Here is a 56972-nt window from a genome sequence, read left to right as displayed (position 1 = left end):
CTTAATCCATCCCCCATAATCGAGTCGTAGCCATTCTCCTTCCTGCCCCGTCACAGTTGCACGAGTTCCTTTTGGGAGAGGGGTTAAGCGAGAATAATCGGTGCTGGCTCCTGTTCGAGCAACGCCTTGATCTGCCCTCACTTCAGCAACTTCTAGCTGGGCAGGAGCCAGAATATAGACCTTTCCAGGAGCCGCTTGAGCGAGGCTGGCTCCATTCACATTAAGGAGATATTGAGGCTGACCTAGCTCTCCAGTCGCGTCAGCCTTGACGCATCCCGCATACTGTCCTGATCCATTGGCGCTGCTGGGTTGAGTCAATCCTGTTAAAACACCAGAATTTTCGGGCAAAGTGACGATCGCGGTTTGACGCTGTAGCGGAATAATCTGATCCGCAAGTTTGACCGAAACCATTGCATTTATAGGCGCTATGGCCCCAAAGCAAACTAACTCTCCTGGCAATCGGGCGATATCTGCGATCGGCGTTAATGAATCTTGACCAAACGCTAATCCTTCTGGTGCAGCAGGTTCTGTCGATTTGCGCGTCACCTTAATGTTGAGTTCTTGCGTTTGGTAGCGCAGTAAAAACAAATTTTCTCCCATCTGCAATGGAAAACTAGGGGCAAAATGTCCGGCCGGGCTGCGATCGATCGTTTGACCATTTACCGAGACAGAACCTGCGATCGGAGCGGTGCCAATCAAAAAAATTTGCGCGGCTGTCGTTTGATGATCAGCAGGCGGATAAGCCACTGCCAACGGCTGACTTGCCCAAGTCGGCAGCGCCACCAACAGCACCATCAAAAATGCCAGCCCTAGAAATCGTTGCATAGAGGAGTTAAGAGGAGCGTGAGAAGTGACTATCTTAAAGCAAAGACACCGCGTTAATAGAATTGTTGCTGATCAATGACCAATCACCCATCCGCACACTAGATCCCTGTGTCAAAATGAACGGGTTATCTGCGTTTCTGCCCTTCAGGTTTTATGACTAAATTTGTGTTTGTGACAGGTGGCGTTGTCTCTAGTATTGGCAAGGGCATCGTAGCAGCCAGTTTAGGTCGATTGCTCAAATCGCGCGACTATTCCGTTTCGATTCTCAAACTCGACCCCTACATCAACGTCGATCCCGGAACGATGAGTCCCTTCCAGCATGGGGAGGTGTTTGTGACCGAAGACGGGGCTGAAACCGACCTCGATTTGGGACACTATGAGCGATTTACAGACACACCGATGTCTCGTCTCAACAGCGTCACCACTGGCTCAATTTATCAGTCAGTCATTTATAAAGAGCGGCGCGGCGAATATAACGGGGGCACCGTGCAGGTGATTCCTCATATCACTAACGAGATCAAAGAACGAATTTTGCGCGTTGCTAACAACACCAATCCTGATGTAGTGCTGGTCGAGATTGGGGGCACCGTCGGCGATATTGAGTCGCTGCCCTTTTTGGAAGCAATTCGTCAATTTCGTAAAGAGGTTGGACGGCGAAATGTGATCTACATGCATGTGACGCTAGTGCCCTGGATTCCGTCGGCGGGAGAGATGAAAACCAAACCCACCCAACACTCGGTTAAGGAATTGCGATCGATTGGCATTCAGCCCGATATTTTGGTGTGTCGCTGCGATCGTCCGCTTCCGACTGGCATTAAAGAAAAAATGTCTGAGTTTTGCGACGTGCCAGTCGAATGTGTGATCACTTGCCAAGATGCCGCCAGCATTTATGAAGTGCCGCTGATCATGGAGAAAGAAGGACTCGCTACGCAAGCGATCGACCTGCTGCAATTAGAGCAACGTGCCCCCAATTTAACGAAGTGGCACACGCTGGTCGAGCGGCTTTACCGTCCGACTCAAAAAGTCGAGATTGCGATCGTAGGCAAATATGTCCGCTTGAGTGACGCTTATCTATCAGTCGTGGAAGCATTGAAACATGGCGCGATCGCCAACGGCAGCGAGTTGCAACTGCGATGGGTTAGCTCTGAAGACATTGAAGAACACGGCGCAGAAGCCTATCTGCAAGGCATTGATGGACTTGTCGTGCCCGGCGGGTTTGGCATTCGGGGAGTCGATGGCAAGATTGAGGCAATCACCTATGCCCGAACCCAGAAAATTCCCTTTTTAGGCTTGTGTCTGGGGATGCAGTGCTCGGTAATTGAGTGGGCAAGAAACACGGCTGGTTTAGAAGAGGCTCACAGCGCTGAGTTTGTCCCGGATGCCAAAAACCCAGTAATCAACCTGTTGCCCGAACAGCAAGACGTTGTAGATTTGGGCGGCACCATGCGCCTCGGACTCTATCCCTGTCGCTTGACCCCCGACACGGTGGCTTTCAATCTCTATCAAGAAGAAGTTGTTTATGAGCGGCATCGTCACCGCTATGAGTTTAACAATCAATATCGCAGCCTGTTTTTAGAGACCGGATATGTGATTAGCGGCACGTCTCTGGATGGGCGACTCGTCGAGATCATTGAGCTTCCTGAACATCCTTTCTTTGTGGCGACCCAGTTTCACCCAGAATTTCAATCGCGACCCAGCAAGCCTCATCCGTTGTTTAAAGGGTTCATTCAAGCGGCTGTCGCTGAAAAGTCGCTTGTAAGGTCAGATCTAGAGGCTCATCTAGAAACTCCGGCGATCGCGTTCACAGAAGTCTGAGGGTGAAAATCACAGGGTTTGAGACAGGGTGAATTTACGATTTCTGGGGAAATCTATCATGAGGATAAGTGGGCTGCTAGAAGGCTAATCTGACGTGAATTGTATAGAAGTGATTCACTCCGATGATGAATTCGGGAGAGCTACCTAAATCCCCCAAAATTGGGGGACTTTGAACCGGAATTTTGGCTTGAAGGCCCCCAAATTGGGGGATTTAGGGGGCAGAAGCCGCTGACAACGAAGTGAAAAAACTCGTCGAACTCACGTTAATCTGTAGCCCGATCGTGCCCAAACTGGCTGACAGTCCACTGATAAAACAATAGACTTATAGAACACATGTCCTATAAAAACGATTGAGTCAAGCCATCAATCGCTCAACCCCTCAGAAAGAATCAATCATGCAAACCATCTCTGAAACCGCCCAACTACTAGCCGCACTCGCCCAGCAAAACGCGCTGTTAAGTCAGATTCTCGACCAACTCAAACAGCCCAAACTCGGACTTGTCGAAACTCCTAGCACTTTGTGGATTTATGCCAACCGCTCTAATAACTGCCCCTGGTATACCATCCGTGATGGAGAAGTTTCCCCCGTTCAGCAGTCTGCACTGACAGGTTATCTCGAAGAACTCAAATTTGAGAAAGTCGAGCGCAGAGGCAAAGAAGTGATTAAACTTCAGGCATTTATCAAGGGCGATCGTCCCTATTGCGTCGAGTCTGGCTATGATTCTCACTTCTCAAAAGGGTTGCTGTCATCCGTTGCTCTTTTGACTCCCCAGCAACTGCGGATGCCGATTACGATCGCGCCTCAACCAGGCAGTGACGAAAGTGTGCTGTTTTGTCGGATGTTTGTCGGGTCTGAGTTAGTGAGAAGCAGCTACGACGAGCAAAGTGACTGGAGAGCCATCAGTCAGTCTGCCTTGAGCAACGTCAAAGCAGCCAAAGGCCAATAAGCACCTCTCATAGATATAAGTATTCAGAGCCAGAAATTGTCTAGCCTGGTATTATGCCTGTGCGGAGAATGGAGTTTCGAGAATGACTGATTTTTCTCAGGTTATTCAAAGCCTTCGGGGGCTAGTGGTTTCGTGTCAGGCTCCGGTAGACTCACCTCTGCATGAGCCAGCCGTAATTGCTGCAATGGCGCAAGTTGCCGTTAATCAAGGGGCAGCCGGGGTGAGAATCGACACGCCAACGCATGTAGCGGCAGTCCGATCGCGCCTCGATCAACCAATTATTGGCTTATGGAAGCAGAAGATCCCAGGATTCGACGTTTACATTACGCCTCAGTTTCATCATGCTGCAAAGATAGCTGAAGCGGGCGCAGATGTGATTGCGATCGATGCCACACTCCGCGATCGACCCAATGGCGCAACGGTTGCCGAGTTAATTGCTCAGATTCACACAGATTTAAACAAACCTGTGATGGCGGATGTCGATTCGTTAGAGGCGGCGATCGCAGCAGTTGAGGCAGGAGCCGATTGTGTCGGAACCACTCTCTATGGCTACACGGCTGAGACTCAACACCTCTCGCCACCAGGATTCGACCTGCTGACTCAAATGGTGAAAACTCTAAAAATTCCGGTGATTTGTGAAGGGGGAATTGCGTCTCCAGAAATGGCGAGACACGCGATCGAGCTAGGTGCAACTACTGTAGTGGTAGGTACGGCAATTACAGGCATTGATTTGCAGGTGAAAGCTTATCGCTCAGTGTTGGCTGATTAAACCGTTTCCGGTGCGTCTGCCTTGCGCTGCAAAATTACCATTGTTGAGCCAACCACCGGACTGCGCGCCAATAGTGTCCCTTGAGCATCTGTGATCTCTAACTTGCTGAAATCGAGTTCTTGAGAGCGTTTCAACAGTTCGTCACCGAGTTTGTCTTGCTGCGATCGACTCAACCCATACCAATCATCGCCGACTGAAACGCTCAAACGACTCCTGTTGAAGTTGGGCTTAATCGTTTCAATTAACCCACTGGAATAGGGATCAGCAACAGTGACGACTTGATCTTGAATCGAAGCGATCAATTTCTGCTCTGGGGTGAGTTCTATAACAGGCGGTGCAGGCTTCTCTGGCTCAGGGGCGGGTTCTTCAATCGGAGGCGCAGGTTCGACAACGGGAGGAGATGGGGCAATGGGTTCAGCAACGGGAGATGCGATCGTGGGGGCAGGTTTCTCCGGTTCGGGGGCAGTCAACTCGGTCGGAATCGGTTGTGGAGCGGGGCTACCAAAATCTGGCTGAATGGGTTTAGAAGCGGGTTCGGAAACAGGGATCGTTTTTTGAGCAGGTTGGGGCGCGATCGCAACTTTGGTCGGCGGTTTAGACGCAAACAGGTTAGAAGTCGTCCACAGCACAACGATCAGAAGACTCGCAACGACGCTAGAGAGGGCACGATCGTTGAGTTTCTGACTCAGATTTTCGGGGAGTCGAGTTCTAATTTGGGTCAAAAGCTTTTCCCAAACGGGCACAAACCATTGCCAAAACTTTTTGAGCAGCGACCCTATGCGTTCCCACAGCGATCGCATCTGAGTTTGAAGCTTGGGCGAGATGGGCAACGTTGCCCCGGTCGAAGTATCGGCTTCTAGCTTGGCGATCGTGCCTTCGAGTCCCTGAACGGTGGTTCGCAATAATCGGATGCTCACCGATCGCAGCCAAGGAAGAATTTGGATGCCCGTTTGCTCAGAAGTGGGGGACTGTGCCACACTGGGCTGAGGCAATTCTGTCTCGTCTGACTGATTGGGTTCGTCTTGCGGCATACAAATCTCCTTTGAGGCGGCACAAACAATGGGCACAGTCACTTGCAACGGGTGCCACCTTACGAGCATCAATTTACCATTTTGCGCTAATCTTTGTTCTCTCACATAATTTAGACTTATGAGCTTAAAACGCCGCAAATTTCTGATCGTGGGTGGGTTGAGTGGTCTAGGTTTGACTGCGATCGGAAAAACCCTAATCGGGCAATCATCTCAATCGGCAAACTACCCACTCAATGCTGGGGCAAAGACTGCGATCGTGCCCTCTACTCAAAAAAATCTAGTGCTGCGATTTGTGGCGGTTGCCGATGTAGGAGCGGGCGATCGCAATCAGAACGCTGTCTCGGAGGCGATGACTCGTTACTATCAGCAAAATCCCTATTCGCTGGCGGTGTTGGCGGGTGACAATATCTACACCAATGGCGAAATGGAGAAAATTGGGGCGGTGTTTGAGCAGCCTTATGCAGCGTTGCTGAAGCAGGGAGTCAAGTTTCACGCCTGTCTGGGAAATCATGATATTCGGAGTCAAAACGGCGAGTTGCAACTGCGCTATGCCGGATACAACATGGATGGGCGGCGCTATACCTATCGTGAAAAGTCGGCGCAGTTTTTTGTTTTAGATACCAACACCAACGCCGATTGGAAGGGGCAACTTGCCTGGTTAAATCAAGAGTTGAGCGGCAGCACCGCACCTTGGAAAATTGTCTATGGACATCATCCGATCTATTCTTCAGGACAATATGGCACTAACCAAGAAATGGTTTCTCTGCTAACGCCGATCTTCAAAAAACATGGCGTTCAGCTTTATATCAACGGTCACGAGCATAACTATGAGCGAACTCGTTCCATTGATGGCACAACTTATCTGATTACGGGCATTGGCGGCGCTCACTTGCGCCCGGTAGGTCGATCGCAGTGGACAGAATACGCCGTATCGCGATTTGGCTTTTCTGGAGTCGAGGTATATAACGATCGTCTAGAAATTCAAGGCATCGGAACAGATTATCAGGTGTTCGATCGGGGTATTGTTCCGATTAAGTCTGCTTAATCTTTCTAGTTGAAATTTATGACTCAGCCTAATTTTGAGGCAATGACTCGAAAAGAGTTGAAGGCTTATATGCTTGCTCATCGCAGTAATGATGCAGCATTCTACGCTTACATGGATAAAGTGAATGCTGAACCTCCTACAGAAATCTTCCCTGCGCCGAAATCGCTAGATGATTTTCAAAACTTTCCACCTATTATTAGAAAGATTCCGTCAAGATCCAGCTAGAAAGTTTCAAACTGAGGAGTGAAATCAGAACTCTGTGGAACCGATTAGAAATCGAACAAAGCAACTTGCTAAGGAATTTATCGAGAAAGGTGATCCCTTGGGCTGGTTTGAGCGGCTATATGAGACTGCCGCCGGAGACGAAAAAGCGGTGCCTTGGGCAGACATGACGGTGAATCCTAACCTGGCAGAATGGCTAGAACGAGAGCAGATCACGGGCACAGGTAAACGAGCGATCGTCATCGGCTGTGGTTTAGGAGACGACGCTGAAGCCCTGTCACAGTTGGGATTTGAGGTAACTGCATTTGATATTTCTCCGACCGCGATCGCCTGGTGTCAAAAGCGCTTTCCTGACTCAGCCGTGACTTATCAAGTCGCTGATTTGTTCAACGTTCCGGCTACTTGGCAAGGTGGATTTGATTTTGTGCTGGAGTCTTACACCCTGCAAGCGATGCCGAAAGAGGTGCGCGATCGGGCGATTCCCCACGTCGCGGCATTGGTCAAACGTGCTGGATCACTGCTGATTATTTGTCGTGGACGCAATGCTGATCAACCTGCTGAAACTGTTCCGTTTCCCTTGACTCGCGAGGAGCTAGGCGCGTTTCAAAATCAGGGTTTGCACGAGGTGACGTTTGAAGATTATTACGAGAAAGATACATCTGCACGACGGTTTCGAGTGCATCATCGTCGAGCAGAATTTTAGTAAGAAGTCACTAACACTTCCGTAATCTTTCCTCGTTTTTCAGTGTTGCAGTTAATGTTGCGATTCGCGTTAATGGTATGAATATTAAACCCGTTAAAAAGCTCTCGAATAAAGGGACAATCAGAGTTAGAAAGCATGACCTTTACGCCCCGATCGCTCAGTTCAACAAACACCTCTTTAAGGCGAATTTGATCGGCTTCGCTAAATGAGTAGCGGCTATAGTTCGTAAACTTGCTCGTCGAACTGATCGGATAGTAAGGCGGATCGAAATAAACAAAATCTTCAGAACCTTTGGCATGGTCTAAAACCGCGTCAAAAGAACTCCGTTCGATTTGAGCAGATTGCAGCGCCGAAGACGCAACTCGAAGTAAATCTGAATCGCAAATTGTTGGCTTTTGATAGCTGCCGATCGGCACGTTAAACTGTCCTTTAGAATTCTCTCGATAAAGACCGTTAAAGCAGGTTTTGTTGAGATAAATTAGCCGCGCGGCTCGTTCTAAATTATTGCCTTCGAGGAACCAGTCATCAGAGGTTGTGGGCTGCGATCGTACTGCATAAAAATGTTCTTGCCCGTGCAGCGCTTGATGGTTTTCTAGCAGCGTGATTAATTCTTCGACCTGTTCTCTGACACATCGGTAGACATTGACCAACTCAATGTTGATGTCAGCGAGAAAAGATTGCTGAGGCTGTAAGCGGAAAAAAATCGCCCCTCCCCCTACAAACGGCTCGTAATAGCGACGATAACTCTCTGGAAAATGAGGGAGATATTGTTGAATCAGTTGATTTTTTCCACCCACCCATTTAAGAAACGGGCGAGGAGATGTGGCACGAATTTGTGTGATCATTCAATTATCATAAAAGGGAATTCGCAAATTGAAGCTATGCAAGACCTTTGGAGTACTGTTTCTAAATATCCCCGTTTTTTGATCGGCGTAATTTTGGGCGTGATTTTGAATGTGTTTTCGCCGATCGTCCCGTTGTTTAAAAAACCTGTGACGGCGATCGCGATCGTGGGTTTCTTCGTCGCTGCCTTTGCCTGTCTCAGCTTTACGCTAAAGGCGATGTTGGGATTTAGCTAAACAAAAGGTGGATGAGCATTGTTCATCCACCTTTGGCTTGATGCCTCGTGAAGACACGGTGCTAGTATGAGAGTCTGGATCGCACAGAAAGGACAAGAGATAATGGCTACAGATCGGCGCATGGCTCGTGTTGCAGAGCAAATTAAACGCGAAGTTAGCCAGATGCTAGTCAATGGCATCAAAGACGATCGCATCGGCACTGGCATGGTGAGTGTGACGGATGTAGATGTTTCTGGCGACTTGCAACACGCCAAGATTTTTGTGAGCATTTATGGATCAGCCGAAGCCAAAACTGAAACGATGGCGGGGCTAAAGTCGGCAACTAGCTTTGTGCGCGGCGAGTTGGGTCGTCGAGTTCGGTTGCGCCGCACCCCTGAAATCATTTTTGTCGAAGACCAGGGTCTAGAACGAGGTGACAACGTTCTCAATCTGATTAGTCGGCTGAGTCGAGAACGCAAGCCTGACGATCTGGCTGGCGATTCGGTTTCGGCTGAAGAATAGTTTGTTGAACCAGATCGGGTTGTCACAACCGCTAAGGATCGTGAATTAATAGCCTGCAAAAGTTTTCCGATTTGTTCTCGCCGAAACTTTTGCCCCCTAAATCCCCCACGAGTGAGGGACTTTGAAGCTGGAGTTTTGGCTCAAAGTCCCCCAGAATGGGGGATTTAGGGGGCTGAAGCCGACTGAATCGCAGCGACAAAGACTTGTGTGCACCGTAACTTTTTAGGGACAGGGCGAGGGCGAGAAATTACACCTTAATAAATCCACGTTCCCAAGAAGACAGACGATAATGAATGACGATCGTCAATCCGTCTATCTATGCTGTCTTCTTTGCCCAATCTTGACTCACTGACCTTAATTGAGCAGGTCGCTCAAATGGTCGTCGTGCGAACGTCTGGCTATTTGTTTGACCATCAAATTCAATATCCGCTCTGGGAAGCAAATTCAACAACGCTACGTCATCTTCTCGAAGATTTAGGAGTCGGGGGCGTAATTTTGTTGGGTGGCAGTGCGGGAGAAATTACACTGCGGACTCAGCAACTTCAAGCCTGGGCAAAGATTCCGCTGCTGATTTCTGCCGATATTGAAGAAGGAGTCGGGCAACGATTTTCAGGGGCAACCTGGTTTCCGCCGCCGATGGCACTGAATGCGATCGCTCAATTCAATTTACCGCTTGCCTGTGATTACGCCGAGCAAATGGGAGCCGTGACTGCCCAAGAAGCGGTGGCGATCGGGCTAAATTGGGTGCTGGCTCCGATCGTGGATGTCAACAACAACCCAGCCAATCCGGTGATTAATGTCCGGGCGTTTGGGGAAACCACAGAAATTGTTAGCGAATTGGCAACTGCGTTTATTCGAGGCGCACAGTCTCACAAAGTTTTAACCACCGCGAAACATTTTCCGGGTCATGGCGATACGGCGGTAGATTCTCATTTGGAATTGCCCGTTTTGCAGCACGATCGCGCCCGACTCGAACAAGTCGAACTTCCCCCATTCCAGGCAGCGATTCAAGCGGGCGTTGATGCGGTGATGAGCGCTCATCTTCAGATTCCGGCATTAGACGATCGCTATCCGGCAACTCTTTCGCCCCAAGTTCTCACCGCAGAACTTCGGCAACGATTGGGATTTGAAGGCTTGATTGTCACGGATGCGCTAATTATGGGCGCGATCGCTAACCGCTATGGCAACGACGAGTCAGCAGTTTTGGCAGTCGAAGCGGGAGCCGACATTTTGTTAATGCCTCTTCACCCAGAGCGCGCAATTCATGCAGTTTGTGCAGCAGTCAAAGCAGGACGGATTTCCCCCGATCGCATTCGCGCATCAGTTGAGCGCATTTGGGATGCCAAACTCAAAGTCTTGCCTTCAGAAACACAATCTTTGTCGCTTCTTGCACAGCCCGAAGCGATCGCGACCAACACCAAAATCTTGCAAGACTCGATGCGGGTTTATCATCCAACTCTGTCACGACTAGATCATTTACCTGAGAAAAATGGACGAAATTTAATTTTGATTGATGATGGCATCGACTGTGACTTTTTAGGACGAACTGCACCTGCGATCGCAGTTCCCCGTCAGTTTGGGTTTACTCAAGTTCAAGTGATTGATCGATACACGCCGACAATTTTGCTTGACTCAAATTCGACCCATTTGTGTCCAACGCTGCTGCAATTGTTTATTCGAGGAAACCCGTTTAGAGGCAGCGCTGGGTTGACAGAAACTGCTCAAAACTGGTTTGATCATTTGCTTAAATCTCAGCAATTACAAGCCTTAATTATCTATGGCAGTCCCTATGTGTTAGAGCAATTTTTGCCATTTTTGCCGTCAACGGTGCCCTATGTTTTTAGCTATGGGCAAATGCAACTCGCCCAAGCGATCTCGCTAACTGCGTTGTTTTCTCAAGATAAATAGGGACACGAGTGATCGGGTTCTTACAACATTAGGCACTTCAATCAGTCACAACTTGAGCGCTTAATACTCCAAAAACAGCGTCTTAAAAGCTGCCGTAATGCTCGAAAAATCTTGATTTTCTGCAAAAAGTTGATTCTAAGCTAATTACTAATGTTAGATTAGTACAAAAGTTCTTATTTGAAATCGTTACCTCATCAAAAAATCAGCCATTGGAGTACTTTCACTATTACTAAACTGCTATGCCATCTCCAATTCCATTAGACACTCTGCTGCACAATCGCTATCGAATCATTGAGGCGCTTAGACAAGGAGACTATGGATGGGCTTATGTTGCAGAAGACTTAAAACGATCGCACGAACGCTGTGTTCTAGAAGAATTTATTCCCCTTAAAACCGATGATCTAGACGCATTAAGAGAACGCTTTCAGCAAGAAGTCAGCCTGCTGGCAGAATTACACCATCCTCAAATTCCGCGATTTCGGGTGATGATTGTCCACCCTGCTTTTGCGGACGAACCCGATCGCCGCTTATTTGGGGTTAGAGACTATGTGGATGGCTACACTTATCGAGCGTTACTCAATCAACGGTTGGCGCAAGGTTATGTGTTCTCAGAGACAGAAGTGCTGAATCTGCTGTTGAAGGTGTTGCCTGTATTGAGCGACCTTCACGCTCATGAGATCATTCATCAAAACCTTAATCTCGATAGCATCGTGCTGCGATCGTCTGATCAGTTACCTGTCTTGATTCAGTTTGGGCTAGTGCGAGACGTGGCGCTAACGTTGCAGTTGACTTCTCACAGCAAAGTGGGTAACTGGGGCTATGCGCCTTTAGAGCAGCGATTGAGCGATCGGGTAGCACGAGATAGTGACTTTTATGCCCTGGCAGCGATCGCGGTGGTGTTGCTCACAGGGCGAGAGCCGGAAGAACTTTATGACGACAAAACTCAGCGCTGGTCTTGGCAAGAATGGGCGATCGTTAGTCCGCAATTTGCTCAAGTTTTAGAGCGGATGTTGTCACCAAATCCTGCTAGGCGATATTCAACCCCAGGAAAAGTTGCTCAGGCATTGAGAAGACTTGCGGTCAAAGATCAAGAGAAGCATTCAAATTCTAAAATTCAAACCTCAAAATCCAAAAAATCAAAAGTCACTCAAACCTCTGCTTCGGAACTTCCTGAACCTCGGATTTTGCAAGATCTATCGTTTTTGATTTTGGTGTCTGTGTTCTTTGGGTTAACCGGAATCGCAAGTTGGAGGATTCTATCTTTATTGAAACCTGAACCATCAGGAACCACTGCTGCACAGAATTTCTCACCTTCTGAAAATAACGAAGATGAGCAGAAAACTCAGGAATCCTTGCGCGACGATCGCAAAAGATTAGGCATCTCGTTTAACGTGTTCACTGATTTAGTGGATGAGTTGTTTTACGCCCAGCACCCTCAGTTGCAAAACCGCAGCTTAGACACAGACCCTAAAGCTAATCAGTTTCGGGCGGAATGGAACGCCTTAGCTAAGACAGTCTTAAAAAAGCTGGAAACCCTGAGTCAAGAAGCTCGAAGCAACCTGGGTCGCTACAATCGCGCCAGTTATAACGGCTGGTTAACCGAAGTCAACCAATTAAAAGTGAGTGGTCGATCGCTCTCAACCCTAACCGATGCCCGATTTAGCTACTTATTCCCACAGCAGCGTCAGCCGCTAAACCCGCGCAAGTTTGGACAGGTTTGGTATGCGATCGCTCATGATCAAGTGAGTGCCTTTCGCGACAAATCTGCCTTGAAGCGAATCAGCACCCAACCCTTTAACGACCAAGACACCTTAAAGCCGGGACAGGGAAAGGTTTACGTCGTGCGGGTCAATCAGGGTCAGACTCTGCAAGTTGCGCTCAAAGCGCCCGATCGTGCGACTCAATTATCCATATTCCCGTTTCCAGAGGCACCGCCGTTACTGCAAAATTCTTCTGGTCAGTCGTGGTCAACGAAAATTAACAAAACGGGCAGCTACGAACTGGTAATCGCTTCTCAAGCGACTGAATCTATCGGCTACCAAATTTATGTCAAGTTAGGGAGTTGATTTGTTTGCACTTTTGATAGAGATTGTCACTATATAAAGGGGTGAGTTTTAAGAGGAGGCGACAATGAATTTTGATCAAAACAAGCGGCTGGGCATGGTGGGCGCGATCGCCATCAGCACGTTGACGGCTTTATATGCAAACCAAAGTCCCGTGTCGTTTGCTTTTCAGCCAGAAATCACCCAGCAAGTCTCGACCCCAAAGAATCTCAAAGAAAAAAGCGAACCGTTAAAAGTAGGTTCGCTTAAAGAGTTGAAGGAAGACCGAACTTGTCGTGGTACTGGGGGCATTATGACCTACGCCGAAACCAAAAGTTTTTTGGTTTACATTTGTTCAGACCCAAATCATCACACTCAGCCCCGTTATTATCGAAGTCGCGATCGTCACCATCACAACCGCGTTCTAAACCTGGAAGCCACGAATTATAACCCTCGTCAAATGCGCTATTTTGAGTTCAAAAATAAGGGCTATACCTACGTGCTGCAAATGCCCATGTCTCAGATTCCTAACCCAGTGCTAGGAATTGAGTTCCCTAACGGCAAGCGCGTCGAGGAGCGCGTCTTACGCTATTTGGCAAAGAGTTAGAAAGACGTGAATTCGATGAAGCTTTTCGCTACGGTTGCCGATCCGGGGTGCCCCCTAAATCCCCCAAAATTGGGGGACTTTGAACCTCAATTCTGGGCTTGAAGTCCCCCAGAATGGGGATTTAGGGGGCTGAAGCGCTGAAGAACGAAGCGAACTGACGTTAAAAAGCGTTATAAATCGATCTCATCGGTTGCATTCAGAGACCCTCCTGGGCAAATTGACGAACTAGTTCAAGCTCAAGGCAAGCTGCAATTCGGGGGAGGCACCTAGAGACGCGGGTAGGGGCGTTGGCTCAGGGGTGACAGCCGGGCAATATCGAGCATAGGCGCAGCGATCGCACTGTTTGCCGGGGGTTGGCTCCCAGGTGTGATCTTCGCGTAGACGCACTGCTAACTCGGAAATCACCTTCTGCACCTGCTTTTTGTGCTTGCGGGTGGCGCGGAAGCGAACCATTTCTCCCGTTCGCAAAAACAGCAGACTCAGGTACTTCAGGCTTTTTTGATAGGTCTGCTCTAGCGCTAGGTAATATAGCCCGATTTGCAGATCCATTTCATGGGGTTCGGGCACTTTAAACTCTCGGCTCGACTTATAGTCAATTAGCTCTAAGCCGTCACTTAAGTAGTCGATTCTGTCATAGCGTCCCGTGATGCAAAATTCTAGATTTTCGACTTGCAAATAAGCGTGAATCTTTCCTTCGACTGCCAACGGTTGCCGTAGCGACGATTCTCCGGCGACAAACTTTTGATAATAGCCCTCTAGAATGTCTTTGCCTTCTAGAATCTGATTGGTGGTTAACCCAGCGGAGTTATCATCCCAGCATCGATAGACCCAGCGCAGGTCTGGAATCGGGTCGTTGTAGTGCCAATCTCGATGAAATTTTGCAAGAGCTTGATGCAGTGCAGACCCTAGCGCCGCAGAGCCAAAAAATTCGTTAGAACTTAGCCGTCTCTCATAGCGCAAATAATAAGCATAAGGGCATCGATTATAAGCCTGGAGTTTGGTTGCAGAAATTTGGTAGGTCATAGCCCAGCGATCGCAGTGACAGGGTGGTAGGGATTCGGTCGGAAACTAAACTGGCTCGACGGTGCGCTTAAAAAGAGAGTCAAGATAGATGCGGGCAGTTTGACGATCGTTAGTCGTCCGGTTTTGCAGCAAAAACAACGAGAGCGCTGCCGAAAACACACGGTCTTGATCCCAATCGGGTCGCGCCTCAATGAATGTCATAAACGATTGGTGTAGAGATTCAGGAATTTCGACCAAAATGCTGATGTTGCTATCCATGACAAACCTCTTTGTGAATGAGTGACGGGAATGAATGGGAAAACCTGCTCTTCAAGAACAAATCTGCGTAGCAGAAACTTGCGCCTCTCAAGCCTCTCTCCTACCGTTCTATCTTTTGTAGGGGGTGAGTTTGATGAAGGTCTGAGTGCTTCAGGTCAGTCGCTATATCTTGCGCGATCGTCCTCAAAATTACAACGTTAAGGAAGTTAAAGAACCAGTTAAGAGTAAAAAACTATCAACGATGGAATCAGGCTTTCAGGCTCTTTTTTGTTACATAGCTTCATAAATAACTCGATTTTTCGCAGAAGTTGACAGGAGCGATCGAGTTATCCACAGGTGAACCGATCAAGCCGATCAGAAGCCGATCTCCTGTGGATAACTTTTACAAGGGTGTGGAAAAGCTGGGGAAAAGGCTTTAAACATCTGTGGAATGAATGTGGAATAGCTGGGGAAAAGAGTGAATATTGTAAAGTTTTGTAACATTTTTAGGTTTTCTGTAGAGCAACCTAAGTTTCTTAAAATTGTTAGGGAATCCTGATAGGCTTTACTCTCTAACGGGTCTTTTGCGTAATTTTGTTCTTACTCAACAGCGTGAGAAAAGTCTATGAAACTTCTCCTGATCTAAAGCCTGTGATTCATAGTACAAGCGATCGGGCTAGTGGGGTATCGACTAAATTTAGACATCAAAACGCCCAGACATTTTTGTCTGGGCGATCGGTTAAAAAGTGTCAGGCTAGTTATTAGATTAACAAATGCGCTTTTCTAAATATTGACCAATCATCTGCTGTTCACCTGCACGAGAAATAATAGTTTGACGAGTGCGATATTTGGTGCCAACCAGCTTTAACTCTTCTTCAAACACCGAGTCTCTATATTCCGTTTTGAGACACAGCGTTTCAGGGTTGGTGAAATAAAACTCAGCCGTCACGGGTTTTGGGGTGGCAAACCCGCGATCGCGATATAAAGTCGTTCCTAACACGCCAAACAGCGTCGAGCCTTTTGACTCTTTCTTACCCGAAACCGAGTTTTCACTATCCCAAGTTACAGCGGCTCCGCAGGTCAGGACGGCTTCGTCAGATAACTTGTGAAGTCGAGCAAGCTCTCGAAGTTCCAGACATCCCGGCTCTAAAAAGCGAATCTTGACCAGGCTAACCATCTCTTTGGGTTCGCCGTCGGGCAAGGTGTAATAGCGCCGTTCAGAACGCCATTCACCCGCTGACTGTCGAAAGAACGCGGCAATTAAAGATTCGCTCGTCGTAGATTGAAGTTGCAAAGATGTTTTCACGAGAGTGCTCCTCAAGAGAGTGGATGTCGATTAGCAATCAGCCATCCGTTAAATTTAAGCAGTGCTTTGATCAGCACTTTTGTGGACTACTACACCTGTCCTGTTACAATTTTTAATATACTACACAAACTCAAGTGAGTGTTTCCCCTTAGATGGTGATTTTGTCTCTGTCATTATGAGGAATAGTTCAGCAATGAGAGAACTTTTTCGCTTGTTGTGACGATCGCTTCCCTCACGGTTCACCTGACTCACTTATCCCCCTCAGATTCATGCAAGTACTTGAGGTTCAACACCTCCAAAAAACTTATCGATCGTCCCGCAAGCATCTAACCACAGCAGTGCGAGATGTCTCATTTGCAATCGCCCAGCAAGAAGTGCTGGCATTTTTAGGGCCTAACGGAGCCGGAAAAACAACCACAATCAAGATGATTGCGGGGTTAATCTTGCCCGATCGGGGTGAGGTGAAAATTAATGGACTCAATCCTCACCGAGAGGCTCAGGCGCTGCGATCGCTGGGAGCCGTCTTAGAAGGCAACCGTAATCTCTATTGGCGATTGACTCCGATCGAGAATTTAGAATACTTCGGTGTATTGCGAGGCTTGAGCCAGAAAGTGGCACGGCAACGCGGACGAGATCTCTTAGAGCGATTTGAGCTATCTCACAAACGTAGAGCGCCTGTCCAGACTTTATCGCGAGGAATGCAGCAAAAACTTGCGATCGCCGTTGCCCTGATTCACGAGCCTCAGTTATTGCTCTTAGATGAGCCGACTTTGGGGTTAGATGTCGAAGCCACTCAAACAGTAAAACGTCTGATTCGAGAAATTGCCAGCGAAGGACGAGCCATTCTACTAACGACTCATCAATTAGATATTGCAGAAGAACTCTCCGATCGCGTTGCCATTATTAACCAAGGCGCGATCGTTGCTGAAGAATCCACTGAGGAGCTAATTCGACGATTTTCTGGCAGCGCTTATGTCGTGGAATTAGAGCAAGAAATCGATCGCGATCGCGTCAGCAAAATTCAGAATTTGGGCGCGATCGTCAACGAAAAAACGATCCTAATCCGAGAGACAGAAATCTTGTACGAAGTTTTGCACATTCTCCAACCGCTGCCCCTAATCCGCGTCGAAAAAGAGCAAGCCAACCTGACCGAAGTCTTTTTACAGCTCATTCAAAATCAATCAGAGTCACCGTGTTGAAATTATTTTTAGCAGAAGTCAAGCGCAGTTGGATTCAGTTTATTCGCTACCCAGCCGAAGCGATCGGGGGCATTTTTATCATCAGTGCGCTGTTTTATGGCTTGTTCCTCGGTGCCACCTATGTCGCAGGGCCAAGCATTAAATTGGGCGATCGCCTCGACTCGATTATCGTCGGCTATATGCTGTGGACGCTCGTCACATTCGTGCTATTTGACATTGCCGGAACGCTGCAAAACGAGGCGCAAACCGGAACGTTGGAGCAGCTATTTATTTCGCCCTTTGGGGCACCTCGCGTCTTTTTGACCCGCGCGATCGCAAACTTGATGATTCAGTTTATTTTGATCACCACAATTTTGCTGATCATTATGTCGCTCACGGGGCGTTGGTTATCGTTTCCTCCAACGTTGATTTTGCCATTAATCGCTGTGATATTGGGCGCATACGGATTGTCATTCGCGATCGGGTCTCTAGCGCTATTGCTAAAACGCATCCAGCAGCTATTAGGGATCTTTCAGTTTGCGTTGCTATTTTTGCTAACCGTGCCGACTGAAACTTGGACAGGTTCGTCAAAAGTGTTGGGATTGCTGCTGCCGATGACTACCGGAGCGGGACTTTTGCGAGATGTGATGGCACGGCAACAGCCCCTCAATCTGCCTCAGTTGGGTTTGGCTTGGCTCAATGGAGGCATTTATTTTGGGCTGGGGCTAACCCTCTTTCGATTTGCTGAACGTGAGACTAAACGCAGAGGCAGACTAGGAGGATATTAGTTACCCTTCAATAACCGTAGGGCAGGCATCTTGCCTGCTTGCAGTCGAGACGACTGCGCTACGAAACGGTTACTGGATTTACACAGCAGACCCCTTGTGCGCGATCGCAGACTTCTCGCTGGTCACATGCTCAAGGTTGCGACTTGGTTAGAGTCACGGTTTCTTTAAGGTTCTGTGAAGCCTTCTTCTCTTCAAACTTGCTTTACAATCCGCCTGCCTTCTTGATTGTTGCCTCATAATAGGCTGAATGCATATATTGATTGGATAAAGCTCTCAGAGGTTTCACTGATAAATCTGACGAAAGTAGATTACGATTCCCTAATTCAGTTCTAACCCTAGAACATGACATGAAGACGACGATGAGCCTATCTCAACCAGACTCAGTAGACAGTATTGCCCGGTTTTGGTTCACCGAAAAGTTGAGGCACTTGAAATGGTTAGCGATTCTATTGGATTTCGGCAGCAAATCCGTTCATTGGGTCTTCGTCAACGACTGCTTAAAGTTCTGTCGTTTTTAGGACTAAAGACTTATCGATCGAGCAAGTCTTTAGGGCTGAGTGATCGGCTTCATGCCTACGCGCAATCTGTCTCGTTGCGAGAGCCAGACATCTTAGCTCAACTGCGGCAAGAAACGGCTCAACTTCCAGCAGGCATGATGCAAGTCGCTCCAGAAGAAGGGCAATTGTTGGCCCTGCTGATCCAACTGATGGGCGCTAAGAAAACTCTGGAAATTGGCGTTTTCACAGGCTACAGCACCCTAGCTGTTGCGCTTGCACTTCCGGCTGATGGCAAAACTGTTGCCTGCGACATCAGCGAAGAATTTACGGCGATCGCACGCCGCTATTGGCAAAAAGCAGGGGTTGATCGAAAAATCGATCTTCACATTGCCCCGGCTCTCGATGTTCTCGATCGGCTCTTAGCCGAAGGACATGCCAACACCTTTGATTTTGCCTTTATTGATGCCGACAAAGAGAATTATGATGCCTATTATGAGCGATCGTTGCAACTGGTTCGTCCTGGTGGCTTAATTGCCATTGATAACGTGCTTTGGTCTGGAAATGTGGCAAAACCTAAGAAACAGGATGCCTCTACAGTCGCAATTCGTGCTTTAAACAAAAAAGTGCATCGCGATCCACGAGTTACGATCAGTTTGTTACCTGTCTCTGATGGGCTAACTCTCGCTCTGAAACGGCTTTAGACGATCGATAATCTTGCGAAAGTAATGGGCATGGCAGTGCCATGCCCTGACAAAAATTCTGGCTTTATTAAGCCTCCCAAGTCGCCAAAGTCGTTTAGGGTGAAGGTTTGAGTACCATTAATCGAGAGAACGTCTCTCGTTTGATTGTGGTTTCGGCAAATGTATCCGGGCGAGACTTAGGATCAGTGATTAAAGAGGTGCGCGATCGCGTCAAATCAGTTAAATTATCCAGCGGTTACTATGTCGAATTGGGTGGGCAGTTCCAAGCTCAGGAAAAAGCGACTCAAACGTTAATTATTGCTGGACTCGCGGCTTTTGCAGTCATCTCAGTCTTGCTGTATTTCGCTGTAATGCAAGAATATGAACTGACCAAAAGACAGGTAGAAGCCGCTCTTGCCTATGCTACCGACTTAGTGAAACAAACAGAAGTCGTGCCTCTGGGAGCTTAAGCGTTGAATATTTTGGTCGATGAAAATATGCCTCGCTCCCTAGCTCCGCAGATTGCAACTCTCGGCTTTTCAGCACAAGATGTGCGCGATATTGGACTGCGAGGCAGACCAGATAATGAGGTAATGGAAGCAGCTAAAACAAGCGCCAGAGTCTAGCTCAGTTTTAACTAGCTCAACTTCTCGATCGCTTTCTCAACGCGCTGCTGACTCACAATATCTCCTTGCTGTTTAAAGATCTCAACCGCCTTCTGTAAGTCTTCTAACGCCGCCTTTTTGTTGCCCAGTGCTGCATAAGCAAGTCCGCGATCTTCATAGATTGCTGAATATTCGGGGTCAATTTCTAGAGCAAGGTCGCAGTCTTCTAGCGCTTTTTTGTCGTTTAAATTAGCCCGAACATAACAGCGACTCGTGAAACTAGTGAGCGATTCAGGGTCTAGCGCGATCGCCTGATCGCAATCGACTAATGCTCCTTTAAAGTCGCCCAACCCACGGGCACGAGCATAACACCGAGTGCCATAAGCCTGACTGCTGTTAGTCTCAAGCCGAATGGCTTGATTTGCGTCAGCGATCGCGCCCTGATAGTCTCCCTGCACGATGCGAACCTTTGAGCGTTTCAGGTAAAACTCGTCATCATCTGGCACTAATTGAATGGCTTGGTCAAGGTCTTGACGGGCTCCGACATAATCAAAGAGTCGCTCTCTGGCACTCGATCGCTCCAAATAAGCCTTGACACTTTTAGAATCAATTCGCAGTGCTTGGGTGTAGTCGGCAATGGCAGCGCTGACATCGGTAAGAGAACGAGCTAATCCGCGCTTATAGTAAACCTCTGCGTTGTTGGGGTCTAGTTGGATGGCGCGAGTGAAGTTAGCGATCGCTCCCTCTGGATCTCCTTCTAGTTTGGTTTGCCCTAGCTCAATGAGTTGACTCGCCGTTAAAGGAGTCTTGCGAGTAGTCGCCAACGCCATAAACCCTTCAGATTGCACTTTCTCAGAAGTCACCGAACTGGCACCGCTAAGGCTGCGAATGCTGCCCAAAGATTCCTTAACTGCATCAAGCCCAGGATTTTTTTTGCCTCCACTCAAGAAGGGCATAATCGAGCGATTGACCAGCGACATCACTGCTCCACCATTGACGTAGAAATAACCCAAGTTCGCGTTTGAGAACGGAGCGATCGCTGCTTTAAAGTTGGCAGATTGAGGCAGCGATCGCAGTGGCTTAGGGACAAATTCTGTCATCGTTCCCCCACCACCGAGAATCAAGACGGTATCTTTATTAACCCAACTATGGGAAAGAAGACTCACCGTTTTGCCGTTAGCAGGCACGTTCCAAGTGGTCACGGGTTGCCCTTGAATGGTGCGAGTGTTGACCAGATCTTTGTCGATGCGAGTTTGAGCCACGCGATCGAGCTTGCTGAGAGCGGCTTCGGCGGCGGCACGATCGCGAGTTTGAATCATCAAGCCAAACCCCAAATCTAGATTGGGAAACGTGGCTGGCAGAAAGCCTTGACGAGTCGGATACATAAACGTTGCAATCTCGCCGTTCATCCAGGGGAAGATGTCGCGATCGTCGAGTCCAACTAAGCGCTGACTAAATTGACGAAACTGATCTAATCCTTTCTTAGTCGAAGGATCGGACTCTAACCCTGTGGTGAAAACTTGCCAAAACAGCGCTAAATTCTGACCATTAGAAGCGACATAGTTCACCTCTGGCAGTCGGTCTAAAATTTGATTGCGCGTTGTCATGGAGTTGAGCAATGACTGTGGAACCGCTTGCTTGAAGTGGATGCCAACTTGCATATGCAGCCCGTCAGGCTGCGCCCACACAAAGCCATCCATCACATCGTAATAGCGCCCCAAAACATCAAGCTTTTCGGGGTCAAGTTTGGGAGGAATGGGAAACCCAGGCGGCAGAGCATTGATTTGAGCTTGATTAAATGTGGTGGCGGCGGTCAGAATTTGAGCATAATCACCGTAACCTGTGATCAGCGGTTGTGCAGATTCACCAGAAAACGATCGCTGAAATTGTGGTTGCCGGATCGTGCGCTGAAACAATGGATTATCGGCCAGTTTGCCCAACCCCTGAGCATCAATCAGTTGTTGAATTGGCTCGACGGTAAACGCTGTCACGACATAGCCTGGAAGAATCGCGATCGCCAAACCTTTGGGCGCAAATGGCGATTCGATGCCTGCATTCTTCTCTGGAGTGGGCAAATGAGGCAGCGGCACTGTCAGAGCATCGGGCTTTGCGGCAGTCGAGAAAGACCGACTGATATCACCCAGCACGAACGGTTGACGAAGTGCTTCAGAACAAGGCTTCTGTTCAGACTCTTTTTCGCAGGGAGTAACGGTTGGCTTTTTGGGCTGCCATTCTAGAATCGTAATGCCTTTATAGTTATGCTCGATCGCGGCTTCTTTTCGGGCTGCTTTCAGTCGCTCTAAAAACTTTGGAATCAGCGTAGTGTCTTTGACTGAGGCAATGGTGAGCGAACGATCGGGATGCGATTTGAGGGGGAGAAACGCGATCGCGACCTGATTTCCCAGCCAGGGCTGAATATCTGTGGAAAAGTTAAGCCCCGCCTGAATTGGATAGAAGCTGCCAGGAAAGGAAAAATCGGCGGGAAATAATCCGAAGCGACTGAGCTCTTCCCACGTTTTTGCTTCAGTATTGATCAACAACACGCCAGCCGTATCACTAGGCAGCAGATTGGCAACGGAATTTGGAACCGTTTCAGCCAAAGCAAAATTGGGAGCCAAAATCAAAGCAGATAGAGCAGGCAGTAGGGTTCGACGGAGCGACATAAACGTAAGTATGAATGGCAATAGTAAAGTTTTGTCCGTACAGGTGAGCCGCAAATGCAACAGTCTCAGAAAGAGAATGGACTCAATTTAGACAGATCTATCTCCGTATAGTACGCCAGAGTGAAGAAGATTCGTAAGACTGACGATCGCAGGGCCATCATTTACTTGTCCTTGAGAGCCATTGAATTTTTGCTATGAATCTGACTACCATTGAGAATCTAGACTGTTTAGCGATCGAGGTTTTGTCTCCGGGGTTAGCACATGAACAACGTGACAGAGAAGCCAAACTAAAGCTCTATGGTTCCAGAGGTGTACAAGAATACTGGATTCTCAATTGGCAGTTGCAACAAGTGGAAGTGTATCGCCACCAGCAGGCAATGCTCAAGCTTGTAGTGACATTGTTGGATGACGATCGATTAACCTCACCACTGCTCCCTAATTTCACCTGCCCAATATCTTGCTTCTTCCTTTAATCCAAGATACTCAGGCAATACTGCCGCGTTTGCGAGTTTCTTTATAAGATGTGCCCACATTTCGTAAACCTGCCCGGATCATTTGTTGTTCTAGTAATGCAAAGAAACGAGAACGATCGCCCCCTCGCACCACTGCCTGATTATGTGCCTCTGCCAACGCGACTGGATAGCCATACCCTTTCTGAACTTGTGCCAGCGTCAGACTTAAAGCTGAATCTAAGAGTTGTTTATCATGCGCGACCCAAGCGGGAACTTCAACACGAGCGATCTCGCTGCCGACATTCACATAGCAAAAGTGGATCGTGTGTTCACCATACAAATCTAATATTTTGGCAGAACTGCGCCAGAGTGGGCTGCGCTGTCCGGGTTCTAAAAGCTTTGCCCAGAGGGCGGTGTCTTTGAGCGGATCGAGAACTTGGCAAGGCGGACGTTCCGTTTTTCCGGCGCAGTGAGTGCCACAGTCAGGAGCCAGATAAGGACAGGTTTGCAGTCGTAAAAAATTCAATGCTTCGCCACTGCGAGACGCGCTGATATACCCCACTAAAGGGACGCGGAGCGATCGTAACTGATCCCATGCTTTGAGAATAGGTGTGAGAATCATATCTCTCGCTTCGTGAGGCATCGGCTCTAAAAACCAGTGAATTAAAGAGCCATCGACCATCGCCACTGATGGATGAGCAATGAAGGAGGGTTGAGTTGAAAGGCTTCCCTGTTGGCGCATTTGCAGCCGTCTCCCTTCGTCATTGAGCGCACTGGCAAGCTCTGCTAACATCGTCGTCTCGGAAGCGGTGCGGCGATAGCCCATCCATTCCTCGGTGCGAATGCCCCACTGACGAGAGACATAGAGATCTTCAGGGCGATAAAACACTTCGGGAAGGCTGTCTAAAAGCGGCAGTTTGCTTTGACCGTAGTGCAAGACAATTCGCCCGACATTGATTAGATAGCAGTAGGCGATCTCGTGGTGACTGGGGGCAATTTGAGAGCCATCTGTGGCGATCGCCGTGTGCGCCACCGGGGCCGCGCTGATATCGAGGTAAGTATCAAGAGGCTCGATCGGAGTGGCAGCCGTGAAGATCATCCGATCGCGCCAAGTTTCTTGAAGTTCGACTAATTCGTCTTGGTGCGATCGAGCTTGCTCAATCAAAAACTGGGCGCGTTCTAATCGCTGCCGAGTTGCCACTGCTTCGACGGTAAGATGTTGGCTAATGCCCTGCATCTGCTGCGCGAGTTTTGTCAGATCAAGCATGAATTTGCGTAGTGTCTCACCAATAGCATACCTGCTTCGATTATGTAGTCAAACCTTCAGCAAATAATTCATCAAACTTCAGCATTGTATTTTTTCTTAAATCAAAATTTTACTGCGTTTCCAAAATTGTAACCTTACTGATCATTGAGCTATTAACTCATTTGGAAACTGAACACTCTATTTCTAAGGATATAGTGACCGTGTTTCTGTAGAAGGAGACTCAATCAATTGTATTTTTTAGTGCGGAACTGACTGTCTGAGACATGTGTCTAATAGAGTAGATGAAAGTACTATTTTTGAAATCTACGAATACAAAACAATCGGCTCGATCGACGAGAAAGTTTTCTCAATAAAAACCCTCCAATGAAGAACCCTCACTTTCTTATTATCAGCGTTTTGGTGCTTGGCTGGATGTCAGGCTGTAGCTCGATTCAGAATTCAGAACTTCGAGACAGTCGTGCATCACCTAACCTACAAACCAGCCCGGTTCCGACTCCCTCTTTAACGACTTCACCCCAAGCCAACGCATCACCTAATCGGCAAACCAATACGGCTCCGACTCCCTTGTTAAAGGCTTCACCTCAAGCCAACAGTTCTGAATCTGAGGATGCTGCTGTGGTCATTCAGCGTTATTACGATGCCATTGATCGCCGGGACTATGAGCAAGCCTACCGCACCTGGCAAGACAACGGATCAGCCAGCCATCAAACCTTTGAAACGTTCAAAAATGGCTTTGCAGAAACGGCATCTACTCAAGTCAAGATTGGCGAACCGAGTCAAGTAGAAGGTGCAGCAGGTTCGCAATATGTCACGGTTCCGGTGACGCTAACGGCAACGATTCAAAATCGAACTGTTCAACACTTTAAAGGAACTTATGTTTTGCGACGATCGCTCGTAGATGGAGCCTCAGACGAGCGATCGTGGCACATCTACTCTGCAAAGCTAGTTCAAACCGAGTAGAACAATGTTTATAGTCCACCTGTTTGAGTAGGGACTAGCTTCACGCCAAACACTTCTGCGAATGCGATCGCGACTTCTTGGCGCACTTGCTCGATCGTAATATCAGGGACAAATTGCGCCAAACTGCCCACAGGCTTATCAGGAATGCCACAGGGAACAATGCGATCGAACCCCTCTAAATCAGGGCAGACATTCAGCGCAAAGCCGTGCATAGTGATCCAACGGCTGACCTTGATGCCGATCGCCGCCACTTTTCGCCCAGCCACCCAAACACCTGTTAACCCCGAAATGCGCGTTCCCTCTAATCTATAAACGGCAAGCACTCGAATAATCACTTCTTCTAATTGCCGTAAATACCAGTGCAAATCTTTGCGGTAGTGCTGCAAGTTCAAAATCGGGTAGCCAACCAACTGCCCCGGACAGTGATAAGTCACTTCACCACCCCGCTCAATGCGATGTAGTTCATACTCAGTTTGAGCCAAATTAAACTTAAGAAATTCTGTAGTTGCACCCTGTCCTAATGTGTAAACAGGCGGATGTTCTAACAGAATGAGAACGTCATCTAGCTTAGGGTTGAGTTTACGATCGCTCACCAAACATTGTTGCCAGGCCCAGGCTTCTAAGTAAGGCACTAAGCCTTTAGTTTCTAGCAGACAGCAGCGAGTAGAAGCAGAGTTAACGGGCGCAAAAAAATCCACAAAAGGCGATCAAAGGTATCAATCCAATCGGGTGAACTCTTACGTTTTTGAGCCGCTTTCTAGTGTGCAACAAAAAGCAGTAAAAATCAAGTGGAAATCACGTTAACTTTAGTAGGAATCCCATCAGATTTAGTCAAGAATTATCAAGGGATGCAAAACATTTTGAAGGAGGTCTGTTTGCCAAGATACAAAGTGTTAGGGTAAACACAACACCCAAAACTTCAGGGGAGTCGCTTTTATGAAGCTTGTCATTCATGGCAAAAACATCGAGATTACTGATGCGATTCGTGAGTATGTCGACCAAAAAATTGAGAAGGCAGTCAACCACTTTCAAACGCTTACAACCGAGGTAGATGTGCATTTGTCAGTCGCCCGCAACCCTCGAATCAACCCCCAACAAATTGCTGAAGTCACGATTTATGCCAACGGTACGATCGTTCGTGCCGAAGAAGGGAGCGAAAGCCTCTACGCCAGCATTGACCTTGTAGCTGACAAGATTGCTCGACAACTCCGCAAATATAAAGAGAAGCGCTTTGACAAACGTCACGAAACCCTCAAAGCTGAGGAGAGTCTCAGCGACCAGCAGCCTGTCGTGACGTTGGCACTCGATCGCACTCCCGAACTTCCCCCCACGGTGGTGCGAACCAAGTATTTTGCGATGCCACCCATGACGGTTGAAGAAGCAATGGAGCAGTTAGAACTTGTCGATCATGATTTCTATATGTTTCGCAATGCTGAAACCAACGAGATTAACGTGATTTACGATCGCAATCACGGCGGCTATGGAGTCATTCAACCTCGCAACAACAATGGTCATACTCATCACAATGGCAAAAATGGCAAAGCCAATCACTCTGTTTCCGAGCGAGAAAGCTTTAAGGTTTAGTTAGATTTGGTGAGGGCGAATGCTATTCGCCCTCACTGTTGTTGATGCCTAGATTCAAGAAAGGAAGCTGCGATCGCTGCAATTCACGAGCCACTTTCTTAAGAAAAAAGGATGTTTTGATTAAGTTCAAGTTCGCGATTGGATAATTCAAATCTATCAGTTCTCACTCAACAAAGCTGAAGGTTGATTGACCCTCACAAAGGGTTTGCGAAAATTACTGGCTGACCGATCCGGGGAATAAGGATAGTCTTCTTCTAAGCTTAATAACGTGAACCTCTACAACTCCTTAATCCAATTCGGATAACGAGAGATTTCGCCAATCAATCGCTCAAACCCTGCTGATTTTAATTGGCAGTTCATCATCTATTACTCTTGATCAGGAGGAATGTTATGAGCGATAGACTATCATCGGGTTCTCGAAGCATTGCGATCGTAGGGCCCTACTTAAGTGGAAAAACAACGCTATTAGAAAGCTTATTGTGGGTGACTAAAACCACGTCTCGCAAAGGCACTGTGCTTGATAAAAACACCGTTGGCGACAGTGCCCTAGAAGCCCGCGATCGCCAGATGAGCATTGAAGTTAACGCCGCCAGTTTTGAATATGGCGGCGTTCGTTTTTCGATTCTTGATTGCCCTGGCTCGATCGAGTTTGCTCAAGAAACCTACAACGCGCTGATTGGTGTGGATGCGGTTGTGATTGTGTGTGAACCGATCGTCGATCGCGTCCTCAATCTTGCCCCGCTGTTCAAGTTTTTGGATGATTGGGAGATTCCCCATCTCGTGTTCATCAACAAAATGGATCGCGCCGATATCGATTTCATGCAAGTGTTAAAAGCGCTGAAATCAATTTCTAGCCGTCCGTTAGTGCCGCATCAATATCCGATCGGGCAAGGCGAAAGCCTGACAGGATTTATTGATTTAGTCACTGAGCAAGCCTACCATTATCATCCGGGTGCGCCTGCCGATCTGGTGCCATTTCCTGAAGAGCTGAAAGCGCGAGAGCAAATTGCCCGATCAGAGATGTTAGAAACCCTAGCCGATTTCGATGATCACCTACTAGAAGAACTGCTTGAAGAAATCAATCCGCCTCACGAAGAAATCATTCAAGACTTGAAGATGGAACTGGGCGCGGATTTAATTGTGCCTGTGTTTGTGGGATGCGCTGATCGAGATTTTGGCGTTCGTCCTTTGTTAGAAGCTTTATTGCGAGAAGCGCCCGACCCTGAAACTACCGCAGAGCGGCGCGGAATTGTTCTCAATGACAGTGCTCCGATCGCCCAAGTGCTCAAAACCTACTATACGCCTCAAGGCGGAAAGCTTTCACTCGTGCGGGTTTGGCAAGGCACAATCCACGATGGCGCAGTGCTGAATGGGGTTCGGGTCGGCGGACTCTATCGTCTGTGTGGTCAACAACAGCAGAGTTTGCAAACGGCTCAGGCAGGTGAAATCGTGGCACTCGGACGTATGGAGGGCATCAAGACGGGCGACACGCTCACCAGTCTAGAAGCTCAAAACGCCGCTGAATTGCCCAGAGCCGAGCAAATGGAACCTGTTTACGCGCTGGCAATCAATGCCGAAAACCGCAATGACGAGGTAAAACTCACAGGTGCCCTTGCCAAATTGTTAGAGGAAGATTGTTCGCTGCACTGGCATCAGCACGGCGACACTCACGAAATCATTCTCTCAGGTCAGGGCGATATTCATCTGCAAGTTGCCCTCGATCGCTTACGGCGCAAATATAATTTGCCGATGTCTACTCATCAGCCCCAGGTGCCCTATAAAGAAACCATTCGCAAAAAGGCAACCTCTCACGGACGCTATAAGCACCAAACGGGCGGGCACGGACAGTTCGGCGATGTCTATCTCGACATTCAGCCGATGACTCGCGGCGAAGGCTTTCAGTTTGCTGAGACGATCGTCGGGGGTGTGGTTCCCCGGCAATATATTCCGGGCGTTGAAACGGGCGTTCGAGAATATCTAGCACATGGACCCCTCGGCTTCCCGGTGGTCGATGTGGCGGTGACTTTGACCAATGGCTCCTATCACAGCGTTGATAGCTCTGAGCAAGCGTTTAAACAAGCAGCGCGATTGGCAATGCAAGACGGGTTGGTTAAGTGCGAACCTGTGCTGTTAGAACCGATCGTGCGAATCACGCTTTCCATCCCGACTGATTTCACCTCAAAAGTGCTGCGGCTGGTAAGTGGTCGGCGGGGTCAGATTTTGGGCTATGACGCTAAAGCCGATTGGCACGGCTGGGATGAAGTGTTAGCGCTTTTGCCCCAGGCTGAAATGCACGATCTAATTGTGGAGCTACGATCGTTAACGATGGGCGTAGGCTATTTTCATTGGGAAGATGATCATCTGCAAGAAGTGCCCGATAAATTAGCAGAACGGGTTTTGCAGTCATCAGCTAACGGGAATAGCAATGGAAACCACAACGGAAAATCACGTTAATTAAGTTGCTCATTTCCTAAGAATCGTAAGGGCATGGCACTGCCGTGCCCATTGACAGGTGCGATATTAGACTTCCTGCACAAATTACTTCGCCCGTACCCTAGCTCTCTTCCTACTGGTGAAGAAGTGCAGATTATTTTAGGCAATCGAGTGGTCGCCAGCCCCGTAAATTAAAGTAGCCAACACAGAAATCCGCTCGTTTTGCAGTTTTAAGAGTTTCCTGCAAAATGGGCAACAACTTCAGTTCAATGTTGTCAAAGATTCGTGGCACGATAAATCTTGGTTAGACTACTGCACCTCAAACTACAACACTTTCTCCGACCTTTTCAAACTAGACTCAAACCACGATAGACTCTTTCTCGCGACCTTCATCTCTAATCACCGATGTCTTTTCAAGCTTCCACCAATCTGACTGCACAAGAAGCACAAGAACTTCTCAGACAATTTATCTGTCTCGATCGTGAACCTTCTAGCCCTGACTTGGAGTATGCGATCGTGCGAGAAGCCTTAATTTTAGTCGTCGATCGATCCGACTTTCAAATTTTTGGAATTTGCACCGATAGCATAGCGCAAGGACAACAAGCACTTCACCGTTATTTAGCGGCATTAGGCCGCGACGAAAGACCAGAGGCTGTGCCCATTACAGATGGCGTTGTCTATATCAAATACAATCCCAAAACGGGACGCTGCCACGCAGAACCTTACACAGGCAAGCATCGAGGCGTGTTGATTTCTTGTCAGTCTGCTTACGACGACGACATCAACGAGACTTTTGGACATTTACCGATCGACCTGTTTGATGTCTAGATCTTCAGGATTTCTGTCCCAATTCTTTTGATCGCATCCACGCCGCTCTCACGGCTTCAATCACTGCCGATCGAAAGCCAGACTTTTCTAACGCAGCGATCCCCGCGATCGTTGTCCCCCCTGGACTGGTGACGCGATCTTTGAGTTCGCCAGGGTGAATGCCTTCTTCTTGCAACAGTTGAGCCGTTCCGCGCACGGTTTGCAGGGCAAGCTTCATCGCGATCGCTCTCGGCAGTCCAGCCGCGACCCCGCCATCTGCTAACGCTTCAATCATTAACGCCACATAGCCAGGGCCCGATCCAGAAAGTCCGGTCACAGCGTCCATCATCGACTCTGGCACTTCTACCACTTCGCCAACGGTTTCTAAGATGCGTCGGGCAAGTTCTAAATGGTGAGCTTGAGCGTGTTGACCTGCGGCGATCGCCGTGATTCCTGCTCCAACGGCTGCTGGAGTGTTTGGCATCGCCCGAATCACTGGCTGTCCTGGAAATGCCGATTCTAAAGTCTTGAGAGGTGTTCCTGCCAGAATTGAGATCACTAAGGTTGCTGGATGGCGATCGTGTGCCGATAAACTAACCGCAACTTGCTCAAAGACTTGGGGTTTGATGGCTAGAAAGAGTACCTCGATCGCGTTTGCAGCCAAACGATTTTCACCTGTGACCTGCACACCATACTGCTGCGCCAGAAACTCCTGCCGCTTGACCTGTGGCTCACTCACCACCATGTCATCGGGCAAATAAACCTGCTCAACGACAAGACGGGACAACAGAGCTTCCCCCATCATCCCGCCGCCAATCATTCCAAATTTAGTAGACAAATCAGTCCCCAAAGTTAATGATCCCTGCACCCAATTATTGAGCCGCTCTGACTGGCTCGGCTGCCCATGCAGGAGTTGGGGCTGCGGGACGTGCGGGGCGTGCAGGCTGAGGTTGAGGCACTTCATGAATCACACCCGTTTGAGTGCTGACCTGAACACAGCTAGGCGTGAAGAGGAAGATGCTTTCGCCGATGCGCTCTTGATGACCATCGATCGCGTAGGTGCCACCTGCCACAAAATCAACCGCTCTTTGCGCTTGATCAGGGTCCATGATCGTCAGATTCAACACAACTGATTTGCGTTCGCGTAAAGCTTGAATCGCTTGGGGCATTTCTTCAAAGGTGCGGGGTTCCATCACCACAACTTCTGAGATACCGTTGGCGGCTCCGGGCATTCCAATGACGTTGTTCATGCTGTTGTTGCTCACACCTGTTGCAATAGGGGTTGTTTCGGGAGTAATGGCGGCGCGATCGCGGAACCGTTGACGACGAGCACGGCTTTCTTCATCGGCGATCGGGGCAGGAGCCGGATTCTCTTCTTGATAAAGAGTTTGATACTCTTGTCCATCCATTTCGTCATACTCGTATTCGTAGTCCACTTGTTCGTTCAAGCCCACAAAATCCCGTAGTTTACTGAAGATATTCACGATTCAAGCTCCATCACGACTTCAATTGGGTGTACTGGCAAAGCAGTTTTGATCAGAGAGTAGCCAATGTAGCTAAACTCAGTTTTTAGTTAAACGAGGGAAATAAAACTTCGAGCCAATATCTTTGCGCTTAATTTAAGAATTAAGGTTTCGATTTGCGACTCAGGAAGCTTATCACAATTACTGTTTAGAATTTATGAATAAACAGTATACATCTAGTTCGCGAAATTGAAAGCCCCATAATTTTTTCTTTCAATCTCAGACGCTATTGTATCGGGTGGTTTAAAAATTGAACCAGTCAATCGCTATTTTTTACACCCGATCGCCCTAGATGCACCGCAAACCCTTGTATATCGCCTCTCCATAAAATAGATATCGAACTGGATTGCAGGTGATTACTGCTCATAAAGCCGCCAGCGATCGCTGAGAGGCTAACGATAAAACGGGGTTCTAAAGCGACACCTTGCTCGTGCCTGACTAACACAATCAAGGCTAGTTTCAACATTGCAGAAGTCAAAGTTGTAATTCAACATTGTCTTGAAAAATGCAGGACGATAAATTAAGTTTGTCTGAACTTTTTGAACTAGCTTGAAACCTCAAGTCTGTCGCTTTTTTCGCTAAAAGTTCAATCGAAATTAGCCATGATGGGTAATTAAGATATCACTTTTCATCACATCCAACACTTTTTTTAGAAAAAGTTCAGAAAGCCTCTGTAACCCATAACTGAAAACACTTCGGTTGATAGTAGGTAGTTTGTAAGCCAACGACTATCGTCAGTTAGTTACCGATACAGAAGTGTTTGTTACTACCTATCTAACCGCATTTACTCGCGATGTTACTTACTACATTTCCGCTCTATTCAGTTATTTGCCCTTTAAAGTAGGTAGACAGTTTTCCTCAGATGTGGGAACACCGAATCGAAATCTTAGCCTAAAAGGGGCTGAGGGGCTAGACCTCTCACTCGTCAGGCTTGACTTTCAAATCCCCGAATAATATCCGTCCGGGTCGAATTATAGTGGCTCCCGCTTGGACTGCCAATAAATAATCTTCGGACATGCCCATTGAGAGTTGATCTAGGTAGAGTCTCCGTACATTTTGTTGTTGAATTTTAACCGCAAGTTCGCGAGTTCGCACAAAAAGATCAAAAATTTCTGTAGCGCTCAGACCTAGAGGCGCGATCGTCATCAATCCTCGAATCTGCAAATGCTCACAATCGCCCAGTTGAGGCAGGTCAGCCCATAACTCTGGTTCCGTCCAGCCAAACTTATTGGGGTCGGGGAGCAGTTTAACTTGCAGACAGATTTGAGGCTTTTGGGGGCGATCGGCCGCAAGTTGATTGAGTCGCTGCGCCAGTTTGAGACTATCGACTGAATGAATCCACTGAAATTGCTCTAGGGCTTTTTTTGCCTTATTAGCTTGCAGATGACCGATCAGGTGCCAGGTGATATCAGGAAGATCGGCGAGTTGAGCTTGTTTAATCTCAGCATCTTGAATGCGATTTTCACCAAAATCACGCAGACCAGAGGCGTAAGCAACCCGCATCGCCTCAACCGAAACTTGCTTAGTGACTGCAACCACCCGAACGCCATCGGGAACAGTCTGACAAAATCGGACAATTCGATCTCTTAGTAGATCAAAATCAATAGCATCAATCATCAAAACGTGCGTTTGTGAATCACCTGAAGCTGATCGTACTCCTTAGATAAGCCAGTTCGACGCAGCATTCGCAGACGGTTTTCGACTAGCACTTTAGCCTCGGTGCGGTTGATTGGCTCAAATTCAATGCCATCGGAATCGTTTGATGCGACAAAAAAGAGGCGCTGGGCATAGAGTGTGCTGAATAGCTCTCGCTTTTCTTCTACCAAACACACTCTGAACAGCAACCCAAACGTAGGGTGATTTAGATAGGTCTCAGTGCTCATTCAGACTTGGCTCGACAGGATATCTAGAGGGTGTGATTTAAATCAGTCGATTTGAGGTGAATAACAAATTGTAGTAAATATATTGAACTTTGGAAGTAGTAGGGGCTTGGTTCGTTCTAATATCGCGCTATGGAAGCTAAAAACAGTATTTTTTGTAGCAGACATAACAGATTATAAATGTACACTGCATGGCATCATGAAGCCGTTTATAGCTGTGATCGACCCGCATTTACAAAAAGCAAAAGCGCGAAACTGGAGTCCTGCTGCCAGATTTCGCACTTTTTTGAGTCAGTCAACTGCGATCGCCAATCCCACAATCACCGCTTGCCCTGATAATCCTTAAAAGATTGATAGGCAGATTCTGGGTGATATAGATGGCACTGATCCGTAATCTGCTTCATCAGCTTCCAGGAAAAGCGATGCTCTTGCAGCGAACTGCCCCACGTCTTTTGCAAGCTGCGATGGGCGAGTCGCAAATTATAAGACGGAATCGCTGTTGAGAGATGGTGAGGAATGTGAACGTTAATGTGATGGCAGAGAAACTCAACCCCAAACGGATATTCACAGTGAACGGTGCCAAATAGCTGCGCTTGCGCCTCATCCCAGTCTTCTGGCTCAGAGAAGTGGATGTTGGGCAGCGTGTGGTGCACCAGGGTGAAGGTGCTCATCCAAAAGTGATAAATTAGCCAGGGCAACAGCCAAAATTTGACAAAGCCCCAAACTCCCGTCGTTGCAATTAGCGTTGGAAACACGATCGCCGCAAACACAGCAACAACCGCGATCGAGACTTTCACTTTGGGGCGATCTTTTGGCTCATATTGCGACAGATCGAAGTGAACAACTCCCCAGTGCAAAATCGATGCCAGCCACCACAAACGACCTCGCATATGTCGATAGCCCACGCGTCTGACGATGCCAAACTCGTCATAGTCTTCGGGGCGGAAAGGCTGCCAGGCATTGTCCACATCCATCTTATTGGTGTGAGTGTGGTGGGTGTTGTGCAAAAGTCGCCAGCCGTGAAACGGGTAGATCAGCGGTGCCATAAAAATGTGACCCACTAGATCGTTGACCCATTTGCGCTTGGCAAACGATCGGTGCCCACAGTCGTGAGCGATCACAAAAAATCCGGTGAGGGCAGTGCCCGTAAACACCCAGGCGAAAGGGAGTAAAAACCAGGGAGATGCTTGAATCGCCCAATAGCCTAAACCCACCATCAAAACGTTGACCAGCACCATCGTCCAGGCTTTTCGCCTATTACGCTGAAAGCTTTCGCGGGGTAGGGTTTTAAGAATATCCTTGAGACGGAGCTTTGAATCAGTGAGATCGAGAATCGTGTTCTGAGGCTGGACGGTCAATGCTGTCATGAATTGATTTTTTCCTCCGAGTAGTGTTCGGAACGCAAACAAAAACCTGCCTAGCTGTGAGCAGGTCTTTTCCCAACGATTTAGTAGTGGACACGATCGCACCCTAAACAGACAAATTTCTTCAGAAATCTATCCTTAGCTAGAAGCAATGCAGTGTTGTTTGTAACAAAACCTTAATCGTTATATCACAATTCGATAACGCTCTGTCGAAAATTTGTTAAGTCGAGGTGCGATTACCCATCCAAACCTTTTGGCAATAATTAATCAACGCTTTGCCCAAGGAATCAAAGGATCTTTTGCAATGTGATTAGCCACTGCAAAGGCTCCGTAGCGGTTGAGATGGCTGGGATCAGAGAAGAAATCATGCTCGGTTTTCCATTCTTCAGCCAAATTGCGGTAGGTGAACCCTAATTCAGCAGAAGTGCGGAGCATATATTGCTGGAAGGCTTGCTCGTGGTTTCGACGCACTGAGTCGAGATATTCCCCCGACAAGGGGAGATTGATAAACACCAGAGGAATTTTTTGCGATTGCGTGAACGCGGCTAAAGAGGCGATCGCCGCAGACTGCCTGCCCTCTAGTCGAAAATCAGCATAGTCACTGTCACTATTGCCCGCTACTCTAGAATATTTCTGATAATAAGTTGCCGGATTAAAGCGATTTGAAATCGGCAAAAAGCCATTGACATCGATTAACCCCTGTCCGTCTTGAGAAATGGTCAGGTCAGTGTCTTGCTCAGAGTTAGGATGGGATTTGAATCCAGAGGCGACTCCACGCTGGAACAGTGTTTTAAGAGATTCTCGCTGATCGTAAGTGCTAGAAAGATTTGCCAATGATTGATTTAGCCAGGTGTTGACGGTTTGATAGCTGTCCGCCACGACTGAGTTAGTGGACGAAATCGTGCCTAACGAAGTTGTTACAGACGACTCAGGTTCAGGAGGCGTTGGGGCAGAGGCGATCGCCGATGACGAATCGATCGGAATCTTTTTAAAGCCTTGGGAGACGGCGATCGCGTTGTAGGTGACATCGACCCTCCCACTGTTAATCGCGCGTGAGCCATCTGCCCAAATGATCAGCTTTGGCATCTTTTCGGCAGGTAATAATCGACGCACAATCAAATCCACTACTTGAGCAGTCGCCCCGTTCACGCCAAAGTTGAAGATCTTTAAACCGGGATAGCCTTGTGCCGCCAATGCTTGCTGTAACGCAGCGGGATCGATGCCTCGCATGGCTCTAGAACTGCCCACCACCAAAACATCAGGAGCGCCTGATTTCTCAATATATTGACGATAGAGAACCAGCTTTTCATCAAGTTGACGAGCGTTAAACGTCGGATAGGGCGATCGAGTCGCGTCAACCACAGCTTTTTGCTGAAGTTGAGCCGCCGCCAGCGCTTTAGCAGTGGGTGCCCCCGTGATCGCAGGTGTTGGACTCGGATCATCCGTCGAAAGCACTGTCTGCCCCGACTGGGTAAAGCCAGATCCATTAAATGCGTCGCCGCGACCAATGCCAGGTTTTTGAAGCGAGATTTGAGGCAATGTGATCTCATCCGAGATAACTGGAGCCGGAGACACAGTGGCGATCGCAGTCGGCTTTGGCTCAGTTTTTGGCTTGAGCAGTTGCCCCAAAATCCAATCAGATTGCACCGTCAGCAATAGACCGAGCGTGCCCCACACCAACGCGAGTTTAGTGTTTTGAGCCATTCTCGGTTTTGCGTCTAGCGATCGATGGCTCGGAGTCTCCACGACGAATAGCTGCGATCGCGTCAAAATTCCCTGCATTGATTCGAGCAGTCGATTTAAGGCAACTCGCAGATCGTCAGCAGTCAGGTCAGGTCGCCGCGTCAACTCGCCCGATTCCGTTAGCAAATCGCCCACATATTCATCTGAGGCAGCAAACTCTGGAGTCGCAGCAGGCACGATGCGATCGCGAAACCCAAAATCAGCCCCATAGCTCCAAGCGGGTCGGGCTTGTCCGGCTCTGCGTCCATAAATTCTTACCCCAGCAACACCCGGAATATCGAGTGGCTTAAGGAACCGAGCGATCGCCGTTCCGACCCGATTTTGAGGCGGACAGAGCGGCGCATCCGCCATGATATGCAGGAGATCTTCTTTTTGCCGCACCTGAATGCGAATGCCGCCTGTGGCAAGTTGGCGATCGAGATCGGGGTTAAGCAACCGACTCAGCAAAAACGCGATCGCGGGAATGTCTCCTTTTTCTGCCAGCCAATGAGTCGAGTCTGACAAAGCAGGGTGAATTGAGGCAGGCAAATTGAGCCACTCAACCCAAGCAGGGCTATCAGGTTCCGAGGGTTGAAGTTTAGAGGAATCAGTGGGAGCTTCAACGCCATAAACGGCGGCAGATTGAATGCCTTGGGGGGCGATCGTCTCTAACAAAAGCTTGATTGCGGCAATGACTCGTCTCTGATCGGGCGCATTCTCCCCCACGCACGAGATATGAAGGGTTGTGTCTTTAAGCGTTGCAGAGGCGTGAATCTGCTGATCGAACGTGCGATCGAGGAGCCGAGAAATTGCGGCGGGGTCACCCCATCGCGCCCACGCTTTGAGCATCTCATCGGGAGGAGTTAGATCGACTCGCAGCGTCCAATCAGGCTGAAGCTCTCCATGAACTTGGCTAAACACGATCGCCGATTCAAACCCAGTTAGCTCTAAATCTCGCAGTTTTTGAGCGATCGATTCCGCCATCAGCGACGCATCAGGGCTGTAGGCAGACTCACACATCACCCAGAGACGCGAGTGGTCTAATTCACCATCTTTTGACGGAATGGTTTTTACACTAGCTCGAACCGCCACCCCTAAACTATTGAGCGACTCACTTAAATAACGAGCGATCGCGTCCGGTCGCCCCTGTTTTGCGAGTCGAATATTGGCGATCGCGAGTGAAGAGCTTGGAGTGTCATCGGTCAGACTGACAGATCGCGCCGGGACTTTTTGCAGCTTTTCTAGATAGCGATCGATCTGATTGAGATAAATCACCTCTGCCCAATCAGGGTGAGGCTGACCCAGCACCCGACCATAAAGCAAAACTTGATAGACTTGAGGCTGATCATCTGCAATAAAGCGCTCTAAATTCGTCTTGGCAAGCGCTTGAACGACGCGAAGTAACAGCGGCGATCGGGGCGGACAAGTCTGACCTTCACACAAAATATAGAGATTATTACCCCGCGACCGCACCTGCACACGCACCTGCGGCGAGTCAATGACCTGCTCAAGCCACTGCACCAAACTGAGTCTGGTTTCTGCTGGTTTTATTGAAGACGGCGGGCGCTCAGGTACGTTCAACATCAGAAGCGGAATTCCTTGTGGTAGGGACGACTCGTTTCGCTCTCTAGATTTGATAGGGTAAACAAAAGTTGACGAATCAAGTTAAAAACGGGTTAACAACTTAGGCTCTAAATTCATAAACTTGCTAGGCTAAATATAATGCATGAGTAGACGCACAGAACTGCGATCGATCTAAGCTCTGAAGAGCGACATGGCGCTTTCTGCTGCTTCTGATCGGGCAATTCTATCCTCCCTAGCTTCAAAATACGGCGGCTTTTGTCGTTTTCAGACTGAAATCTTAGAGATTCTAGTCTAAAAACGTAGAATCATGACCATTTACTAAAAAATTGAACCTGAATTTAGCGGTTTCGACAATCTGATTTAAGACGCTTTGACGTTCAACTGTTTATTTGAGCAGCCTCTATGGAATCTTCTGATCAAAAAGTTTCTCCGATCGAGCCTTCTAGTTTCGGCTTAGATTCTGAAGTCTTAATCGGACTGGTGGCATTGCCAGTGCTGGCAGGTATGGTCGGAGTCCGAGCTTTAGCCGAGGGGTTACGCGAACTCGGATCGCTGAGTGAAGAAATCTTTCGGGGCGATCGTCTCCCGATCTTAGAGTTCAATTTGCCAACGGCTGAACGCTCCTCCGATACAAATTATACGGATTGAATGTTTCGCGACTATTAGGATTGAATATTTGCCCGTAAAATTATTGAGTATCTCTGCTGGAACCGCTTTATGAGTTCGACCCGCCCCTCTCCCGAAGAATCCTCCTCCAGAATCGCTACAGAAGCGAACGCAGTGTCAGCTATGTCATCAGATGATATCGGAGTGTTTACCTCTGACCTCTTTCTTCGCCATCGTCTCAAAATCGTAGAAGATCTGTGGGAAGCGGTTTTGCGCCAGGAGTGCGGTCAAGAACTGGTCGATCTGCTTAACCAATTGCGCGAGATGTGTTCGCCCGAAGGTCAAGCAACGACTTTTGCCGAGTCAGACGTGCTGCAAGTGGTCGAAAAGCTCGATCTCAATGAGGCGATTCGGGCGGCTCGGGCCTTTGCCCTTTATTTTCAACTGATCAATATTGTCGAACAGCACTACGAGCAGCGAGATCAGCAGCAGCAATATCGGGCCGCTCGTGAAGCAGCGCCTTCGTCAAATGTCAAGCATGATTACGGTCAATCGCCTGAGACGACCTCTAGCCTAGAAGCCGATTTGCTTGAAAAGAGTATGCACGAGAGCAACCTGCGGCGAGAAGTCGGGACGTTTCACTGGCTCTTTCCTAAGCTCAAGCGGCTCAACGTGCCACCTCAGCAGATTCAACGGCTGATTGATCAGCTAGACGTGTGGCTCGTGTTTACGGCACACCCGACCGAGATTGTGCGTCACACCATTCGCGACAAGCAGCGCCGCATCGCCAAGATTTTGCGAGAACTCGATCGCGTCGAAGACAACCTCAAATCAATGGGGCTTTCTTCTTCCTGGGAAGCTGAGTCACTGCGAGATCAACTCACCGAAGAAATTCGCCTCTGGTGGCGCACCGATGAACTGCACCAATTTAAGCCCACCGTCCTCGATGAAGTCGATTACACGCTGCACTACTTCCAAGAGGTGCTGTTTGACGCGATTCCTCACCTCTATCAGCGCTTAAAGCAAGGGTTGCATTCTTCATTTCCAGGGATGCAGATGCCCCGCTATAACTTTTGTCAGTTTGGCTCGTGGGTGGGTTCCGATCGTGACGGCAACCCTTCTGTCACGCCTCAAGTCACTTGGCAAACCGCCTGCTATCAACGGCGCATGGTGCTAGAAAAATATATTCAGTCGCTTGATCGCTTGATCGATTTGCTGAGTCTGTCTTTGCACTGGAGCGATGTGCTGCCCGACTTGCTGGAATCGTTAGAGCAAGACCAGCAGCGGATGCCCGATGTCTATGAGCAACTCTCCGTTCGCTATCGTCAAGAACCCTATCGCTTAAAGCTGTCCTACATTCAAAAGCGGCTGAGAAATACGCTGGTTCGCAATGAGCAGATGTATAACAGCGATCCACTTCCCCAAGAGATTCCTGAATATGACGAAGCGATCGTTTACCGTACTGGCGAAAATTTTCTCGCAGAACTGCGGCTAATCCAGCGTAACTTGTCTGAAACTGGACTAAACTGCCGCGATTTAGATCATCTGATCTGTCAGGTCGAAATTTTTGGCTTTAACCTGGCACACCTCGACATTCGGCAAGAAAGCACTCGCCACGCCGACACCCTCAACGAGATTGCCGACTATCTCCAGGTGTTGCCCAAATCCTATAACGAGATGTCAGAGTCCGAAAAAACCATTTGGCTGGCAACCGAGCTTCAGACTCGCAGACCGCTGATCCCGGCTGAGTTGCCCTTCTCAGAAAAAGCGCGGGAAACGATCGCCACCTTCCGCATGATGCGAAAGCTCCAGCAAGAATTTGGACTCGACATCTGCCGCACCTACATCATCAGCATGAGCCACGATGTCAGCGATATGCTCGAAGTCTTGCTGCTCTTAAAAGAAGCCGGACTCTATGACCCCGCAACCGGGGTGAGCACTGTGCAAGTGGTGCCGCTGTTTGAGACGGTCGAAGATCTGCTCAAAGCGCCTTCTGTTTTGACAGAGATTTTTCAGCTTCCTTTCTATCGATCGATGCTGTCAGGCGGCTTTGCACCGCCTGAAGAGGGAGCGATCGACAAACCCAAAGACACATCCACGATTCTGCACAGCGTCTCATTGCAGGAAGTGATGTTGGGCTATTCTGACAGCAACAAAGACTCTGGGTTTCTCAGCAGCAACTGGGAAATTCACAAGGCCCAACAAGCGCTGCAAGACATTGCTGACCAGCATGGGGTTGCTCTACGAATCTTCCATGGTCGCGGCGGCTCGGTCGGTCGCGGCGGCGGCCCTGCTTACGAGGCGATTTTGGCGCAGCCCGGTCGCAGCGTCAACGGGCGGATCAAGATTACCGAACAGGGCGAAGTCTTGGCATCGAAGTATTCTCTCCCAGAGTTAGCATTGTTCAACTTAGAAACCGTGACAACTGCTGTGATTCAGGGAAGCTTGTTGCGAACTGGGTTTGACGACATTCAGCCCTGGCACGAGATTATGGAAGAGTTGGCAGCAAAATCGCGGACTCATTATCGGAGTCTAATTTATGAACAGCCAGACTTTATTGATTTCTTTCATCAAGTCACCCCGATCGAGGAGATCAGTCAACTCCAAATCAGTTCTCGACCTGCCCGTCGCGGTGGCAAGAAAGATCTGTCAAGTCTGCGAGCAATCCCTTGGGTGTTTAGCTGGACTCAAAGCCGCTTTCTGTTGCCTTCTTGGTATGGAGTCGGAACCGCCCTGCAAAGTTTTTTAGAAGATCATCCCGAAGAACACTTGAAATTACTCCGCTACTTCTATCTCAAATGGCCATTCTTTAAAATGGCGATCTCAAAAGTTGAAATGACGCTCTCAAAGGTTGATCTGCAAATTGCAGGGCACTATGTGAGTGAATTAACTCAACCCGAAGATCGCGAACGATTTGCGCCCGTTTATGAACAGATTCTCAGTGAGTATTACCTGACGCGCGAACTGGTGCTGACGATTACTGAACACAAGCGTTTGTTAGACGGCGACCCAGAATTGCAGCGATCGGTACAGCTTCGCAATGGCACGATCGTGCCGCTCGGATTTCTGCAAGTCTCGTTGCTCAAACGCCTCCGTCAACACAAAACATTTGCAGCGGCGGGTGTGGTGCGATCGCGCTACAGCAAAGGCGAACTGCTGCGGGGCGCACTGCTCACCATCAACGGCATCGCCGCCGGAATGAGAAACACAGGCTGATAAGTTGGTATGCGATACGAGGTAAGCATCAGATCATATAGACACTCATTTCATAGGTGAGCGCTATGACTATCACTCTCGCTAAATGGGCGCTTGATGAGTATCACCAGATGATTAATGCTGGCGTTTTACTCGATCGACAAGTTGAGTTCTTGAATGGGGAAGTGGTCGAAATGTCGCCGGAAAGTCCTGAACATGCGTATCGGAATACGACATCAGCGGACTTACTCCGGCGAAAATTGGGTGATCGGGCATGGGTTCGAGACGCAAAGCCGATTACGCTGCCGGAGGCTGTTTCAGAACCGGAGCCAGACATTGCAGTGGTGGAGGCGCTGGGTGAGGTCTATGCAACCCGTCATCCCTATCCAGAAAATGTTTATCTATTGATCGAATATGCCTATTCCAGTCTAGCCAAGGACACGGATGCAAAACGCAAGCTCTATGCTCGATCGGGGATTCAAGACTACTGGGTGATTAATCTCAAAGATCGCCACGTAATCGTCTATCGCAATCCGCAGAATGAGGATTATCAGTCGGTAGAGAGGCTGACTCAAGGGACGATCGTGCTTTTGGCATTTCCTGATGTAGAGATTTCGGTTAATTCCATACTGTGAAGAGTTAGAGAGCGATCGCCCACGATGATGCGGTGTTGATCTCGCTGAAGAGGTTGTCGATCGCGGACGCGGTAGCAAAGGCGAGTTAAGGTAGCTAGACTAGCTGATCTGTTGGCGCTCAGAGTTAAATTTCTTCAAGTGATCTGTGAGGTGTATGAGAGTTACTAAAGCAGAATTACAGGTTTTGGTATGCAAGAAAATTTAGAAACAGTTCGCAGGGAAATACTACCGTGGGCTGGCGACTCTGTAGTTGCTTTTTACCTTGAAACTCATCCCTCCTTTCCATACAAGGAGCAGTTTGCAAAGCTTTTTGTTGAGGCTTATCATGCTTATCTTTCAGGATGTTCACGCGCCTCAATTATTGTCGCTGGCGAAGCTTTATTAAGAGCAATTTACGACCAAATAATTTGCTTGGTTGCAAAGGGTTATAGCGTTGAAATCTTCAAAGCTAGAGGACGCTCAATTCATTTGGAAGAAGGAACATCGGTAGCTACTTTACATCAGCTCACTGATGAATGTTCATTTCATGCAGCCATAAAAGCCCTCGGTCAATTAAATATCTACTCGCAAGATTTGATCAATAAAATGCGAGTGGTTAAAGATCTTCGTAATAGAGCAACCCACGGCGATTTTCCTCTTTTTGATGAATGGGACCCTGATGATCCACGTCCCAGAGAGCAGTTGCGGCAAATCCTTTCTGATCAAGACTTTGAGTTTCCTGAAGGGTATCGCTTTCTTCTCGATAGAGACGGTGCTGACTGGTTCACTATTGACCTACGCGAATACAAGTGTCGTTCGCTGAAGTCCTTGGGAACCGCAGATCGTTTCGCTGTAATTCAGTACCTTCTTGTACTTGAAATAATCTCAAAACTGAAAGACGCTTCTACATTAAACAAATCTGTATGACGCAGTATCAAATCAGTACAAAGCCGAGAACCCGCTTGGGGAATACTCCAACTTAGTTATTTTGCGACGATCGGGAGACTTCTCGCTTCGTTTGAAATTGAGCCGCGCAACCACTCATTATTATGCTGTCTTAGATTATTCATGGCGACGTGGTTGAGAAGTTACGGTGAAGTTGCAGGATAAGTTGCTCTCAGTTCCCAACGATCGAGAAAGGTTTAATGTTGTAGGTAAGGCTAATTCTTCAGCACTCTTGAATCACGATCGCCGTCAAAATTAGAGGAGAAACAAATTCTCGTAAGTGACTCGGCACGATCGACGAGGCTGTATTTGGCATTAGCTTTTACAATTCTAGAAAGCTAGAAGTTAAACCAATGAACATCCACATCAGGAGAAACACCCATGCCCCAAATCGAAGAACAAGTTCTAGAGCATCTCCGCACCCTTCCCAGCAAACAACAACAAGAAGTCCTCAACTTCGTTTTATTTCTGAGTCAACAGCGACAAAATAGCCTCACCCCAGTCACTCCACCCCGTTCCTTCGCTGTTGCCGCCCAGCACTACATCGGCTCCTTAGACGGTGGGCCATCCGACTTGTCTACAAACCCGCAATATATGGAAGGCTTTGGAGAATAATGAGCCATCCAGTCCTACTAGACACAGGTCCGCTAGTTGCTTCTCTGAAAGCCCAGGATCAGTTTCATGCTTGGGCGGTTGCCGAACTTGATCGCGTCCCATCCCCCGTCATCACCTGTGAAGCCGTCATCACAGAAGCCTGCTTCCTGTTGCGAAACACACCTTCTGGAGAAGCTACTATTCTCGCCCTCATCGCCGACGAACTCATTCAAATGCCCTTGCGAATAGAAGATGAAGCGATCGCTCTGCAAACCCTGCTGACCCAATACCGCTCCGTCCCCATGTCCCTTGCCGATGCCTGTCTTGTTCGCCTTGCCGAACTCTATCCCGACAGTCCCATTCTCACTCTCGACAGCGACTTTTACATTTACCGCAAACACAAGAACCAAGCAATTTCCGTCATTGCTCCAAGCACCCCGTAAACTGACTTTTAAAGGCGAAGCATCGATCGAAATGCTTCACCCTTATAATTATTGGCCTACAGATATAATTTCCTAATCGTCCTCATTTAGAGGGTCGCCTAGCATTCCAGGCGGCTCCTGCTCCTGCGCCGACTCCTGCAATCATTCCGGTTGCCATTCCTTCTAGCGTTTTGACGATCGGGTCTTGAATGAGGCACTGATTAGTCAGCACCTTTGCCTGCAAACATTGACTACTTTCCGCCCAGCTAGCGGTTCCGCCTACAATCACACCCGCAGTACTGCAAAGCAAGATTAACAAGAAGGAACGATGTTTTTTTATACCCATGGGTTGATGACAAATCGCGACACTACAAGATCAATTCATTCTAATTTGCCCATTTACCGGATCGGTTTTAACACCGATCGAGAGTTGGGGTGTCGCAATGTTGAATCAGTAACCTCAATCTAAGACTTAATCGACTCGGAGATTAAACGGAAGCCGCACATAAACGCCCTTGGGATCGTTCATAGAGCGAAGAGAAGCGAGATCTGCCTGAATTTTTTTCAACTCGTCAGTGAATGGATCGCTAGAAGTTGCTTTGGTTTCGTCACCGCCCAAGAACCGACCCAAGAGTTTCTCCTCTAGGGTGCTGGTTTTAGGATATTCTTCTAGCTGCCAATCGTCGCCAAGTTTTGCACGGTTCGCGGCTTCTTTAACCGCATCTTCTAGCCCGCCCAACTCGTCTACTAAACCCAGCGATTTTGCTTCGCTGCCTGACCAAACTCGCCCTTGAGCGATCGCGGCAACTTTTGACTTTTGGAGTTTGCGAGAGTCAGAGACTTTGGTCAAAAACTGATCATAAATTTTGTTGACCGATCGCTGCACCAGTTCTAATTCTTCGGGCGTTTTGGGACGGCTGATCGTTTGACTGTCGGCAAAGCGTCCAGTTTTAACCACGTCCCAAGTCAGTCCGTTTTGATTGGCGATCTTTTGAATATTGGGCTGCAACCCAAAAACCCCGATCGAGCCTGTGATCGTGTTCGGTTCGGCAAAAATACGATCGGCATAAGTCGAAATCCAATAGCCTCCCGATGCTGCCACGTCGCCCATCGACACGACAACGGGCTTGACCTTGCGAGTCAACACAAGTTCTCGCTGAATAATTTCGGAGGCAGTCGCGCTTCCGCCAGGGCTATTGACTCTCAGCACCACTGCTTTTACGTCGTCATCGAGGCGCAGATCTCGGAGTTGTCGAGCTAGGCGATCGCCGCCGACTTGTCCTGCTGTGCCCTGCCCGTTGACGATTTCACCATCCGCGTAGACCACTGCAACTTGCTGCTTGGCGTTGCGCTTTTTAGGGTGATCTTCGGCAATTTTGGCGTAGGTTTTGAGGGTAACTTGACGGAAGGATTTATTCTCTTCGTCTTCACCCGTCAAAGTTTTAAGCTCTGCTGATATCTCGTCAGAATAGGCAACCTTATCTGCCAAACCTTTCTTCTGCGCGTCTTGTGGACTCAGAATGCCCTGACTATCGGCAATTTTCTGAACCTGCTGAACGGTCATTTTGCGGTCTTTGCTGGTGGTTGCGAGAAATTCACTCCACAAATCACCCAAGAGTTTTTCGGTTTGCTCTTTGTTGGCGGGGCTGCGCTTGGTCAGCAAATATGGCTCGACGGCTGACTTATATTTGCCGACTCGTGTGACTTGCACACCCACACCAAACTTCTGCAACGCGCCTGCATAAAACATACTTTCAGAACTGAGACCATTGATCTCTAATTGCCCGATCGGGTTAACTGCGATCGTGTTTGCCACAGATGCTAGATAATATTCGCGTTCTCGCCAATCGACATCATAGGCATAGATTTTTTTGCCCGTTGCCTTAAAACGCGTCAACGCTTTGCGGACTTCTTTGAGCGTGGCAAAGCCAGAAGCATTATTGCCGCTGCTGCCATGAAGATAAAGAGCAATGATTTTAGAATCTTGGGTGGCGTGGTCGATCGTGTCTAAAACGGTGCGAAGCGTAATCGTATCGGTTTCATCGCCAGAGAGAGCACCACTGACGATCTCACGAGCCGAAGAAGATGGGCGGGAGTCGGTGATGTTTTGAGACAAATCGAAGACCAACACTGATTTATCCTTCACCTGCGGCCCGGTGTCTTTGGAGGCAGTGGCAATCACTAAAAATAGCAATCCGCCGACGCTCAGACCTAGAAAAATGAAAATGCCCAATAGGGTGGCAAAAGTGTGTTTGAGAAAGTCACGCATAGAAATAGAGTGAAGGGTGAAATTGTGTAGGTCTGCGATCGTATACGCAAGTATCTCAAGAGCGAATCTGCGATCGTCCTTCCATGCTAGACGCTCTTACGAATTACTAGACACCCACACTTAGTGTTATGGCGCTAGCTTTATGTTTGGCGAGTTCGGATTTACGCACTCAGCTCCTAAAAATAGTTTGTTAGATTGAGAACTGTGGCGATTATTTCAGGGGTTTCTGTTTGCACTGCTGAAGCCTTGAGAAGTTGACAAGTGACTGGTTCAACTTAAATCTTGCACCTTTTGCAACAACCGCCAAGAACTGAAGTTCTTGGCTCGTAGCTCAAACCCATTGAAATGGGTTAAAAGGTTGGCTCAGTCCTCTTGAGAGGACTTTGGCGATTAGCCCGAATTTTAATTCAGGGCGGGTGAGCGGGAAATCGTTAAGACTGGTGCAAGATCCGAGTCAAGCTAAACCTGATTGAAGCCGTGAAAAAAATCCCTATCTTTGCAGCAGTTTTAGCACTTTTGGCGTTTACTATGGTCGTGTTTGCAACGTCGCCTCAGAATTCTGGCATCAAAACTCAAGAACTCGCCCGCTCGATCAATCAGATTTATGTGTTTGGCGATAGTCTTTCAGATACAGGCACCATTTATAAGGCTACTGGAGGCGCTTATCCTCCTAGCCCGCCCTACTTTCAAGGACGCTACTCAAATGGCCCGGTTTGGGTTGAGCATCTGGCATCTAAGCTGTCACTGACCCTCGATCGCACTACCAATTTTGCAGCAGGCGGCGCAACTACTAGTGCAAAAGGTTCCTATGGAGTTCCAGGGTTATTAACTCAGATAAACGGCTTTACGAACGCTCATGCTCAAGCCGACTCGCAAGCCCTCTATGTCGTCTGGGCAGGCGCTAACGATTATCTGCAAGAAGCAACCCAGCCAGCGATCGTCGTTGAGAATGTCATGCAGGCGATCGCATCTCTCTCGAAAGTCGGTGCCCGAAAGATTTTGGTTGGCAATTTACCCGATTTGGGGCAGCTTCCGTCCACGCGCAACACAAGCAATTCTCAAGCTCTTAGCGCGGCCACTCAAACACACAACCTCAGCTTGTCTCAATCTCTGGCGACGGCTTCGCAAAAGATCGGAGCAACGGTTCAGATCATTCAATTAGACGCAAATACGCTTTATCGAGAAGCTGAGACTCATCCCTCTAACTTCGGGTTTACTAACGTCACCAGTGGTTGCCTCTCTAGTCCAGATGGATGTCGTCAACCCGATAGGTTTCTGTTTTGGGATGGCATTCATCCCACGGCGGCGGCGCACCGTGCCCTGGGTGAAAGTGCCTTCTCAGCCCTTCAGGTCGAGCGGCGATCGAGCTAGACGGCTCAAAACCTCTGACTCATTGAACCGATTTTCACATCTGTGGTAATAATGGTGTCTGCTTTAACAACGCCGTGGATGTGAGGAAATGGTTGCCTGGTTGTATAAGACAACTGAGATTCTGGCCAAGCGATCGATTGGAATGCAGAGGCTGATCGGAGTCGTGTGTCTAGTCAGTCTGCTATGGATTGCTCACCCTGCCATCTCTCAAGAAAGCAGTCTCGATGACCTTAAGCAACATCAGCAGCAAATTGATCAGCAGCGATCGGCGGTGCAAAAAGAGCGCGATCGGGTGCAAAAACTAGAGAAATCTGCTCAAAGCAATCTCAAAGGCATTCGCAAAAACATTCAAGTCACCACCGGACAAATTCAAGTTAGTGAAACTAAGTTAAAACAGGCGACGCGGCAACTTAAAACGCTGCAAATCGCATTGGATTCTGCCGATCGGACTTATCGCCAAAAGCAAGCTGCAACTGGCTCTCGACTGCGTTTTTTGCAGCGTCAGCCCAGAAGTCACGGTTGGGCAGTGCTGTTGCAAAGTCAGAGCCTCAATGATTTTATTGATCGTCGTCAGCAGCTCAGGCGAGTGTATAAAACCGATCGTAAGATTCTCACTGACTTAAAATCGGATGCCGAACGGCTCGATCGCCAACAAAATCAAGTCGAACAGCAAAAAAATCAAATTGCGCTGCTCACCCAAGAGCTTCTGGCACAAAAATCAGAATTTGAAGCGCAAGCAACCTATCAAAACAAAGTAGTCGATCGCTTAAAGACCGATCGACGGGCGCTCGAAGCTGCCGAAGCTCAACTTGCAAAAGACTCTCAAAGCATCGGAGCGCTGATTCAAAAACGAGTGTCTGAAGAACGCGCTAAAAATGGCATTGTCGTCTTGGGCACGGGCCAGATGAGTTACCCCAGTGATGGCGAGATCACCAGTGGGTTTGGCTGGCGAATGCACCCGATTTTGGGCTATCAACGCTTTCACTCTGGGGTAGATTTTGGTGCCGACTATGGCAGCATGATTCGGGCTGCCGATCGCGGCGTAGTGATTTTTGCCGGATGGTATGGCGGCTATGGCAATGCAGTGATCATCGACCACGGCACCACCACTACCACCCTCTATGGGCACACCAGCGAACTCTACGTTTCAGAAGGGCAAGCTGTAGAGCGAGGGCAACCGATCGCCGCCGTTGGCTCAACCGGGCTTTCGACCGGGCCGCACCTGCATTTTGAAGTCAGACAAAACGGCGAACCCGTTGATCCGATGGCATACTTTTAGCGATCGAGCGACAAATTTCACCCTTCACCCTTGATTTTTGACTCTGTTTTCGGTGCTATAATGTTGACGTGACGAGGGCATGTAGCTCAGTGGATAGAGCATCAGATTCCGGTTCTGAGGGTCGGGGGTTCGAGTCCCTCCATGCTCGTAGAAGTAAAGCCTTTGAGAAGTGTCGATTTCTCAAAGGCTTTAAGCTTTTAAAGCTCAGGTTAAGCATTCAGCAAAGGATCTTTGAGTTTCTCAAAGTGTCACATTACGGGATGAAGATTCGCCTTGCACCTCGGTAACTATCAATATCGAGCACAATTTCAATCAGACTTTCAACACAACGACCTCGATATTCAGAGTCACTTAGCAGGCGATCAGCGTTACCGATCGTAATCACACAACGATGCTGAGGTGCTTTCTTCACGCATGACTTGTTCCAGCGAATCTTTTCCTTTCATACTACGATTGGCTGTGAGCAAAATCATCTGGTTTTCTTGAGCTAATCGCCAAACAACCCGGTCATCACTAGCGATCGATAACTCCATTTCTGAAAACGTGACAAATCGAATCGGGACGACATCAAGCCAACCCTGACGACCAATAGCACAGAAGAAAACTAAAGCATGCCCCTTGAGATTATGATCAATCAAGAAAATCATGCTTTCAACTGACGCTTCGCCCGAATTGCCTGAAGTTTTTCCCAAGCGGCTTCGGTTCCAGGTTTCGGAGGCTGTACAGCAATTCGAGCGATTCGCTCACGGTTTTGTTCTGCGTAATATTGCTGAAGTTCTTCGGCTTCTTTGAGAACTTGATGATACTCGGCTTCTACCTCAGCACGATTTGCCTCAATGTAGGCTAAAGCAGTATTGATTTGTTCCCCCGTAAGCTCAAATAAGCCTCGGATAAACTTAGGCGGATATTGAGCCGTCACGTGATCCATTATATCGTAGAGGGTGATGCGTGTGCCTGCGATCGTCAGTCCTCGCTCTGTACGAATGATTGCTGACTGCTTGTTAGATGCTGCCGTCATAACGAAGCCTCTTCAGAGTTATCTTCATCGTATCTTATGAGGCAGCGTAGGCAGTCCTCACTGGTCTGATTTTACGATCGGCGGTTTGCGAAGCAAGTTCCCCTTCGGGTAATCGCTTCCCCATGCAACGAGATATTTCTCAAATTGTCAGGTAAAAAGAGGTCGATCGCTGTGCAGTTTGCTAGAGGGGCGATCGTTGACAGTATCCTCAACTTGCATCCCACATAATTCTCAATGGGTGAAGTCTAACGTCTGGTTCACCCGTCGCAGATGACTTCAAACTCACACTAGGTAGACTTTGGGTGCAACCGACTTCTTAGCCTTTCCTCCATTATTGTTGATTGAAACCCTCTTACTTGTTGTTCTCAGAACTGCCATGCATGTTTCCGAGTCCTCAAATAACTCTCTTAATTAAGGTTTATGGGTAAGGAATCCCATCAATAAAGTCACCTAATTCACTATGTTTGTATTTACCATTACTCTTTAGGCATGTGTTTAGACGTGTTCTATAGAAATCCTGTATCTTCTCAGTCTCTAGCGTCCAAGAAAGACGTGAACCAATCTCATCCGTAAATGAAGTTTGGCTGAGAATTACTAACTGCTCGTTAGTTGCATCTACATGAAACTTTCCATCACGCCACGATAAACTACTAACAATAATCTCAGAATTGCCTCTATAAGGAGTAGGGGTGCCATTTATAAGTGCAATGCACATTTTCCCTCCTACCTTAGCAATAACCCTGTACGTACCCCTGAATATACTGCCAGCGCCACCGTATTGCCCTGTTGCCAACAATAAGCTGGGTGGTGACTCATCTACTGTGTTAGCTGTTGGAGTTTTAACAGGAACTCTTGTCGACTTTACATGGCTAGGAGCAGGTGAGGAAGGAACGGTAGAATTACCAATAATCTTCTCCCACCACCATGGGGCAGTACCCCCAGCAAGGAGTGCTACTACGACTGCTACAGCAATCTGTCCAAAAACACCGCCCTCCTTCTTGCCGTCCGACATCAATTTATCTCCCAAAATTGGATGTTTGGCTAAGCCTTTACGAATAGCCTCTCAAACATGACTTTACTTTGTGGACAATAGTCGGGCTAACGATCTAACTAGACTGCCTTTCATCGTGTGACCCATCTGCTAATTTAGAAGATTAGGCTGACGACTTGCCATCTAATTTCCCAAAAACGCAATTTGTTTAGCGCGAGATGCAACCGCACCCCTTGCAGCCTAACCCTCTACCTAGCAAATTAGACTAACACGCTACCCAAACCCTACGTTTCTTCAAACTCAAAAGCTCGAAAACTTCACACTTCTCTCGACGAGATAGACCACACCTCCACCAAAGAAACGATCGCTCCCCCTCAAAAATTTAGCTTCCCAAAAAACAAAAAACTCCTGTAGAATACATCGCAGTGATGAAGTTGTGCCCCGAAATCTGATGAGCAAGATCAGACTCCGAGGACTTCCATCCCTAGTTACTTGTGCTAACTCAGGAGGCGTTCATGATTGTACACCGTCGGCTTTGCTATGGGATCTTGAAAGGCTGGAATCAAGATCCCGCATACACTTTTCATCCCGATCGAATGTCTGAGAAATCAGAGTTCTTGTCCTCTTTGAATTAACCGAGAGGACAAAATAATATGGGAGTTAGGACTGTGATTCCTAGCTCGATTTCGTTCACCGTTGAGTTACGTTGCTCAACCGAAAAACGTTATCGAGTCAGTGTGACTTTAGATTTGCAAGAGCGTTACATCTTCCTGTCATCTGGCATTCTCGTGAATGTGAGCGATCGCATTGAAGAGTTTGTTTCACAACTGAGTGAGATTGCATCCAATCAACTGGCATTGTTCAAATGGGATGGCACGAGTGACTTGACGACTGAATATCAAATTGTCCGAGTGTTGCCTGGCTATCAAATGGAGCGATCTTTAGCAAAGTTCAACATCGTCTTGGGCAATGGTTCACTAATTCAAGTGGAGGAGTTGCACAACAAAATCACCATTCAACTATAGGAAACTAGGCGTTAAGGAGCCGTCGATTACCAAATCCTTCACATTCAGGCGGCTCCCTAAACGTGCAAATCGTAAGAGCAATCGGTTCAGTTTCAAAGTTCCTCTTCCAAGTTTGGGAGAGGGATTCAGGGTGAGGAAAGATTCGTGCAGGAGAGGACTATTACCTAAATAGCAACAGTTGCAGCAATCCACCGACGACACTGATCAGAGATTGACCCAATCCGCCGTTACTTTCTTTGCGCTCTTTGGGTGGATTTTTGATGCTTTGCACTAACTTTTGGGCAGCTTCAGCATTTTCTTTTTGACCTTGTTGTGAAAACAGAGTCGATGCAAATTCGCTGTCTTGGACGGCTCCATCTTTGTCACCCAACTCTAATCGAGCGATCGCTCGCCCAAAATAAGCCATTGCGTGGTCAGACTTGCGAATAATCACCTGATTGAAGTGCGCGATCGCTTTTTCATAGTTGTGCTGTTTTGTGGCATCTAGTGCCCAGCGATAAAAATCTTCGGGATCGCCTACGGTAGGAGGTAGCCCGATCGCGCCTTGCAGGGCAGCATTAGTCATTTGAACACCCGTAAGATCGGCTCCTGACAAAAAGGCTCCTCGCAAATCTGCCCCGCTCAAGTCTGCGCCCGCCAATTTTGCGCCGCTTAAATCGGCTCCATAGAGACTTGCTCCAGCCAAATTTGCCCCGCTCAAGTTGGCTCCTGATAAGACAGCTTGGCTGAGGTTTGCCCCGGCTAAATTTGCCTGATTTAGGTTTGCTCCGGTTAACCGAGCTAACACCAATCCCGCGCCGCTCAAGTCACAGCTTTGACATTGTTTGGTCGCAATCAATTGCTGAACGTGATCAAGGTTTTCAGCTTGAGCGGGGATGGCGGCTCCGATCGTCAGAAGCATTGCAGAGATCGTAAAAGATTTGAGGTTCATAGATTAGCTAACCGAGTTTAGCGTCTTAAAGAAGGTTGATTTTAGGGGTTTCAAAAAGGGTCGATCGCGATAACCCATACTACGTTTGTTTCTAATTTGTGGCACGATCGATTTAAGTCTCCCTTAAAAACCAGATATTTGCATCATGTCTAAAAAACAAAAGTTTCCCTATCTGGTTGGCTCAAAATGGACGGCCCAACAAACCACTTGGGGATGGCGACATTTTCAAGTCGTCAATCGCACCAACGAAGGTCAATGGGTGTTTGCTGAAATGGTCGCTGCCTGTGATCCAAATATTCGATTTTGGATGAATGCCAGACTTTTAAGAGACCGATCGCAGTGGCAAGCAGGATGGCGATCGCTGCAAGAAATCAAAATTGACGAAAGTTTTCAGTTTGAAGTCGAGTAAAGAAGGACTTCAGCTATTTTCTCTTACCGATAGATCAGCCCTGCCATTCTGGGGGACTTTGAACTGGAAATTTTGGCTTGAAGTCCCCCAATTTTGGGGGATTTAGCGATGATCTTAAAAGTCAAGCGGGAAGGGCAACTTTTTCGGTTTCAGCCTCTGCGATAGGAGGCACCCAGTCCTTATCCTGCTTGACAAGGGCATTCAAAATGGTGAGCAGCTTGTGCATACAAGCTACCAAGGCAACTTTCTTCTCTTTGCCGCGCTGCAATAACCGATGATAAAACTCCTTCAGCACAGGATTGAAGCGAACCGCCACCATTGCCGACATAAACAACACCTGTCGGACGTTGGCACGCCCCCCAGAGACCCGACGTTTTCCTCTCATTTGTCCGCTGTCATAGTTAAAGGGGGCAACGCCCACCAAGGCAGCGATTTGCTTGTGGTTCAGCTTGCCCCCATTCCGGCCAGGCAGAGACCAGCGTGGAAGCCAGGACTTTTCCCACACCGGGCACGCTCAGAACCAATTCTTGAGTGTGTCGCCACAGTTGGCAGGCTTGAATTTGGGCTTCGATCTCGCCGTCGAGTTCTTTTGATCTGCTCCGTGAGCCATTCAATGTGACCTTCCACGTTCGCTTGCGCTTTCCCTCTTAATAGAGCCATGCGATTGCGCTCGGCGGTGAGAATGTCCACCAACTGACGACGGGTGACTAAATCATCAAGTTGCTGTTGGGCTTCACTTGCTAAGGGTCGCACATCGGGGGTAATCTTGTCGCCAAACCACGCTAAAACTTAAGCATCAACTTGATCCGTTTTTGCCTGTTGATTCATCGCCCGAGCAAAGTTGCGTCCTTGACGGGCATTCATCACTGCCACCGCATAGCCCGCTTGACTCAACCACAAAGCCGCTTCTCGTTCATAGCCTCCCGTCGATTCTAAAATGACTCGCTTCACGTCGTCGGGTTCGGGAAACTGGGAGCGCACCGATAACAATCCAACAATGGTATTGGGAACGCGCCAGCACTTGCCCGTGGGATAAACATGAATATCCAGAAACCGTTAAACATCAATGCCAATCGAATGGAGATTGTCGCTCATCGGGAACCTCCGAGAAACCCCGTGCGTTCACGCCGGGGAGGGATAGGAGCGGGCACTCGATCCAGTGCCCAATCTCTCACGCTTCTCACAGAATAGACGCTATACTGTGAGGCATGACGCAGAAAGCCTTCAAGTACCGCTTTTATCCAACGCCTGAGCAAGAAACCTTGCTGAGACGCACGATGGGCTGTACTCGTTTGGTGTATAACCGCGCCCTCGCCGCCAGGACTCAGGCATGGTATGAGCATCAAGAACGAGTCGGGTACGCTGAAACGTCTGCGATGCTGACTACGTGGAAGAAGGCGGAAGACCTGCAATTCTTGAACGAAGTTAGCTGCGTGCCTTTGCAGCAGGGATTGCGCCATCTTCAGAAAGCGTTCAGCAACTTCTTTGCAGGACGGGCACAATACCCCAACTTCAAGAAGAAGCATCACGGCGGCAGTGCTGAATTTACCAAGTCGGCATTTAAGTTCAGAGATGCTCAGGTATTTCTGGCTAAGGATGCTGAACCGCTCAATATCCGATGGAGTAGACAACTCCCCCAAGGTTCTGAACCCTCCACCGTCACGGTGAGACTTTCCCCGGCTGGGAGATGGACGGTTTCTCTGCTGGTGGATGTTGAGATTGAACCCTTGCCCGCATCGCCTAACCAAATTGGGATTGATTTGGGCATCACGAGCCTGGTCGCTCTCAGCACAGGTGAAAAGGTTGCCAACCCCAAAAGCTTTGCTGCCAAGCGTCGCAAACTCAAGAGAGTTCAGAAAGCGCTTTCTCGCAAGCAAAAGGGGTCGAACAACCAACATAAAGCCAGGATCAAAGTCGCTAGAGTCTATGCAGAAATTAGCGATTCCCGGCATGATTTTCTTCACAAGTTGACAACTCGATTGGTGCGTGAAAACCAAACCATCGCCGTCGAAGCTTTGGCTGTGAAGAACATGGTTAAGAATCGGAAGCTTGCCAAATCCATCAGCGATGCTGCGTGGGGCGAACTGGTTAGGCAACTTGAATATAAGTGCGATTGGTATGGTCGCAGCTTCGTCAAGATTGACCGATGGTTTCCGAGTTCTAAGCGGTGTGGGCATTGTGGTCACATCGTAGATAAGTTGCCGTTGGATATCCGGGAATGGGATTGCCCCAGTTGCGGGACACACCATGACCGGGACATCAACGCGGCAAAGAACATCTTGGCGGCAGGGCTTGCCGTGTCAGTCTGTGGAGCGAACGTAAGACCGGATAAGCATTCGCTTTGAAGGCAGTTGCTATGAAGCAGAAACCTAAGTCGTGAGTCTTAGGAATCACCGCTCCTTTAGGACGGTGAGGATGTCAACTAGATAGCTCCCAGGAGGATGAAGGGGATGGTAGGAGTCTCAGCGGTTCCTCTACCTTGCGTTATGCGGGATACTCAGACGGTCTCAGTTCCCTGCCGATAATTCGAGGTGTTTCTGAGTTCAGATAGTGTGGTGACCCTAGCTAAATCTCGATTTCAAGAATCTTAGGGGGGACGGTCTGCCACACTCTTAAGATACAAGGGTGAGGGCAAAGATTCGTGCGGGAGGTCTATTCTCAAATCGTCTACTGATTGGAGTCAGAATCTTTAACCTAAATGCATCAAGGTCTGACGCGAGCAAACTTCAACTCTTGACTGTGAAAATCGAATCGGGCACCGTTGAGCGCGGTGACAACTCGACAGTTCAGCCATCGCCCTTTTTTTCCTGGCAACCCATCTGCCACCAGACAAACTCGGTAGGGTTGATTTGCTTCCAGATTCTTAGTGATCATGCCCGTCGCTCCAGCTTTGGTGACTTTTGAGTTAACCCGATTAGCTTTGGCGCACCCTCCTTCTGGGTTCACGTTTGACTCTGGACGATCGCAGATGTTGAGATAAATTTCCCCATCCTCGGTTGCTTGACCAAAAAACCATCGGATGTGAACGAGTGCTTCTGAAGTTTGGGCAGCAGGGTTTGTTAAAGACAGAAGAGCGGGGGATGGGTTAAATCGAATCAGTTGATGTTGCCACCACAGCCCTCCTCCCACCACTAGACCAGACAAAGCCCAGAGCCGGAAATTTGGGAGAGCGGCAATTTTGGCCAAAGAGAATGGGATGATCGTCTTTCTCTGGTGGCGGATCGATTCGAGCAAAATGAACTCAATGCCGCGAAGC

At 48.4% G+C, this 56972-nt stretch carries 58 protein-coding genes and 1 tRNA gene (2 of these 59 running past the window's edge); 34 read left to right on the top strand and 25 right to left on the bottom strand.

What is annotated here, in order from left to right:
* On the bottom strand, window positions 1–825 hold the 5' end (the start) of the coding sequence (locus C7B65_RS04785) for an N-acetylmuramoyl-L-alanine amidase (RefSeq protein ID WP_073069897.1). The gene continues 957 nt to the left of window position 1, outside the view; only the first 825 of its 1782 coding nucleotides appear in the window; its start codon is at window positions 823–825; the stop codon falls past the left edge of the window.
* A gap of 153 nt (window positions 826–978) precedes the next feature.
* On the opposite strand from C7B65_RS04785, the gene C7B65_RS04780 reads away from it, so the two are divergent.
* The 3 genes from C7B65_RS04780 (at window position 979) to C7B65_RS04770 (ending at window position 4356) form a co-directional block, all read left to right on the top strand.
* Window positions 979–2640 (top strand): CTP synthase, encoded by a 1662-nt coding sequence (locus C7B65_RS04780; RefSeq protein WP_073069896.1) that lies wholly within the window; start codon window positions 979–981, stop codon window positions 2638–2640.
* Between the two features lie 395 nt (window positions 2641–3035).
* On the top strand, window positions 3036–3587 hold the full coding sequence (locus tag C7B65_RS04775; RefSeq protein WP_073069985.1) for a hypothetical protein: 552 nt from the start codon (window positions 3036–3038) through the stop codon (window positions 3585–3587).
* Window positions 3588–3669: 82 nt separating this feature from the next.
* Window positions 3670–4356, top strand: a complete 687-nt coding sequence (locus tag C7B65_RS04770) for an N-acetylmannosamine-6-phosphate 2-epimerase (protein WP_073069895.1) — start codon at window positions 3670–3672, stop codon at window positions 4354–4356.
* Here the strand turns inward: C7B65_RS04770 and C7B65_RS04765 are convergent.
* Entirely contained in the window at window positions 4353–5387 is a 1035-nt protein-coding gene (locus tag C7B65_RS04765; RefSeq protein ID WP_073069894.1) for a hypothetical protein, read from the bottom strand. The two genes, C7B65_RS04770 and C7B65_RS04765, sit on opposite strands and share 4 nt — an antisense overlap.
* 118 nt (window positions 5388–5505) lie before the next feature.
* Here C7B65_RS04765 and C7B65_RS04760 point away from each other — a divergent pair, with 118 nt between their 5' ends.
* Genes C7B65_RS04760 through C7B65_RS04750 form a run of 3 tightly spaced genes read left to right on the top strand, consistent with a single transcriptional unit; the run spans window position 5506 to window position 7357 of the window.
* Complete coding sequence (locus tag C7B65_RS04760; RefSeq protein ID WP_073069893.1) at window positions 5506–6432, top strand: metallophosphoesterase family protein; 927 nt, start codon at window positions 5506–5508, stop codon at window positions 6430–6432.
* An 18-nt stretch (window positions 6433–6450) separates the two neighbouring features.
* Window positions 6451–6657, top strand: a complete 207-nt coding sequence (locus C7B65_RS04755) for a DUF6887 family protein (protein WP_073069892.1) — start codon at window positions 6451–6453, stop codon at window positions 6655–6657.
* Between the two features lie 34 nt (window positions 6658–6691).
* Complete coding sequence (locus C7B65_RS04750) at window positions 6692–7357, top strand: class I SAM-dependent methyltransferase (protein ID WP_073069891.1); 666 nt, start codon at window positions 6692–6694, stop codon at window positions 7355–7357.
* Here C7B65_RS04750 and C7B65_RS04745 read toward each other — a convergent pair.
* Window positions 7354–8202: a DNA adenine methylase gene (locus C7B65_RS04745; RefSeq protein WP_073069890.1), complete on the bottom strand. Its 849-nt coding sequence runs from the start codon at window positions 8200–8202 to the stop codon at window positions 7354–7356. The two genes, C7B65_RS04750 and C7B65_RS04745, sit on opposite strands and share 4 nt — an antisense overlap.
* Before the next feature lie 36 nt (window positions 8203–8238).
* On the opposite strand from C7B65_RS04745, the gene C7B65_RS04740 reads away from it, so the two are divergent.
* The 5 genes from C7B65_RS04740 (at window position 8239) to C7B65_RS04720 (ending at window position 13494) form a co-directional block, all read left to right on the top strand.
* Complete coding sequence (locus C7B65_RS04740; RefSeq protein ID WP_073069889.1) at window positions 8239–8436, top strand: DUF751 family protein; 198 nt, start codon at window positions 8239–8241, stop codon at window positions 8434–8436.
* 102 nt (window positions 8437–8538) lie between these two features.
* A complete protein-coding gene (gene rbfA / locus C7B65_RS04735; protein ID WP_073069888.1) occupies window positions 8539–8937 on the top strand; it encodes a 30S ribosome-binding factor RbfA in 399 nt (132 codons plus the stop codon).
* Between the two features lie 318 nt (window positions 8938–9255).
* Window positions 9256–10845: a glycoside hydrolase family 3 protein gene (locus tag C7B65_RS04730; RefSeq protein ID WP_073069887.1), complete on the top strand. Its 1590-nt coding sequence runs from the start codon at window positions 9256–9258 to the stop codon at window positions 10843–10845.
* Window positions 10846–11084: 239 nt separating this feature from the next.
* A complete protein-coding gene (locus C7B65_RS04725; RefSeq protein WP_073069886.1) occupies window positions 11085–12911 on the top strand; it encodes a serine/threonine protein kinase in 1827 nt (608 codons plus the stop codon).
* 64 nt (window positions 12912–12975) lie between these two features.
* Window positions 12976–13494 (top strand): hypothetical protein, encoded by a 519-nt coding sequence (locus C7B65_RS04720; RefSeq protein WP_073069885.1) that lies wholly within the window; start codon window positions 12976–12978, stop codon window positions 13492–13494.
* A 225-nt stretch (window positions 13495–13719) separates the two neighbouring features.
* Here C7B65_RS04720 and C7B65_RS04715 read toward each other — a convergent pair whose 3' ends face one another.
* The 3 genes from C7B65_RS04715 to C7B65_RS04705 all read right to left on the bottom strand — a co-directional run bounded on the left by C7B65_RS04715 (window position 13720) and on the right by C7B65_RS04705 (window position 16060).
* Window positions 13720–14517, bottom strand: coding sequence for a RecB family exonuclease (locus C7B65_RS04715; RefSeq protein WP_073069884.1), 798 nt, complete (start codon window positions 14515–14517; stop codon window positions 13720–13722).
* A 45-nt stretch (window positions 14518–14562) separates the two neighbouring features.
* The gene (locus C7B65_RS04710; RefSeq protein WP_073069883.1) at window positions 14563–14775 is read right to left on the bottom strand and encodes a DUF2811 domain-containing protein; all 213 of its coding nucleotides are present in this window, start codon (window positions 14773–14775) and stop codon (window positions 14563–14565) included.
* A gap of 745 nt (window positions 14776–15520) precedes the next feature.
* On the bottom strand, window positions 15521–16060 hold the full coding sequence (locus C7B65_RS04705) for a phycobiliprotein lyase (RefSeq protein ID WP_073069882.1): 540 nt from the start codon (window positions 16058–16060) through the stop codon (window positions 15521–15523).
* Window positions 16061–16329: 269 nt separating this feature from the next.
* On the opposite strand from C7B65_RS04705, the gene C7B65_RS04700 reads away from it, so the two are divergent.
* From C7B65_RS04700 to C7B65_RS27640, 5 genes are all read left to right on the top strand, one after another.
* Window positions 16330–17259 carry an ABC transporter ATP-binding protein gene (locus C7B65_RS04700; protein ID WP_073069881.1) on the top strand — a complete coding sequence of 310 codons (930 nt, stop codon included), beginning with the start codon at window positions 16330–16332 and terminating at the stop codon, window positions 17257–17259.
* A complete protein-coding gene (locus C7B65_RS04695) occupies window positions 17253–18026 on the top strand; it encodes an ABC transporter permease (protein WP_073069880.1) in 774 nt (257 codons plus the stop codon). The genes C7B65_RS04700 and C7B65_RS04695 overlap by 7 nt, the downstream gene beginning before the upstream one ends.
* Window positions 18027–18459: 433 nt before the next feature.
* A complete protein-coding gene (locus tag C7B65_RS04690; protein ID WP_083582724.1) occupies window positions 18460–19224 on the top strand; it encodes a class I SAM-dependent methyltransferase in 765 nt (254 codons plus the stop codon).
* Between the two features lie 107 nt (window positions 19225–19331).
* A complete protein-coding gene (locus C7B65_RS04685) occupies window positions 19332–19673 on the top strand; it encodes an efflux RND transporter permease subunit (protein ID WP_223257295.1) in 342 nt (113 codons plus the stop codon).
* A gap of 3 nt (window positions 19674–19676) precedes the next feature.
* Window positions 19677–19829 (top strand): DUF5615 family PIN-like protein, encoded by a 153-nt coding sequence (locus C7B65_RS27640; protein ID WP_181314333.1) that lies wholly within the window; start codon window positions 19677–19679, stop codon window positions 19827–19829.
* A gap of 11 nt (window positions 19830–19840) precedes the next feature.
* On the opposite strand, the gene C7B65_RS04680 is transcribed toward C7B65_RS27640, so the two are convergent.
* On the bottom strand, window positions 19841–22471 hold the full coding sequence (locus C7B65_RS04680; protein WP_073069879.1) for a DUF3352 domain-containing protein: 2631 nt from the start codon (window positions 22469–22471) through the stop codon (window positions 19841–19843).
* Between the two features lie 194 nt (window positions 22472–22665).
* On the opposite strand from C7B65_RS04680, the gene C7B65_RS04675 reads away from it, so the two are divergent.
* Window positions 22666–22944 carry a Uma2 family endonuclease gene (locus C7B65_RS04675; RefSeq protein ID WP_083582723.1) on the top strand — a complete coding sequence of 93 codons (279 nt, stop codon included), beginning with the start codon at window positions 22666–22668 and terminating at the stop codon, window positions 22942–22944.
* A gap of 10 nt (window positions 22945–22954) precedes the next feature.
* Here the strand turns inward: C7B65_RS04675 and C7B65_RS04670 are convergent, their stop codons facing one another.
* Window positions 22955–24190 (bottom strand): DNA double-strand break repair nuclease NurA, encoded by a 1236-nt coding sequence (locus C7B65_RS04670; protein ID WP_073069878.1) that lies wholly within the window; start codon window positions 24188–24190, stop codon window positions 22955–22957.
* Between the two features lie 363 nt (window positions 24191–24553).
* Here C7B65_RS04670 and C7B65_RS04665 point away from each other — a divergent pair, with 363 nt between their 5' ends.
* Window positions 24554–25150, top strand: a complete 597-nt coding sequence (locus tag C7B65_RS04665; RefSeq protein ID WP_073069877.1) for a hypothetical protein — start codon at window positions 24554–24556, stop codon at window positions 25148–25150.
* An 8-nt stretch (window positions 25151–25158) separates the two neighbouring features.
* Here the strand turns inward: C7B65_RS04665 and lipB are convergent, their stop codons facing one another.
* Window positions 25159–25848, bottom strand: a complete 690-nt coding sequence (gene lipB, locus C7B65_RS04660) for a lipoyl(octanoyl) transferase LipB (protein ID WP_073069876.1) — start codon at window positions 25846–25848, stop codon at window positions 25159–25161.
* 238 nt (window positions 25849–26086) lie between these two features.
* On the opposite strand from lipB, the gene hpf reads away from it, so the two are divergent.
* From hpf to C7B65_RS04645, 3 genes are all read left to right on the top strand, one after another.
* The gene (gene hpf, locus C7B65_RS04655) at window positions 26087–26734 is read left to right on the top strand and encodes a ribosome hibernation-promoting factor, HPF/YfiA family (protein WP_073069875.1); all 648 of its coding nucleotides are present in this window, start codon (window positions 26087–26089) and stop codon (window positions 26732–26734) included.
* Between the two features lie 390 nt (window positions 26735–27124).
* Complete coding sequence (locus tag C7B65_RS04650; RefSeq protein WP_073069874.1) at window positions 27125–29188, top strand: elongation factor G; 2064 nt, start codon at window positions 27125–27127, stop codon at window positions 29186–29188.
* A 384-nt stretch (window positions 29189–29572) separates the two neighbouring features.
* A complete protein-coding gene (locus C7B65_RS04645; protein ID WP_073069873.1) occupies window positions 29573–29995 on the top strand; it encodes a DUF1824 family protein in 423 nt (140 codons plus the stop codon).
* Between the two features lie 4 nt (window positions 29996–29999).
* Here C7B65_RS04645 and proC read toward each other — a convergent pair whose 3' ends face one another.
* The 5 genes from proC to pipX all read right to left on the bottom strand — a co-directional run bounded on the left by proC (window position 30000) and on the right by pipX (window position 33380).
* Window positions 30000–30938, bottom strand: coding sequence for a pyrroline-5-carboxylate reductase (proC, locus tag C7B65_RS04640; protein WP_244913163.1), 939 nt, complete (start codon window positions 30936–30938; stop codon window positions 30000–30002).
* The gene (locus C7B65_RS04635; RefSeq protein WP_219898351.1) at window positions 30847–31458 is read right to left on the bottom strand and encodes a cell division protein SepF; all 612 of its coding nucleotides are present in this window, start codon (window positions 31456–31458) and stop codon (window positions 30847–30849) included. The genes proC and C7B65_RS04635 overlap by 92 nt, the downstream gene beginning before the upstream one ends.
* Window positions 31459–31756: 298 nt before the next feature.
* Window positions 31757–31963, bottom strand: a complete 207-nt coding sequence (locus tag C7B65_RS04630; RefSeq protein ID WP_106253937.1) for a hypothetical protein — start codon at window positions 31961–31963, stop codon at window positions 31757–31759.
* 452 nt (window positions 31964–32415) lie between these two features.
* Window positions 32416–33114 (bottom strand): YggS family pyridoxal phosphate-dependent enzyme, encoded by a 699-nt coding sequence (locus tag C7B65_RS04625; RefSeq protein WP_073069871.1) that lies wholly within the window; start codon window positions 33112–33114, stop codon window positions 32416–32418.
* Window positions 33114–33380, bottom strand: a complete 267-nt coding sequence (gene pipX / locus C7B65_RS04620) for a transcriptional coactivator PipX (RefSeq protein ID WP_073069870.1) — start codon at window positions 33378–33380, stop codon at window positions 33114–33116. Before pipX ends, C7B65_RS04625 begins: the two co-directional genes overlap by 1 nt.
* A gap of 106 nt (window positions 33381–33486) precedes the next feature.
* On the opposite strand from pipX, the gene C7B65_RS27325 reads away from it, so the two are divergent.
* Window positions 33487–33723 carry a C2 domain-containing protein gene (locus C7B65_RS27325; RefSeq protein ID WP_143162010.1) on the top strand — a complete coding sequence of 79 codons (237 nt, stop codon included), beginning with the start codon at window positions 33487–33489 and terminating at the stop codon, window positions 33721–33723.
* Here C7B65_RS27325 and C7B65_RS04615 read toward each other — a convergent pair.
* Together C7B65_RS04615 and C7B65_RS04610 are read right to left on the bottom strand one after the other, a co-directional pair.
* Window positions 33698–34744, bottom strand: coding sequence for a fatty acid desaturase (locus tag C7B65_RS04615; RefSeq protein ID WP_073069869.1), 1047 nt, complete (start codon window positions 34742–34744; stop codon window positions 33698–33700). The genes C7B65_RS27325 and C7B65_RS04615 overlap by 26 nt on opposite strands.
* Window positions 34745–35008: 264 nt before the next feature.
* Entirely contained in the window at window positions 35009–38047 is a 3039-nt protein-coding gene (locus C7B65_RS04610) for a hypothetical protein (RefSeq protein WP_073069868.1), read from the bottom strand.
* Between the two features lie 402 nt (window positions 38048–38449).
* Between C7B65_RS04610 and C7B65_RS04605 the strand changes: the two genes are divergently transcribed.
* The 6 genes from C7B65_RS04605 (at window position 38450) to C7B65_RS04580 (ending at window position 44444) form a co-directional block, all read left to right on the top strand.
* Window positions 38450–38695 carry a hypothetical protein gene (locus C7B65_RS04605; protein ID WP_073069867.1) on the top strand — a complete coding sequence of 82 codons (246 nt, stop codon included), beginning with the start codon at window positions 38450–38452 and terminating at the stop codon, window positions 38693–38695.
* Window positions 38696–38764: 69 nt separating this feature from the next.
* Window positions 38765–41869 (top strand): phosphoenolpyruvate carboxylase, encoded by a 3105-nt coding sequence (ppc, locus tag C7B65_RS04600; protein WP_083582721.1) that lies wholly within the window; start codon window positions 38765–38767, stop codon window positions 41867–41869.
* Between the two features lie 65 nt (window positions 41870–41934).
* Window positions 41935–42483, top strand: coding sequence for a Uma2 family endonuclease (locus tag C7B65_RS04595; RefSeq protein ID WP_073069865.1), 549 nt, complete (start codon window positions 41935–41937; stop codon window positions 42481–42483).
* Window positions 42484–42672: 189 nt separating this feature from the next.
* Window positions 42673–43389: a DUF4145 domain-containing protein gene (locus tag C7B65_RS04590; RefSeq protein WP_073069864.1), complete on the top strand. Its 717-nt coding sequence runs from the start codon at window positions 42673–42675 to the stop codon at window positions 43387–43389.
* Between the two features lie 399 nt (window positions 43390–43788).
* Window positions 43789–44022 (top strand): DUF2281 domain-containing protein, encoded by a 234-nt coding sequence (locus C7B65_RS04585; RefSeq protein WP_073069863.1) that lies wholly within the window; start codon window positions 43789–43791, stop codon window positions 44020–44022.
* Window positions 44022–44444, top strand: coding sequence for a type II toxin-antitoxin system VapC family toxin (locus C7B65_RS04580; RefSeq protein ID WP_073069862.1), 423 nt, complete (start codon window positions 44022–44024; stop codon window positions 44442–44444). Before C7B65_RS04585 ends, C7B65_RS04580 begins: the two co-directional genes overlap by 1 nt.
* Window positions 44445–44526: 82 nt before the next feature.
* Here C7B65_RS04580 and C7B65_RS04575 read toward each other — a convergent pair whose 3' ends face one another.
* Both C7B65_RS04575 and sppA read right to left on the bottom strand, forming a co-directional pair.
* Window positions 44527–44769 (bottom strand): hypothetical protein, encoded by a 243-nt coding sequence (locus C7B65_RS04575; RefSeq protein WP_073069861.1) that lies wholly within the window; start codon window positions 44767–44769, stop codon window positions 44527–44529.
* A 126-nt stretch (window positions 44770–44895) separates the two neighbouring features.
* A complete protein-coding gene (gene sppA / locus C7B65_RS04570) occupies window positions 44896–46692 on the bottom strand; it encodes a signal peptide peptidase SppA (protein WP_073069860.1) in 1797 nt (598 codons plus the stop codon).
* Window positions 46693–47169: 477 nt separating this feature from the next.
* Between sppA and C7B65_RS04565 the strand changes: the two genes are divergently transcribed.
* The 3 genes from C7B65_RS04565 (at window position 47170) to C7B65_RS04555 (ending at window position 49490) form a co-directional block, all read left to right on the top strand.
* Window positions 47170–48063 (top strand): SGNH/GDSL hydrolase family protein, encoded by an 894-nt coding sequence (locus C7B65_RS04565; RefSeq protein ID WP_219898349.1) that lies wholly within the window; start codon window positions 47170–47172, stop codon window positions 48061–48063.
* Between the two features lie 88 nt (window positions 48064–48151).
* Window positions 48152–49342, top strand: coding sequence for a murein hydrolase activator EnvC family protein (locus C7B65_RS04560; protein WP_083582719.1), 1191 nt, complete (start codon window positions 48152–48154; stop codon window positions 49340–49342).
* Between the two features lie 75 nt (window positions 49343–49417).
* A tRNA-Arg gene (locus tag C7B65_RS04555) sits at window positions 49418–49490 on the top strand.
* A gap of 220 nt (window positions 49491–49710) precedes the next feature.
* Here the strand turns inward: C7B65_RS04555 and C7B65_RS04550 are convergent.
* The 3 genes from C7B65_RS04550 to C7B65_RS04540 form a co-directional block, all read right to left on the bottom strand.
* The gene (locus tag C7B65_RS04550; RefSeq protein ID WP_223257294.1) at window positions 49711–49989 is read right to left on the bottom strand and encodes a DUF5615 family PIN-like protein; all 279 of its coding nucleotides are present in this window, start codon (window positions 49987–49989) and stop codon (window positions 49711–49713) included.
* Window positions 49986–50360 carry a DUF433 domain-containing protein gene (locus C7B65_RS04545; protein WP_073069859.1) on the bottom strand — a complete coding sequence of 125 codons (375 nt, stop codon included), beginning with the start codon at window positions 50358–50360 and terminating at the stop codon, window positions 49986–49988. The genes C7B65_RS04550 and C7B65_RS04545 overlap by 4 nt, the downstream gene beginning before the upstream one ends.
* Window positions 50361–50778: 418 nt before the next feature.
* A complete protein-coding gene (locus tag C7B65_RS04540; RefSeq protein ID WP_073069858.1) occupies window positions 50779–51372 on the bottom strand; it encodes a hypothetical protein in 594 nt (197 codons plus the stop codon).
* Between the two features lie 632 nt (window positions 51373–52004).
* Between C7B65_RS04540 and C7B65_RS04535 the strand changes: the two genes are divergently transcribed.
* Window positions 52005–52376 (top strand): hypothetical protein, encoded by a 372-nt coding sequence (locus C7B65_RS04535; RefSeq protein ID WP_073069857.1) that lies wholly within the window; start codon window positions 52005–52007, stop codon window positions 52374–52376.
* A gap of 160 nt (window positions 52377–52536) precedes the next feature.
* Here C7B65_RS04535 and C7B65_RS04530 read toward each other — a convergent pair whose 3' ends face one another.
* Window positions 52537–53307, bottom strand: coding sequence for a pentapeptide repeat-containing protein (locus C7B65_RS04530; RefSeq protein WP_073069856.1), 771 nt, complete (start codon window positions 53305–53307; stop codon window positions 52537–52539).
* A gap of 145 nt (window positions 53308–53452) precedes the next feature.
* Between C7B65_RS04530 and C7B65_RS04525 the strand changes: the two genes are divergently transcribed.
* The gene (locus tag C7B65_RS04525; RefSeq protein WP_073069855.1) at window positions 53453–53716 is read left to right on the top strand and encodes a TIGR02450 family Trp-rich protein; all 264 of its coding nucleotides are present in this window, start codon (window positions 53453–53455) and stop codon (window positions 53714–53716) included.
* A gap of 121 nt (window positions 53717–53837) precedes the next feature.
* Here the strand turns inward: C7B65_RS04525 and C7B65_RS28305 are convergent, their stop codons facing one another.
* Window positions 53838–54221, bottom strand: a complete 384-nt coding sequence (locus C7B65_RS28305) for a transposase (RefSeq protein WP_083582717.1) — start codon at window positions 54219–54221, stop codon at window positions 53838–53840.
* Between the two features lie 284 nt (window positions 54222–54505).
* Window positions 54506–54697, bottom strand: coding sequence for an IS110 family transposase (locus C7B65_RS28300; protein ID WP_219898347.1), 192 nt, complete (start codon window positions 54695–54697; stop codon window positions 54506–54508).
* A 227-nt stretch (window positions 54698–54924) separates the two neighbouring features.
* Here C7B65_RS28300 and C7B65_RS04510 point away from each other — a divergent pair, with 227 nt between their 5' ends.
* Window positions 54925–56061 (top strand): RNA-guided endonuclease InsQ/TnpB family protein, encoded by a 1137-nt coding sequence (locus tag C7B65_RS04510; protein WP_073069854.1) that lies wholly within the window; start codon window positions 54925–54927, stop codon window positions 56059–56061.
* A 358-nt stretch (window positions 56062–56419) separates the two neighbouring features.
* Here the strand turns inward: C7B65_RS04510 and C7B65_RS04505 are convergent, their stop codons facing one another.
* Window positions 56420–56972 carry the final stretch of a serine/threonine protein kinase gene (locus C7B65_RS04505; protein WP_073069853.1) on the bottom strand. It continues 857 nt past the right edge of the window, so 553 of the gene's 1410 nt are visible here — the last part of the coding sequence; its start codon lies beyond the right edge, outside the window; it ends in the stop codon at window positions 56420–56422.

Origin of the sequence: Phormidesmis priestleyi ULC007 (assembly GCF_003003695.1) — a bacterium.
GTDB lineage: Bacteria > Cyanobacteriota > Cyanobacteriia > Leptolyngbyales > Leptolyngbyaceae > Phormidesmis_A > Phormidesmis_A priestleyi_A.
The sequence above is the reverse complement of the archived record's forward strand: the minus strand, read 5'-3'. Positions and strand labels throughout refer to the sequence as shown.

Coding starts and splice junctions, on each gene's coding strand:
- C7B65_RS04780 (WP_073069896.1), top strand. CDS start 979: ATGACTAAATTTGTGTTTGTGACAGGTGGCGTTGTCTCTAGTATTGGC.
- C7B65_RS04775 (WP_073069985.1), top strand. CDS start 3,036: ATGCAAACCATCTCTGAAACCGCCCAACTACTAGCCGCACTCGCCCAG.
- C7B65_RS04770 (WP_073069895.1), top strand. CDS start 3,670: ATGACTGATTTTTCTCAGGTTATTCAAAGCCTTCGGGGGCTAGTGGTT.
- C7B65_RS04765 (WP_073069894.1), bottom strand. CDS start 5,387: ATGCCGCAAGACGAACCCAATCAGTCAGACGAGACAGAATTGCCTCAG.
- C7B65_RS04760 (WP_073069893.1), top strand. CDS start 5,506: ATGAGCTTAAAACGCCGCAAATTTCTGATCGTGGGTGGGTTGAGTGGT.
- C7B65_RS04755 (WP_073069892.1), top strand. CDS start 6,451: ATGACTCAGCCTAATTTTGAGGCAATGACTCGAAAAGAGTTGAAGGCT.
- C7B65_RS04745 (WP_073069890.1), bottom strand. CDS start 8,202: ATGATCACACAAATTCGTGCCACATCTCCTCGCCCGTTTCTTAAATGG.
- C7B65_RS04740 (WP_073069889.1), top strand. CDS start 8,239: ATGCAAGACCTTTGGAGTACTGTTTCTAAATATCCCCGTTTTTTGATC.
- rbfA (WP_073069888.1), top strand. CDS start 8,539: ATGGCTACAGATCGGCGCATGGCTCGTGTTGCAGAGCAAATTAAACGC.
- C7B65_RS04730 (WP_073069887.1), top strand. CDS start 9,256: ATGCTGTCTTCTTTGCCCAATCTTGACTCACTGACCTTAATTGAGCAG.
- C7B65_RS04725 (WP_073069886.1), top strand. CDS start 11,085: ATGCCATCTCCAATTCCATTAGACACTCTGCTGCACAATCGCTATCGA.
- C7B65_RS04720 (WP_073069885.1), top strand. CDS start 12,976: ATGAATTTTGATCAAAACAAGCGGCTGGGCATGGTGGGCGCGATCGCC.
- C7B65_RS04715 (WP_073069884.1), bottom strand. CDS start 14,517: ATGACCTACCAAATTTCTGCAACCAAACTCCAGGCTTATAATCGATGC.
- C7B65_RS04710 (WP_073069883.1), bottom strand. CDS start 14,775: ATGGATAGCAACATCAGCATTTTGGTCGAAATTCCTGAATCTCTACAC.
- C7B65_RS04700 (WP_073069881.1), top strand. CDS start 16,330: ATGCAAGTACTTGAGGTTCAACACCTCCAAAAAACTTATCGATCGTCC.
- C7B65_RS04690 (WP_083582724.1), top strand. CDS start 18,460: ATGGTTAGCGATTCTATTGGATTTCGGCAGCAAATCCGTTCATTGGGT.
- C7B65_RS04680 (WP_073069879.1), bottom strand. CDS start 22,471: ATGTCGCTCCGTCGAACCCTACTGCCTGCTCTATCTGCTTTGATTTTG.
- C7B65_RS04675 (WP_083582723.1), top strand. CDS start 22,666: ATGAATCTGACTACCATTGAGAATCTAGACTGTTTAGCGATCGAGGTT.
- C7B65_RS04670 (WP_073069878.1), bottom strand. CDS start 24,190: ATGCTTGATCTGACAAAACTCGCGCAGCAGATGCAGGGCATTAGCCAA.
- C7B65_RS04665 (WP_073069877.1), top strand. CDS start 24,554: ATGAAGAACCCTCACTTTCTTATTATCAGCGTTTTGGTGCTTGGCTGG.
- hpf (WP_073069875.1), top strand. CDS start 26,087: ATGAAGCTTGTCATTCATGGCAAAAACATCGAGATTACTGATGCGATT.
- C7B65_RS04650 (WP_073069874.1), top strand. CDS start 27,125: ATGAGCGATAGACTATCATCGGGTTCTCGAAGCATTGCGATCGTAGGG.
- C7B65_RS04645 (WP_073069873.1), top strand. CDS start 29,573: ATGTCTTTTCAAGCTTCCACCAATCTGACTGCACAAGAAGCACAAGAA.
- proC (WP_244913163.1), bottom strand. CDS start 30,938: ATGAAGTGCCTCAACCTCAGCCTGCACGCCCCGCACGTCCCGCAGCCC.
- C7B65_RS04630 (WP_106253937.1), bottom strand. CDS start 31,963: ATGTTGAAACTAGCCTTGATTGTGTTAGTCAGGCACGAGCAAGGTGTC.
- C7B65_RS04625 (WP_073069871.1), bottom strand. CDS start 33,114: ATGATTGATGCTATTGATTTTGATCTACTAAGAGATCGAATTGTCCGA.
- pipX (WP_073069870.1), bottom strand. CDS start 33,380: ATGAGCACTGAGACCTATCTAAATCACCCTACGTTTGGGTTGCTGTTC.
- C7B65_RS04615 (WP_073069869.1), bottom strand. CDS start 34,744: ATGACAGCATTGACCGTCCAGCCTCAGAACACGATTCTCGATCTCACT.
- C7B65_RS04610 (WP_073069868.1), bottom strand. CDS start 38,047: ATGTTGAACGTACCTGAGCGCCCGCCGTCTTCAATAAAACCAGCAGAA.
- C7B65_RS04605 (WP_073069867.1), top strand. CDS start 38,450: ATGGAATCTTCTGATCAAAAAGTTTCTCCGATCGAGCCTTCTAGTTTC.
- ppc (WP_083582721.1), top strand. CDS start 38,765: ATGAGTTCGACCCGCCCCTCTCCCGAAGAATCCTCCTCCAGAATCGCT.
- C7B65_RS04595 (WP_073069865.1), top strand. CDS start 41,935: ATGACTATCACTCTCGCTAAATGGGCGCTTGATGAGTATCACCAGATG.
- C7B65_RS04590 (WP_073069864.1), top strand. CDS start 42,673: ATGCAAGAAAATTTAGAAACAGTTCGCAGGGAAATACTACCGTGGGCT.
- C7B65_RS04585 (WP_073069863.1), top strand. CDS start 43,789: ATGCCCCAAATCGAAGAACAAGTTCTAGAGCATCTCCGCACCCTTCCC.
- C7B65_RS04580 (WP_073069862.1), top strand. CDS start 44,022: ATGAGCCATCCAGTCCTACTAGACACAGGTCCGCTAGTTGCTTCTCTG.
- C7B65_RS04575 (WP_073069861.1), bottom strand. CDS start 44,769: ATGGGTATAAAAAAACATCGTTCCTTCTTGTTAATCTTGCTTTGCAGT.
- sppA (WP_073069860.1), bottom strand. CDS start 46,692: ATGCGTGACTTTCTCAAACACACTTTTGCCACCCTATTGGGCATTTTC.
- C7B65_RS04560 (WP_083582719.1), top strand. CDS start 48,152: ATGGTTGCCTGGTTGTATAAGACAACTGAGATTCTGGCCAAGCGATCG.
- C7B65_RS04550 (WP_223257294.1), bottom strand. CDS start 49,989: ATGATTTTCTTGATTGATCATAATCTCAAGGGGCATGCTTTAGTTTTC.
- C7B65_RS04545 (WP_073069859.1), bottom strand. CDS start 50,360: ATGACGGCAGCATCTAACAAGCAGTCAGCAATCATTCGTACAGAGCGA.
- C7B65_RS04540 (WP_073069858.1), bottom strand. CDS start 51,372: ATGTCGGACGGCAAGAAGGAGGGCGGTGTTTTTGGACAGATTGCTGTA.
- C7B65_RS04535 (WP_073069857.1), top strand. CDS start 52,005: ATGGGAGTTAGGACTGTGATTCCTAGCTCGATTTCGTTCACCGTTGAG.
- C7B65_RS04530 (WP_073069856.1), bottom strand. CDS start 53,307: ATGAACCTCAAATCTTTTACGATCTCTGCAATGCTTCTGACGATCGGA.
- C7B65_RS04525 (WP_073069855.1), top strand. CDS start 53,453: ATGTCTAAAAAACAAAAGTTTCCCTATCTGGTTGGCTCAAAATGGACG.
- C7B65_RS04510 (WP_073069854.1), top strand. CDS start 54,925: ATGACGCAGAAAGCCTTCAAGTACCGCTTTTATCCAACGCCTGAGCAA.